This window comes from Pseudomonas plecoglossicida NBRC 103162 = DSM 15088, assembly GCF_000730665.1.
Taxonomy (GTDB): Bacteria; Pseudomonadota; Gammaproteobacteria; order Pseudomonadales; family Pseudomonadaceae; genus Aquipseudomonas; species Aquipseudomonas plecoglossicida.
Genome location: NZ_BBIV01000002.1, coordinates 1 through 56,443, shown reverse-complemented (window position 1 = coordinate 56,443; position 56,443 = coordinate 1). Strand labels below are relative to the sequence as shown.

The 56,443-nt window shown below is 63.6% G+C and carries 50 protein-coding genes, 1 other RNA gene and 1 pseudogene (1 of these 52 cut by a window edge); 14 read left to right on the top strand and 38 right to left on the bottom strand.

The window, feature by feature from the left end:
- From PPL01S_RS00375 to PPL01S_RS00330, 9 genes are all read right to left on the bottom strand, one after another.
- A protein-coding gene (locus tag PPL01S_RS00375; RefSeq protein WP_016392443.1) for an efflux RND transporter periplasmic adaptor subunit crosses the window boundary here: on the bottom strand, positions 1 to 541 show its 5' portion. 527 nt of this gene lie to the left of the window's left edge; 541 of the gene's 1,068 nt are visible here — the first part of the coding sequence; it begins with the start codon at positions 539 to 541; its stop codon lies off the left edge, out of view.
- On the bottom strand, positions 538 to 1,626 hold the full coding sequence (locus PPL01S_RS00370) for an efflux RND transporter periplasmic adaptor subunit (RefSeq protein WP_016392442.1): 1,089 nt from the start codon (positions 1,624 to 1,626) through the stop codon (positions 538 to 540). The genes PPL01S_RS00375 and PPL01S_RS00370 overlap by 4 nt, the downstream gene beginning before the upstream one ends.
- 278 nt (positions 1,627 to 1,904) lie before the next feature.
- Positions 1,905 to 2,798 (bottom strand): ABC transporter permease subunit, encoded by an 894-nt coding sequence (locus PPL01S_RS00360; protein ID WP_028625035.1) that lies wholly within the window; start codon positions 2,796 to 2,798, stop codon positions 1,905 to 1,907.
- Positions 2,795 to 3,715, bottom strand: coding sequence for an ABC transporter permease subunit (locus tag PPL01S_RS00355; protein WP_016392439.1), 921 nt, complete (start codon positions 3,713 to 3,715; stop codon positions 2,795 to 2,797). The genes PPL01S_RS00360 and PPL01S_RS00355 overlap by 4 nt, the downstream gene beginning before the upstream one ends.
- Positions 3,712 to 4,854 (bottom strand): polyamine ABC transporter ATP-binding protein, encoded by a 1,143-nt coding sequence (potA, locus tag PPL01S_RS00350; protein WP_016392438.1) that lies wholly within the window; start codon positions 4,852 to 4,854, stop codon positions 3,712 to 3,714. The genes PPL01S_RS00355 and potA overlap by 4 nt, the downstream gene beginning before the upstream one ends.
- Positions 4,855 to 4,914: 60 nt before the next feature.
- On the bottom strand, positions 4,915 to 6,009 hold the full coding sequence (locus PPL01S_RS00345; protein WP_016392437.1) for a polyamine ABC transporter substrate-binding protein: 1,095 nt from the start codon (positions 6,007 to 6,009) through the stop codon (positions 4,915 to 4,917).
- A gap of 160 nt (positions 6,010 to 6,169) precedes the next feature.
- Complete coding sequence (locus PPL01S_RS00340; protein WP_028625034.1) at positions 6,170 to 7,267, bottom strand: polyamine ABC transporter substrate-binding protein; 1,098 nt, start codon at positions 7,265 to 7,267, stop codon at positions 6,170 to 6,172.
- 169 nt (positions 7,268 to 7,436) lie between these two features.
- Entirely contained in the window at positions 7,437 to 8,798 is a 1,362-nt protein-coding gene (locus PPL01S_RS00335) for an aspartate aminotransferase family protein (protein ID WP_016392435.1), read from the bottom strand.
- A 48-nt stretch (positions 8,799 to 8,846) separates the two neighbouring features.
- Positions 8,847 to 10,205, bottom strand: a complete 1,359-nt coding sequence (locus tag PPL01S_RS00330; protein WP_016392434.1) for a glutamine synthetase family protein — start codon at positions 10,203 to 10,205, stop codon at positions 8,847 to 8,849.
- Positions 10,206 to 10,779: 574 nt separating this feature from the next.
- Here PPL01S_RS00330 and PPL01S_RS00320 point away from each other — a divergent pair.
- On the top strand, positions 10,780 to 12,156 hold the full coding sequence (locus PPL01S_RS00320) for a glutamine synthetase family protein (RefSeq protein ID WP_016392433.1): 1,377 nt from the start codon (positions 10,780 to 10,782) through the stop codon (positions 12,154 to 12,156).
- A 79-nt stretch (positions 12,157 to 12,235) separates the two neighbouring features.
- Here the strand turns inward: PPL01S_RS00320 and argA are convergent, their stop codons facing one another.
- Positions 12,236 to 13,534, bottom strand: a complete 1,299-nt coding sequence (gene argA, locus PPL01S_RS00315) for an amino-acid N-acetyltransferase (RefSeq protein ID WP_016392432.1) — start codon at positions 13,532 to 13,534, stop codon at positions 12,236 to 12,238.
- Between the two features lie 125 nt (positions 13,535 to 13,659).
- On the bottom strand, positions 13,660 to 14,802 hold the full coding sequence (argE, locus tag PPL01S_RS00310) for an acetylornithine deacetylase (protein WP_016392431.1): 1,143 nt from the start codon (positions 14,800 to 14,802) through the stop codon (positions 13,660 to 13,662).
- A 115-nt stretch (positions 14,803 to 14,917) separates the two neighbouring features.
- Here argE and PPL01S_RS00305 point away from each other — a divergent pair, with 115 nt between their 5' ends.
- On the top strand, positions 14,918 to 16,294 hold the full coding sequence (locus PPL01S_RS00305; RefSeq protein WP_016392430.1) for a CYTH domain-containing protein: 1,377 nt from the start codon (positions 14,918 to 14,920) through the stop codon (positions 16,292 to 16,294).
- 85 nt (positions 16,295 to 16,379) lie between these two features.
- Here the strand turns inward: PPL01S_RS00305 and PPL01S_RS00300 are convergent, their stop codons facing one another.
- Complete coding sequence (locus tag PPL01S_RS00300; protein ID WP_016392429.1) at positions 16,380 to 16,850, bottom strand: Lrp/AsnC family transcriptional regulator; 471 nt, start codon at positions 16,848 to 16,850, stop codon at positions 16,380 to 16,382.
- A gap of 125 nt (positions 16,851 to 16,975) precedes the next feature.
- Between PPL01S_RS00300 and PPL01S_RS00295 the strand changes: the two genes are divergently transcribed.
- The 3 genes from PPL01S_RS00295 to PPL01S_RS00285 all read left to right on the top strand — a co-directional run bounded on the left by PPL01S_RS00295 (position 16,976) and on the right by PPL01S_RS00285 (position 19,471).
- Positions 16,976 to 17,293, top strand: coding sequence for an ACT-like domain-containing protein (locus tag PPL01S_RS00295; RefSeq protein ID WP_016392428.1), 318 nt, complete (start codon positions 16,976 to 16,978; stop codon positions 17,291 to 17,293).
- A 97-nt stretch (positions 17,294 to 17,390) separates the two neighbouring features.
- The gene (locus PPL01S_RS00290) at positions 17,391 to 19,067 is read left to right on the top strand and encodes a GspE/PulE family protein (RefSeq protein ID WP_016392427.1); all 1,677 of its coding nucleotides are present in this window, start codon (positions 17,391 to 17,393) and stop codon (positions 19,065 to 19,067) included.
- An 89-nt stretch (positions 19,068 to 19,156) separates the two neighbouring features.
- Positions 19,157 to 19,471 carry a DUF2388 domain-containing protein gene (locus tag PPL01S_RS00285; protein ID WP_016392426.1) on the top strand — a complete coding sequence of 105 codons (315 nt, stop codon included), beginning with the start codon at positions 19,157 to 19,159 and terminating at the stop codon, positions 19,469 to 19,471.
- A 63-nt stretch (positions 19,472 to 19,534) separates the two neighbouring features.
- On the opposite strand, the gene gcvP is transcribed toward PPL01S_RS00285, so the two are convergent.
- The 10 genes from gcvP to PPL01S_RS00235 form a co-directional block, all read right to left on the bottom strand.
- Positions 19,535 to 22,408, bottom strand: coding sequence for an aminomethyl-transferring glycine dehydrogenase (gene gcvP, locus PPL01S_RS00280; RefSeq protein ID WP_016392425.1), 2,874 nt, complete (start codon positions 22,406 to 22,408; stop codon positions 19,535 to 19,537).
- 161 nt (positions 22,409 to 22,569) lie between these two features.
- On the bottom strand, positions 22,570 to 22,953 hold the full coding sequence (gene gcvH, locus PPL01S_RS00275; protein WP_016392424.1) for a glycine cleavage system protein GcvH: 384 nt from the start codon (positions 22,951 to 22,953) through the stop codon (positions 22,570 to 22,572).
- 48 nt (positions 22,954 to 23,001) lie between these two features.
- On the bottom strand, positions 23,002 to 24,084 hold the full coding sequence (gene gcvT / locus PPL01S_RS00270) for a glycine cleavage system aminomethyltransferase GcvT (protein WP_016392423.1): 1,083 nt from the start codon (positions 24,082 to 24,084) through the stop codon (positions 23,002 to 23,004).
- Between the two features lie 123 nt (positions 24,085 to 24,207).
- On the bottom strand, positions 24,208 to 25,830 hold the full coding sequence (locus tag PPL01S_RS00265; RefSeq protein WP_028625032.1) for an ABC transporter permease: 1,623 nt from the start codon (positions 25,828 to 25,830) through the stop codon (positions 24,208 to 24,210).
- 133 nt (positions 25,831 to 25,963) lie between these two features.
- Complete coding sequence (locus PPL01S_RS00260) at positions 25,964 to 26,965, bottom strand: extracellular solute-binding protein (protein ID WP_028625031.1); 1,002 nt, start codon at positions 26,963 to 26,965, stop codon at positions 25,964 to 25,966.
- Between the two features lie 202 nt (positions 26,966 to 27,167).
- The gene (locus PPL01S_RS00255) at positions 27,168 to 28,385 is read right to left on the bottom strand and encodes a 2-octaprenyl-3-methyl-6-methoxy-1,4-benzoquinol hydroxylase (RefSeq protein ID WP_171817230.1); all 1,218 of its coding nucleotides are present in this window, start codon (positions 28,383 to 28,385) and stop codon (positions 27,168 to 27,170) included.
- 9 nt (positions 28,386 to 28,394) lie between these two features.
- Entirely contained in the window at positions 28,395 to 28,877 is a 483-nt protein-coding gene (locus tag PPL01S_RS00250) for a DUF4442 domain-containing protein (RefSeq protein WP_016392419.1), read from the bottom strand.
- Positions 28,874 to 30,073: a 2-octaprenyl-6-methoxyphenyl hydroxylase gene (ubiH, locus tag PPL01S_RS00245; protein ID WP_016392418.1), complete on the bottom strand. Its 1,200-nt coding sequence runs from the start codon at positions 30,071 to 30,073 to the stop codon at positions 28,874 to 28,876. The genes PPL01S_RS00250 and ubiH overlap by 4 nt, the downstream gene beginning before the upstream one ends.
- Entirely contained in the window at positions 30,070 to 31,404 is a 1,335-nt protein-coding gene (gene pepP, locus PPL01S_RS00240; RefSeq protein WP_016392417.1) for a Xaa-Pro aminopeptidase, read from the bottom strand. The genes ubiH and pepP overlap by 4 nt, the downstream gene beginning before the upstream one ends.
- A gap of 22 nt (positions 31,405 to 31,426) precedes the next feature.
- Positions 31,427 to 31,981 carry a YecA/YgfB family protein gene (locus tag PPL01S_RS00235; RefSeq protein ID WP_028625030.1) on the bottom strand — a complete coding sequence of 185 codons (555 nt, stop codon included), beginning with the start codon at positions 31,979 to 31,981 and terminating at the stop codon, positions 31,427 to 31,429.
- Positions 31,982 to 32,163: 182 nt separating this feature from the next.
- On the opposite strand from PPL01S_RS00235, the gene PPL01S_RS00230 reads away from it, so the two are divergent.
- From PPL01S_RS00230 to PPL01S_RS00220, 4 genes are all read left to right on the top strand, one after another.
- On the top strand, positions 32,164 to 32,346 hold the full coding sequence (locus PPL01S_RS00230) for a TIGR02449 family protein (RefSeq protein ID WP_033743109.1): 183 nt from the start codon (positions 32,164 to 32,166) through the stop codon (positions 32,344 to 32,346).
- A complete protein-coding gene (locus PPL01S_RS00225; protein WP_016392414.1) occupies positions 32,343 to 32,663 on the top strand; it encodes a cell division protein ZapA in 321 nt (106 codons plus the stop codon). Before PPL01S_RS00230 ends, PPL01S_RS00225 begins: the two co-directional genes overlap by 4 nt.
- Before the next feature lie 17 nt (positions 32,664 to 32,680).
- Positions 32,681 to 32,860, top strand: a non-coding RNA gene (ssrS, locus tag PPL01S_RS24400) — 6S RNA.
- Between the two features lie 57 nt (positions 32,861 to 32,917).
- Entirely contained in the window at positions 32,918 to 33,526 is a 609-nt protein-coding gene (locus PPL01S_RS00220) for a 5-formyltetrahydrofolate cyclo-ligase (protein WP_016392413.1), read from the top strand.
- An 18-nt stretch (positions 33,527 to 33,544) separates the two neighbouring features.
- Here the strand turns inward: PPL01S_RS00220 and PPL01S_RS25375 are convergent, their stop codons facing one another.
- Positions 33,545 to 33,694, bottom strand: coding sequence for a hypothetical protein (locus PPL01S_RS25375; RefSeq protein ID WP_016392412.1), 150 nt, complete (start codon positions 33,692 to 33,694; stop codon positions 33,545 to 33,547).
- A gap of 177 nt (positions 33,695 to 33,871) precedes the next feature.
- On the opposite strand from PPL01S_RS25375, the gene PPL01S_RS00215 reads away from it, so the two are divergent.
- Positions 33,872 to 34,324: an EVE domain-containing protein gene (locus PPL01S_RS00215; protein ID WP_016392411.1), complete on the top strand. Its 453-nt coding sequence runs from the start codon at positions 33,872 to 33,874 to the stop codon at positions 34,322 to 34,324.
- Between the two features lie 291 nt (positions 34,325 to 34,615).
- On the opposite strand, the gene PPL01S_RS00210 is transcribed toward PPL01S_RS00215, so the two are convergent.
- Positions 34,616 to 35,020 (bottom strand): flagellar basal body-associated protein FliL, encoded by a 405-nt coding sequence (locus PPL01S_RS00210; RefSeq protein WP_016392410.1) that lies wholly within the window; start codon positions 35,018 to 35,020, stop codon positions 34,616 to 34,618.
- Between the two features lie 157 nt (positions 35,021 to 35,177).
- Here PPL01S_RS00210 and PPL01S_RS00205 point away from each other — a divergent pair, with 157 nt between their 5' ends.
- Entirely contained in the window at positions 35,178 to 36,155 is a 978-nt protein-coding gene (locus PPL01S_RS00205) for an NADPH:quinone oxidoreductase family protein (protein ID WP_016392409.1), read from the top strand.
- Between the two features lie 60 nt (positions 36,156 to 36,215).
- Here the strand turns inward: PPL01S_RS00205 and PPL01S_RS00200 are convergent, their stop codons facing one another.
- The 5 genes from PPL01S_RS00200 to trxA all read right to left on the bottom strand — a co-directional run bounded on the left by PPL01S_RS00200 (position 36,216) and on the right by trxA (position 41,569).
- Positions 36,216 to 36,866 (bottom strand): gamma-glutamylcyclotransferase, encoded by a 651-nt coding sequence (locus PPL01S_RS00200; RefSeq protein WP_028625029.1) that lies wholly within the window; start codon positions 36,864 to 36,866, stop codon positions 36,216 to 36,218.
- A 247-nt stretch (positions 36,867 to 37,113) separates the two neighbouring features.
- Positions 37,114 to 38,082, bottom strand: a complete 969-nt coding sequence (locus PPL01S_RS00195) for a CDP-6-deoxy-delta-3,4-glucoseen reductase (RefSeq protein WP_016392407.1) — start codon at positions 38,080 to 38,082, stop codon at positions 37,114 to 37,116.
- On the bottom strand, positions 38,082 to 39,548 hold the full coding sequence (gene ubiD / locus PPL01S_RS00190; protein ID WP_016392406.1) for a 4-hydroxy-3-polyprenylbenzoate decarboxylase: 1,467 nt from the start codon (positions 39,546 to 39,548) through the stop codon (positions 38,082 to 38,084). Before ubiD ends, PPL01S_RS00195 begins: the two co-directional genes overlap by 1 nt.
- A gap of 205 nt (positions 39,549 to 39,753) precedes the next feature.
- On the bottom strand, positions 39,754 to 41,013 hold the full coding sequence (rho, locus tag PPL01S_RS00185; protein WP_003253661.1) for a transcription termination factor Rho: 1,260 nt from the start codon (positions 41,011 to 41,013) through the stop codon (positions 39,754 to 39,756).
- A 226-nt stretch (positions 41,014 to 41,239) separates the two neighbouring features.
- Positions 41,240 to 41,569 carry a thioredoxin TrxA gene (gene trxA, locus PPL01S_RS00180; RefSeq protein ID WP_016392405.1) on the bottom strand — a complete coding sequence of 110 codons (330 nt, stop codon included), beginning with the start codon at positions 41,567 to 41,569 and terminating at the stop codon, positions 41,240 to 41,242.
- Between the two features lie 245 nt (positions 41,570 to 41,814).
- On the opposite strand from trxA, the gene ppx reads away from it, so the two are divergent.
- Positions 41,815 to 43,317 carry an exopolyphosphatase gene (ppx, locus tag PPL01S_RS00175; RefSeq protein ID WP_016392404.1) on the top strand — a complete coding sequence of 501 codons (1,503 nt, stop codon included), beginning with the start codon at positions 41,815 to 41,817 and terminating at the stop codon, positions 43,315 to 43,317.
- Here ppx and ppk1 read toward each other — a convergent pair.
- The gene (gene ppk1 / locus PPL01S_RS00170; protein ID WP_016392403.1) at positions 43,304 to 45,535 is read right to left on the bottom strand and encodes a polyphosphate kinase 1; all 2,232 of its coding nucleotides are present in this window, start codon (positions 45,533 to 45,535) and stop codon (positions 43,304 to 43,306) included. The genes ppx and ppk1 overlap by 14 nt on opposite strands.
- 216 nt (positions 45,536 to 45,751) lie before the next feature.
- Between ppk1 and PPL01S_RS24395 the strand changes: the two genes are divergently transcribed.
- Entirely contained in the window at positions 45,752 to 46,396 is a 645-nt protein-coding gene (locus tag PPL01S_RS24395; protein WP_162176843.1) for a DedA family protein, read from the top strand.
- A 501-nt stretch (positions 46,397 to 46,897) separates the two neighbouring features.
- Here the strand turns inward: PPL01S_RS24395 and PPL01S_RS25565 are convergent.
- A pseudogene (locus tag PPL01S_RS25565) lies at positions 46,898 to 47,524 on the bottom strand (sterol desaturase family protein); the annotation flags it as partial.
- 115 nt (positions 47,525 to 47,639) lie between these two features.
- Here PPL01S_RS25565 and elbB point away from each other — a divergent pair.
- Entirely contained in the window at positions 47,640 to 48,305 is a 666-nt protein-coding gene (gene elbB / locus PPL01S_RS00155; protein ID WP_016392400.1) for an isoprenoid biosynthesis glyoxalase ElbB, read from the top strand.
- Here elbB and PPL01S_RS00150 read toward each other — a convergent pair whose 3' ends face one another.
- The 7 genes from PPL01S_RS00150 to PPL01S_RS00120 form a co-directional block, all read right to left on the bottom strand.
- A complete protein-coding gene (locus PPL01S_RS00150) occupies positions 48,306 to 48,758 on the bottom strand; it encodes a YaiI/YqxD family protein (protein ID WP_016392399.1) in 453 nt (150 codons plus the stop codon). It abuts the gene before it with no gap.
- Positions 48,759 to 48,790: 32 nt separating this feature from the next.
- Positions 48,791 to 50,722, bottom strand: a complete 1,932-nt coding sequence (locus tag PPL01S_RS00145; protein ID WP_028625027.1) for a cytochrome c/FTR1 family iron permease — start codon at positions 50,720 to 50,722, stop codon at positions 48,791 to 48,793.
- Between the two features lie 550 nt (positions 50,723 to 51,272).
- Entirely contained in the window at positions 51,273 to 52,691 is a 1,419-nt protein-coding gene (locus tag PPL01S_RS00140) for an efflux transporter outer membrane subunit (protein ID WP_016392397.1), read from the bottom strand.
- Positions 52,688 to 53,563, bottom strand: a complete 876-nt coding sequence (locus tag PPL01S_RS00135) for an efflux RND transporter periplasmic adaptor subunit (RefSeq protein WP_028625025.1) — start codon at positions 53,561 to 53,563, stop codon at positions 52,688 to 52,690. The genes PPL01S_RS00140 and PPL01S_RS00135 overlap by 4 nt, the downstream gene beginning before the upstream one ends.
- Positions 53,560 to 53,772 (bottom strand): DUF1656 domain-containing protein, encoded by a 213-nt coding sequence (locus PPL01S_RS00130; protein ID WP_016392395.1) that lies wholly within the window; start codon positions 53,770 to 53,772, stop codon positions 53,560 to 53,562. The genes PPL01S_RS00135 and PPL01S_RS00130 overlap by 4 nt, the downstream gene beginning before the upstream one ends.
- Positions 53,769 to 55,856: an FUSC family protein gene (locus PPL01S_RS00125; protein WP_016392394.1), complete on the bottom strand. Its 2,088-nt coding sequence runs from the start codon at positions 55,854 to 55,856 to the stop codon at positions 53,769 to 53,771. The genes PPL01S_RS00130 and PPL01S_RS00125 overlap by 4 nt, the downstream gene beginning before the upstream one ends.
- Positions 55,853 to 56,305 carry a MarR family winged helix-turn-helix transcriptional regulator gene (locus PPL01S_RS00120; protein ID WP_016392393.1) on the bottom strand — a complete coding sequence of 151 codons (453 nt, stop codon included), beginning with the start codon at positions 56,303 to 56,305 and terminating at the stop codon, positions 55,853 to 55,855. Before PPL01S_RS00120 ends, PPL01S_RS00125 begins: the two co-directional genes overlap by 4 nt.
- Positions 56,306 to 56,443: the final 138 nt, after the last annotated feature.

The window sequence follows — 56,443 nt, the reverse complement described above, 5'->3', positions numbered from 1 at the left end:
CCTCGGCCTGCCAGTTGGTGATGACCGCCGCATGGTCGGTGCGCAGCGTGCTGTAGTCGAGCTGGTCGCGCGCCTGGCTGACGGCCGAGCGGGCCTGCTCCAGGCTGGCACTGGTGGTTTTCAGGTCGGTCTGGGCGATGTCCAGCTGTGCCTGGGCACCGACGCCGCGGTCGTACAGCTGTTGCTGACGACGGGCATTGGCCTGGGCGTTGATCCATTGCGCCTGGATCTTGGCCAGGTCGCCCTCGGCGGCACGCAGCTGGTTCTGCTGATCGGTCGGGTCGAGCGTGGCCAACGTGTCGCCAGGCTTGACCTGGGCGCCCACGTCGAGCCAGCGACGGGCGATGCGCCCGGCAACACGAAAGCCCAGGGTGCTTTCAAAGCGCGCCTGGATAGTCCCGGCGAAGCGACCCAGATGCGACTGGTCCTGGGCTTCCACCAGGGTCGAAAGCACCGGGCGCACGGCTTCGGCGGGCGCTTCTTCTTTGCCGCAGGCCGTCAACAGCAGGCCGCTGGCAAGCACGAACAACATTCGCCTCATGGTGCGGCTCCTCCATCCTTGGCATCGACCTTCTGCACTTGCATGCCTGGATGCAACAGCTGGCCACCACTGACCACGACGGTCTCGCCCCCTTTGATACCTTCGGCGATGACGACCTTGCCGGTGAGGTAGCGGGCCACCTGGACCTTGCGCAATTCGACCTTGTCGTCGGCACCCACTACCCATACGCCAGGCTCGTGCACATCCTTGGTCAGCGCAGCCCAAGGCAGCTCGATGCTCGGCCGCCCCTGGGCATTGGCCGTGGCGGTCACCGGCGAGCCCAGCTGCATGGCCGGCGGTACGTTGCGCAAGGACACCTTGACCTGCACCGTGCCACTTTGCGCCGACACCGTCGGGGTGATTTCGCGAACGAAGCCCTGGGCCTGGACCTTGGGGTCATCCAGCAGGCTGACGATGACCCCGGCGTCGCTGGGTGGCGACACCAGCAGCGATTCATAGACGTTGAACACCGCGTCGCGGTCGCCATCGCGGGCCAGGGTGAAGATCGGCATGGTCGCCTGGACCACCTGGCCGACCTCGGCCTGACGCGCGGTAATCACGCCATCGGCCTCGGACACCAGCGCGGTGTAGCTCAATTGCTCATTGGCGTTGGCCAGTTGCGCCTGGGCGGCCTTGAGTGCGCTCTGGTTGCTGCGCAGCGCCGCCTCGGCCGAATCGTATTCGCTTTGGCTGGTGTAGCCCTTGGGCAGGAGTTTCTGTTGCCGCACGAACGCGGCGCTGGTCTGTGTCACCCGCGCCTGGGCGGCGAACACTTCGGCCTTGGCCGAGTCGACGTTGTTCTGCAGGTCTTTCGGGTCGAGCCGCGCCAGCACCTGGTTGGCCTTGACGTGATCGCCCACATCGACGCTGCGCGAGATGATCTTGCCGCCCACGCGAAATGACAGGTCGGTCTGCACCCGTGCCTGAACGTCGCCGGTGAGGGTAACCCTGGCCGCGAAATCGGTGGGTTGGACTTGAAGCACGCCCACCCGGGGCTTGGGCTCTGGTGGTTGTTCCTTGCTACAGCCCGTTAGCAAGTACAGCAGGCCGAGGCCTGCCATAAACAGTGGACGCGTGACCCTCATGCAGGCTCCTAAGCTTGCGCGCAAAACAATTCGAAAAGTTGCGACTGTTAGCGTAGATCAGGGTTCGACAAACGGCACTGACAAGGATCAGTTGGTAATCGATGGTGAGCAGGATAATCAGGAGGCAGCGCGATTCGCTGTGGGAGCCGGCTTGCCGGCGATGAGGCCAGAGCGGGTGGAAGACCGTTAGGGCGCTATCGCCGGCAAGCCGGCTCCCACAGGGTGCATCACCGCTTTGAAAGCCTGTGATGTACCTGTGGGGGCGGGCTAACAGCCGGTCAGGCCGACGCAGCAGCGGGCGCTGGGCGCTTGATCTGGGGCTGCGACACGTTGGCTGCAGCACCTTCCTCGATGGCCTGCTGGATCGCCTTGCGACGACGCTCTTCGGCCTGGCGGCTGAAGTACCAGACAAAGAAGGTCACCAGCGACACCGACAACAGGATCAGGCTGGCCACGGCGTTGATTTCCGGCTTCACGCCCAGGCGCACTGCCGAGAACACTTCCATCGGCAAGGTGGTCGATCCCGGCCCGGACACGAAGCTGGCCAGTACCAGGTCATCCAGCGACAGGGCGAACGACATCATGCCGCCCGCCGCCAGCGACGGCGCGATCATCGGGATGGTGATCAGGAAGAACACCTTCCACGGCTTGGCACCCAGGTCCATGGCCGCTTCCTCGATCGACAGGTCCAATTCACGCAGGCGTGCCGACACCACCACCGCCACATAGGCCGCGCAGAACGTGGTGTGGGCGATCCAGATGGTGACGATGCCACGTTCCTGCGGCCAGCCGATCATCTGCGCCATGGCCACGAACAGCAGCAACAGCGACAGACCGGTGATCACCTCGGGCATGACCAGCGGCGCGGTGACCAGGCCACCGAACAGCGTGCGGCCCTTGAAGCGGGTGACCCGGGTCAGCACGAAGGCCGCCAGGGTACCCAGTGCCACTGCGGCCACCGCCGTGTAGCAGGCGATTTCCAGCGAGCGCATCACCGAGCCCATCAGCTGGGTGTTGTCGAGCAGGCCGACGTACCACTTCACCGACCAGCCGCCCCACACCGTCACCAGCTTCGAGGCGTTGAACGAGTAGATCACCAGGATCAGCATCGGCAGGTAGATGAACAGCAAGCCGAGCACCAGCATCAGCTTGGAGAAACCGAAGCGCTTCATGCCCTGCCCTCCATTTCTTTGGCCTGGCTGCGGTTGAACAGCAGGATCGGCACGATCAGGATCGCCAGCATCACCACTGCCAGGGCGGAAGCCACCGGCCAGTCACGGTTGTTGAAGAACTCTTGCCACAGCACCTTGCCGATCATCAGGGTTTCCGGGCCGCCGAGCAGTTCAGGAATCACGAACTCGCCCACCACCGGGATGAACACCAGCATGCAGCCGGCGATGATGCCGTTCTTCGACAGCGGCACGGTGATCTTCCAGAAGCTGTTGAAGGTGCTCGAACCCAGGTCCGATGCCGCTTCGAGCAGGCTCTGGTCGTGCTTCACCAGGTTGGCGAACAGCGGCAGGATCATGAACGGCAGGTACGAATAGACCACGCCGATGTACACCGCCAGGTTGGTGTTGAGAATCTGCAGCGGTTGGTCGATCAAGCCGAGCCACATCAGGAAGGCGTTGAGCAGGCCGTTGTTGCTGAGAATACCCATCCAGGCATAGACGCGGATCAGGATCGCGGTCCAGGTCGGCATCATGATCAGCAGCAGCAGGACCGTCTGGGTTTCCTTCTTGGCGTTGGCAATGGCGTAGGCCATCGGGTAGCCGATCAGCAGGCACAACAGGGTGCTGAAGAAGGCCATCTTCAGCGAGCCCAGGTAGGCCGAGATGTACAGCTCATCCTCGGTCAGCAGGCCATAGTTGGCCAGGTTCAGCACCAGCTGGACCTTGTCCTCGACGTAGCTGTAGATCTCGGTATACGGCGGGATCGCCACGTCGGCTTCGGCGAAGCTGATCTTCAACACGATGAAGAACGGCAGCATGAAGAACAGGAACAGCCAGATGAACGGCACGCCGATCACCACGTGCCGCCCCTCCGGGGTAAGACGCTGGAACGCTCGCTTGAGCTTGCGAAGTTTCATGACCGCAGTACCACGCCGCTGTCGTCTTCCCACCACACGTACACTTCATCGCCCCAGGTCGGCCGGGTGCCCTGGCGCTCGGCGTTGGCGACGAACGACTGGACGATCTTGCCGCTCGGCAGCTCGACGTAGAACACCGAGTGGCCACCCAGGTAGGCGATGTCGTGGACCTTGCCGCGCGACCAGTTGTGTTCGCAGGTCGGCTGCTGGGAGGTAACCAGCATCTTCTCGGGGCGCAGGGCGTAGGTGATGTGCTTGTCTTCCACCGAGGTGGTGATGCCGTGGCCGACGTAGATCTTGCGCTCCAGTTCAGGGCTGGCAATGATCGCGTGGCCTTCGGCGTCGTCGACCACTTCACCTTCGAACAGGTTGACGTTGCCGATGAACTCGCACACCAGGCGGCTGGTGGGGGTCTCGTAGATGTCCACCGGCGAGCCGATCTGGGCGATCCAGCCCAGGTGCATGATGGCGATGCGCTGGGCCATGGTCATGGCCTCTTCCTGGTCGTGGGTCACCATCACGCAGGTCACGCCCACGCGCTCGATGATCTCCACCAGTTCCAGTTGCATCTGCGAACGCAGTTTCTTGTCCAGGGCGCCCATCGGTTCGTCGAGCAGCAGCAGTTTCGGACGCTTGGCCAGCGAACGGGCCAGGGCCACGCGCTGGCGCTGGCCGCCGGAGAGCTGGTGCGGCTTGCGCTTGGCGTACTGGGTCATGTGCACCAGCTTGAGCATCTCAGCCACGCGGGCATCGATCTCGGCCTTGGGCATCTTGTCCTGCTGCAGGCCGAAGGCGATGTTCTGCGCCACGGTCATGTGCGGGAACAGCGCGTAGGACTGGAACATCATGTTGATCGGCCGCTCGTAGGGCGGCATGTCGGTGATGTCGACGCCATCGAGGAAAATCCGCCCTTCAGTAGGGCGCTCGAAACCGGCCAGCATGCGCAGCAAGGTCGATTTACCGGACCCGGAGCCACCCAGCAAGGCGAAGATCTCGCCTTTGCGGATTTCCAGGGACACATCGTCCACCGCTACCGTTTCGTCGAACTTTTTTGTGACCCGGTCGATCTTGACCAGCACCTGCTTGGGTTGCTGGCCACCCTCGAGGGCTTTCTTATAGGCACCGGAGGCAACTGCCATGAGTGAAACTCCCAACAAGATTTTGTTGCCCGCCGCGGCTTTTGCAGCGGGCCTGGATTGTTACTTGCCCGACTTGACCTTGGTCCAGCTGCGGGTCATCAAACGTTGCACCTTGGGTGGCAACTCACTGTTGACGAACATCTTGTCCAGCACTTCCTGCGGTGGGTAAACCGCGGCGTCAGTCCTCACGGCCTGGTCCATCAGGTCGCCAGCCTTGGGGTTCGGGTTGGCGTAACCGACGTAATCACTGACCTGGGCGATAACCTCAGGTTTCAGCAAATAGTTGATGAAGGCGTGGGCCTCTTTCACGTTCTTGGCGTCCTTGGGGATCGCCAGCACGTCGAACCAGAGGTTGCCACCTTCCTTGGGAATCGCGTATGCCAGGTTCACGCCCTTTTTCGCCTCTTCGGCGCGGGCCTTGGCCTGGAACACATCGCCGGAGAAACCTGCCGCGACGCAGATGTCGCCGTTGGCCAGGTCGGTGATGTACTTGGACGAGTGGAAATAGGTCACGTACGGACGCACGGCCAGGAGCTTCTGCTCGGCCTTTTCGTAGTCCTTGGGGTCGGTGCTGTTGGGATTGAGGCCCATGTAGTTGAGCACCGCCGGGAGCATTTCGTCCGCCGAGTCGAGGAAGGCCACACCGCACTTGGAGAGCTTCTTCATGTTCTCGGGTTCGAACAGCACGGCCCATGAGTCGATGGTGTCCACGCCCAGCGCGGCCTTGACCTTGTCGACGTTGTAGCCGATGCCATTGGTGCCCCACAGGTAAGGCACGGCGTACTGGTTGCCCGGATCGTTCTTTTCCAGGCGTTTCATCAGCGCCGGGTCCAGGTTGGCGTAGTTCGGCAGCAGCTTCTTGTCGAGCTTCTGGAACGCGCCCGCCTTGATCTGCTTGCCGAGGAAATGGTTGGACGGCACCACCACGTCATAGCCGGTGTTGCCGGCCAGCAGCTTGCCTTCCAGGGTTTCGTTGGAGTCGAACACGTCTTGCACAGGCTTGATGCCCGTGGCTTTCTCGAAGTCCGCGAGGGTGGTCGGGCCGATATAGTCGGACCAGTTGTAGAAATGCACCGTTGGCGCCGCTTGGACGCTGCATGCCAGCGTCAGGCCCGCTCCAGCCATCAAGGCCTTGCGTAGTAGGGAAATAGACAAGTGGGTGGTCCTCACAATCAGTGCCTTGGTCACGGCGCAGTGTTGCTGCGCAGGCAAAACCGGCGCGCAACTTACCTTCGCAGCTTCGATGCCGCAATCATCAATTGCCATTCACTGGCTCTGGGCCGGAAAACCCCGGCCCAGAGGTATTGCATCGGGCTTACTTGCCCGACTTGATCTTGGTCCAGCTGCGGGTGATTTCGCGCTGGGCGGTCTTCTCTGGCGCCTTGATGGCGTACAGTTGCGCCTTCACTTCCTCGGACGGGTAGATCGCCGGATCGCCGGTGATTTCCTTGTCGACGAACTCGGTGGCCGCCTTGTTGCCGTTCGGGAAGCGCACGGCGTTGGTGATGCCGGCCATCACTTTCGGCTGCAGCAGGTATTCCATGAACTTGTAGGCCGCGTCGACGTTCTCGGCGTCTTTCGGAATGGCGACCATGTCATAGAAGGTGCCGGCACCTTCCTTCGGAATGACATAGCTCAGCTTGACCTTGTCGCCAGCCTCGTGGGCACGCGCCTTGGACTGCTCGATGTCACCCGAGTAACCCACCGCCACACAGATGTTGCCGTTGGCCAGGTCGGAGATGTACTTGGACGAGTGGAAGTAGGTGATCGACGGACGGATTTTCAGGAACAGATCTTCGGCGGCTTTCAGATCTTCCTTCTTGGTGCTGTTGCTCGGCTTGCCCAGGTAGTGCAGCGCGGCCGGGATCATCTCGGTCGGTGCATCGAGGAAGCTCACGCCACAGCTCTTGAGTTTTTCGAGGTTCTCGGGCTTGAACACGACATCCCACGAGTCGATCTTGTCCACGCCCAGCGCGGCCTTGACCTTCTCCGGGTTGTAGCCGATGCCAATGGAGCCCCACATGTAGGGGAAGGCGAACTTGTTGCCTGGGTCGCTGGCATCGCCAACAGCCTTGAGCAGGGCCGGGTCGAGGTTGTTCCAGCTCGGCAGCTTGGAGCGGTCCAGTTCCTGGTAGACGCCAGCCTTGATCTGCTTGGCCAGGAAGTTGTTGGACGGCACGACGATGTCATAGCCGGACTTGCCAGCAAGCAGTTTGGCTTCAAGGGTTTCATTGCTGTCGAAGACGTCGTAGACGACTTTGATGCCGGTCTCTTTTTCAAAGTTGGCCACGGTGTCCGGGGCGATGTAGTCCGACCAGTTGTAGACGTGCAGCACCTTGTCGTCAGCTTGAACAGCGGTAGCCATGGCACCCATCAGGGCTGCGGCCAGCAACGTCTTGCCCATTTTCTTCATGCGTCATGCTCCAGATTTTTTTGATTAGCCATCCGTTCAGCAGCCAGGTCCCGCAGTACACGCGTCGAGCGACTGAAACAGTCGCTAGTCTGGCAAGTTACAAGGCGCTGTTTCAAGGAAAGCAGCCCCTTGCAACCAACTAATGTCACAACGCTAGCCTAGCAAAGGCTCACTGGATCGCTTCGAGGGTCAGATCCAGGCACTTGCGCGCCTTTTCAACCAGCTCGTCGACCTCCGCATGGCTGATCACCAGCGGTGGTGCAATGATCATGGTGTCGCCTACGGCACGCATGATCAGGCCGTTCTCGAAACAGAAGTTGCGGCATACCATGCCCACGCCCTTGCCCTCGTAACGGCTGCGGGTCGCCTTGTCCTTGACCAGCTCGATCGCGCCGAGCAGGCCCAGGCCGCGAACCTCGCCCACCAGCGGATGGTCCTGCAGTTCCCGCAGACGTTTTTGCAAGTAGGGTGCCACTTCCGTACGCGCATGCTCGACGATCTTCTCGTCGCGCAGGATGCGCAGGTTTTCCAGGCCCACAGCGGCCGCCACCGGGTGACCGGAGTAGGTGAAGCCGTGGTTGAAATCACCGCCTTCGCTGAGCACCTTGGCCACGGTGTCACGCACGATCACACCGCCCATGGGGATGTAACCGGAGGTGAGGCCCTTGGCGATGGTCATCAGGTCGGGCTTGAGGTCGTAGTAGTCGGAGCCGAACCACTCGCCGGTACGGCCAAAGCCGCAGATCACTTCGTCGGCGACGAACAGGATGTCGTACCTGGCGAGGATCTCCTTGACCTTCGGCCAGTAGGTATCCGGCGGAATGATCACACCACCGGCGCCCTGGATCGGCTCGGCAATGAAGGCGGCGACGTTGTCCTCGCCCACTTCCAGGATCTTCTTCTCCAGCTGCTCGGCAGCCCACACGCCGAAATCATCCGGGGTCATCTCGCCGCCTTCGCCGAACCAGTACGGCTGCGGGATATGCACGATGCCCGGGATCGGCAGGCCGCCCTGCTCGTGCATGCCGCTCATGCCGCCCAGGCTTGCGCCAGCGACGGTGGAGCCGTGGTAGCCGTTGATGCGGCCGATGATGGTCTGCTTCTGTGGCTTGCCCTTGAGCGCCCAGTAGTGACGGACCATGCGCAGCACGGTGTCGTTGCCTTCGGAGCCGGAGCCGGTGAAGAACACGTGGGTCATGCCCTCGGGCGCCACATCGGTGATGGCCTTGGCCAATTCCAGTGCCGGCGGGTGGGCGGTCTGGAAGAACAGGTTGTAGTACGGCAGCTCGCGCATCTGCTTTTCGGCAGCCTGCACCAGCTCTTCACGGCCATAACCGACCGCCACGCACCACAGGCCGGCCATGCCATCGAGGATCTTGTGCCCTTCGCTGTCCCACAAATGCACACCCTGCGCCTTGGTGATGATGCGCGGCCCCTTCTCCTTCAACTGCTTGTAGTCAGAGAAGGGTGCAAGGTGGTGCTCGCCGCTCAGGGTTTGCCATTCACGGGTTTGCGGGTTTTTGACGCTCATGTGCTTCTCCATGGTCCACAGGCCGCCGGTGGGCGGCCTCAGGGTTGATCACACAGCAAACAGCAGGAACTCACGCTCCCAGGAGCTGATGACACGCTTGAAGTTCTCATGCTCGGCACGCTTGGTGGCGACGTAGCCGGTGATGAATTTCTTGCCCAGGTACTGGGTCAGCGCACGGCTGATTTCCATGCGTTCCAGGGCATCTTCGATGGTCAGCGGCAGGCGCAGGTTGCGCCTTTCGTAGCCGCGGCCCACGACCGGGGCACTGGCGTCGATGCCTTCGACCATGCCGATGTAGCCGCACAGCAGGCTGGCGGCGATGGCCAGGTAAGGGTTGGCGTCGGCGCCCGGCAAGCGGTTCTCGACGCGGCGGTTCTGCGGGCCGGCATCCGGTACGCGCAGGCCGACGGTGCGGTTCTCCTCGCCCCACTCGACGTTCACCGGCGCCGAGGTGTCGGGCAGGAAGCGGCGGAACGAGTTGACGTTGGGGGCGAACAGCGGCAGCGCTTCAGGGATGAACTTCTGCAGGCCGCCGATGTGGTGCAGGAACAGTTCGCTCATGCTGCCGTCTTCATTGCTGAAGATGTTCTTGCCGGTGGCCGCGTCGACCACGCTCTGGTGCAGATGCATGGCACTGCCCGGCTCGCCGGTCATCGGCTTGGCCATGAAGGTGGCCGCCACGTTGTGCTTGAGCGCCGCCTCGCGCATAGTGCGCTTGAATACCAGGATCTGGTCGGCCAGGTGCAGGGCGTTGCCGTGACGGAAGTTGATCTCCATCTGCGCCGTGCCGTCTTCGTGGATCAGCGTGTCGAGGTCCAGCTGCTGCAGTTCGCACCAGTCGTAGACGTCCTCGAACAGCGGGTCGAATTCGTTGGCCGCCTCGATGGAGAACGACTGGCGCCCGGTTTCCGGGCGGCCCGAACGGCCAACCGGGGGCTGCAGCGGGAAGTCAGGGTCTTCGCTGCGCTTGGTCAGGTAGAACTCCATCTCCGGCGCGACGATCGGCTGCCAGCCCTTGTCGGCGTAGAGCTTGAGGACTTTCTTGAGGACGTTGCGCGGCGACAGCTCGACAGGGTTGCCCTTCTTGTCGTAGGTGTCGTGGATGACCTGCGCGGTCGGCTCGATGGCCCAGGGCACGAGGAACACGGCGTCTTCGTCCGGGCGGCAGATCATGTCGATATCGGCCGGGTCGAGCAGTTCGTAGTAGATGTCGTCATCGACGTAGTCGCCGGTAACGGTCTGCAACAGCACACTCTCGGGCAGGCGCATGCCTTTTTCGGCGATGAACTTGTTGGTCGGCGAGATCTTGCCGCGGGTAATGCCGGTCAGGTCGCTGATCAGGCATTCGACTTCGGTGATCTTGTGCTCTTTCAACCAATCGGTGAGCTGGTCGAGGTTATTACTCATAAATACCTCAGGAGGTAATGTGGTCCGCGCATTGATTCTGGATGGAGTGGATTGCTAAAGCAAAAACACCCACGCAGGAGCACAGTGGATACACTGCAAATGAGCGTGTCCATAATGAGTTCGAAAGGCAGGAAGGCGAAAAGCGCAGCGAAATGACGCCACGAGGGACGGTCCAGGAGCGCAAAGCGTCAATTATTGCGGCCAGGGCGACCACAACGCGTCTGATGCTTGCAGGAACGGCAGGGATACCCGACTGCACTGCGCAGGCAGCGCTTTCAGGTCGCGACAAGCGGACCATGTGACCCTCGTATTATTGTGTTCTGGGTTGAGACCGAGCTTAGCCTTGTTCATTTTTTTACACAACACCTCCGTAAAAAATAAAACACGGCATGTCGGAGATAGCCCTTGGCAGCGGAAATAGCGGATAATGGCACGCCCCGATATGCGGCAAATCTGCCGTCGATGTGCCATTTCAGGGCATCATGGGGTTGGCTTGACATCAGTAGGGCTTTTCGATTGACTGGTCTGGCAAGCCCCCCTTGATTGATATTTTTAACAACAAAGGTGTTGCATCATGTCGGTACCCCCGCGTGCCGTTCAGCTTAACGAAGCGAACGCGTTCCTTAAGGAACATCCTGAGGTTCTCTACGTTGACCTTCTGATTGCAGATATGAATGGTGTGGTGCGTGGCAAGCGCATAGAGCGCACCAGCCTCCACAAGGTTTACGAGAAAGGCATCAACCTGCCTGCCTCCCTCTTCGCCCTGGACATCAACGGTTCCACCGTCGAAAGCACCGGGCTCGGCCTGGACATCGGCGATGCCGACCGCATCTGCTACCCGATCCCTGGCACTCTCTCCAACGAACCCTGGCAGAAGCGCCCGACCGCGCAACTGCTGATGACCATGCACGAACTCGAAGGCGAGCCGTTCTTCGCCGACCCACGCGAAGTGTTGCGCCAGGTGGTGAGCAAGTTCACCGACATGGGCCTGACCATCTGCGCCGCGTTCGAGCTGGAGTTCTACCTAATCGACCAGGAGAACGTGAACGGCCGCCCGCAGCCGCCACGCTCGCCGATCTCGGGCAAGCGCCCGCAGTCGACCCAGGTCTACCTGATCGACGACCTCGACGAATACGCCGACTGCCTCCAGGACATCCTCGAAGGTGCCAAGGAGCAAGGTATCCCGGCCGACGCCATCGTCAAGGAAAGCGCCCCGGCGCAATTCGAAGTCAACCTGCACCACGTCGCCGACCCGCTCAAGGCCTGTGACTACGCCGTGCTGCTCAAGCGCCTGATCAAGAACATCGCCTACGACCATGAAATGGACACCACGTTCATGGCCAAGCCCTACCCGGGCCAGGCAGGCAACGGCCTGCATGTACACATTTCCGTGCTGGACAAGGATGGCAACAACATCTTCACCAGCGAGGATCCCGAGCAGAACGCCGCGCTACGTCACGCTATCGGCGGTGTGCTCGAGACCCTGCCCGCGTCCATGGCGTTCCTCTGCCCGAACGTCAACTCGTACCGCCGTTTCGGCGCGCAGTTCTACGTACCGAACGCGCCGAGCTGGGGGCTGGACAACCGCACCGTGGCCCTGCGCGTGCCGACCGGCTCGCCGGATGCCGTGCGCATCGAACACCGCGTCGCCGGTGCCGACGCCAACCCGTACCTGATGATGGCAGCCGTGCTGGCCGGCGTGCACCATGGCCTGACCAACAAGGTCGAGCCGGGTGAACCGATCGAAGGCAACTCGTACGAGCAGCTGGAGCAGAGCCTGCCGAACAACCTGCGCGATGCCCTGCGCGAGCTGGACGACAGCGAGATCCTCAACAAATACATCGATCCGAAGTACATCGACATCTTCGTCGCGTGCAAGGAAAGCGAGCTGGAGGAGTTCGAGCACTCGATCTCCGACCTCGAGTACAACTGGTATCTGCATACTGTGTAAGTGAAAACGCCGCCCATCAGGGCGGCGTTTTTCATTTCGGGGAATGTGCAGGCTTGCCGGCGATAGGGCCGGTGAAGTCTTACAACGGCTTCTCGAAAATCTTCGAATTGCGCTGGTAGTTGTACAACGAAGCCCTCGCCGCCGGCAGCCGCTCCACACCACTGGGCGTGAAGCCACGCTCCCGGAACCAGTGCGCAGTGCGCGTGGTAAGCACGAACAAGGTATTCAAACCCAACGTCCGCGCCCGGCCCTCGATGCGTTCGAGCAGCTCATCCCCGCGCCGACCATGGCGATACTCCGGGCTCACCGCCAGACACGCCAGCTCCCCTGCCTGCGAATCGGCAATCGGGTACAACGCCGCACAGGCGATGATCATGCCCTCGCGTTCAACGACGCTGAACTGCTCGATCTCCCGCTCCAGCACCTCACGCGAGCGCCGTACCAGGATGCCCTGCTCTTCCAGCGGGCTGATCAGCTCCAGCAAGCCACCGACATCCTCGATGGTCGCCTCGCGCACCACTTCGAACTGTTCCTGCGACACCAGCGTACCGCCACCCCCGCGGGTGAACAGCTCGGTGAGCAGGGCGCCGTCCTCGGCGTAGCTGACGATATGGCTGCGCGCCACGCCGCCCTTGCACGCCTCGGCCGCCGCATCCAGCAACTCACCCTGATAGTCGTTGCCCAGGCGCGCCAGATGCGGCGCGATCTGCTGCGGGCGCAGCTCGCGCACCAGCTTGCCGTGCTCGTCCAGCAAGCCAGGCTCGGCGCCGAACAGCAGGAGCTTGTCGGCACCCAGCTCGATGGCGGCGCGGGTAGCCACGTCTTCGCAGGCCAGGTTGAAGATCTCACCGGTTGGCGAGTAGCCCAGCGGCGACAGCAGCACGATCGAGCGCTCGTCGAGCAGGCGACTGATGCCCTTGCGGTCGATGCGGCGCACTTCGCCGGTATGGTGGTAGTCCACCCCTTCGAGTACGCCGATAGGGCGCGCGGTCACCAGGTTGCCGCACGCCACCCGCAGGCGCGACCCCTGCATCGGCGATGCAGCGATGTCCATCGACAGGCGCGCCTCGATGGCCAGGCGCAAGGCCCCGACTGCATCGATCACACAGTCCAGCGTGGCGGCATCGGTGATGCGCAGGCCATGGTGGTAATGCGGGGTCAGGCCCCGGGCCTGCAGACGGCTCTCGATCTGCGGGCGCGAACCATGCACCAGCACCAGGCGCACGCCAAGGCTGTGCAACAGCACCAGGTCGTGGACGATGTTGCCGAAATTCGGGTGTTCCACCCCATCGCCGGGGAGCATGACCACGAAGGTGCAGTCGCGATGGGCATTGATGTACGGGGAGGCATGACGCAGCCAGTTGACGTAATCGGGCATGACAGGGCCTGTGGATAAAGTGGACGGAGAACGGTGGATGGCACGGCGTTCAGGATCATCGTCGGAACAGGCTTGCGGTCACGCGCGGTCTCCTCTAGGCAATGACGAATCAGCAGGGTGGAGGTTCAATCCAGGCAATAGTGCCGGATGAGATCACGCAATAGACGCACGGTAGGCTCGATTCGTGACATTTCAAGGTATTCGCCGGGTTGGTGGGCACAGGCGATATCGCCGGGGCCGAGGACGATGGTCTGGCAACCCAGCTGCTGAAGATAAGGCGCCTCGGTGCCGAACGCCACCGCTTCGGCGCGATGCCCGGTCAGGCGTTCGGCCACGTGCACCAGTTCGCTATCAGCGGCTTGCTCGAATGGCGGCACGGCTGGGAACAGCGGCGCATAGTCGATGCGCACTTCATGACGCTCGGCCACAGGCCGCAGTTTTTCGCCAATGGCTGCGCGCAGCTGCTCCACATCCATGCCCGGCAGCGGGCGCAGGTCGAACTCCAGGGCGCATTGGCCGCAGATACGGTTGGGATTGTCACCGCCGTGGATGCAGCCGAAGTTCAGGGTCGGCGTGGGCACGCTGAATTGCGGGTTGCGGTAGGTATCCTGCCACTGCCGGCGCAGGCCCATCAGCTCGCCCATCACCGCGTGCATGGCCTCCAGGGCGCTGTGACCGAGGCTTGGGTCCGACGAATGGCCGCTGCGTCCGAGGATGTCGATGCGGTCCATCAGAATGCCCTTGTGCATGCGGATCGGCTTCAAGCCCGTGGGCTCGCCGATCACTGCCGCACGGCCCAGCGGCTGCCCGGCCTCGGCCAGGGCGCGGGCGCCGGACATCGAGCTTTCCTCGTCGCACGTGGCGAGAATCAGCAGCGGCTGCTTGAAGTCATGCTCCAGCAAAGGGATCACCGCCTCGATGATCAAGGCGAAGAAGCCCTTCATGTCGCAACTGCCAAGGCCCACCCAGCGACCGTCGATCTCGCTCAGCTTGAGCGGATCGCTGACCCACAGCTGTTCGTCATAGGGCACCGTATCGCTATGACCGGCGAGCACCAGGCCACCCGGGCCGGTACCTCGGCTGGCCAGCAGGTTGAACTTGCCCGGGCTGACCTGCTGGATATCGCAGCGAAAGCCCAGGTCGCCCAACCAGCCTGCCAACAGGTCGATGACCTGGCGATTGGACTGGTCCAGCGCAGCCTGGGTGCAGCTGACCGACGGCGCGGCGATCAGCGCGGCAAACTGTTCCTTGAGTGTGGGCAACGGCATGCGCGTACTCCTCGAAAGCGTCGCCCATCATAGGGCCATCCGCCGTAAGGAATAAACCGTTGCCAGCCCAGTCCTGTAGACTGCACGGCAATCACGCCCTCCCTTCGAGCCTGCGATGCACAAAGAAACCGAACTCAAGCTCCGCGCCAGCCGCGACACCCTGGCCGCCCTGCGCGAGCATCCTCTGCTGAAAAAGCGCAACAAGTCCGGCTGGCAGACCCGCGAACTGCTCAACCAGTACTTCGACACCCCCGAGCGCGACCTTTCCGCCGCCCGTGTCGCCCTGCGCCTGCGCCGCGATGGCGAGGAAGTCATCCAGACCCTGAAGTGCCGTGGCCAGAGCGTTGCCGGCCTGTCCGAGCGCAACGAGTACGAGTGGCACCTGGACAAGGTCAAGCTGGACCTGAAAAAGCTCGACGCCACCTGCTGGCCCGAGCAACTGGCCGACCTGGACAAGAAGACCATCAAGCCGCTGTTCACCACCGACTTCACCCGCGAATTCGCGGAGATCGCCTGGGGCCGTGGCAAGAGCAAGGTAGTGATCGAAGCGGCGCTGGACCAGGGCTTCGTGATTGCCGGCAAGCGCAAGGAAGAGATCTGCGAGCTGGAGCTGGAGCTGCGCGAAGGCGACCCCGAAGCGCTGCTGGAACTCGCCGCAGAGCTCGCCGCCAGCCTGCCGCTGATGCCCTGCGACATCAGCAAGGCCGAACGCGGCTACCGCCTGCTGGAGCCGGACAGCTACGAGCTGAGCCTGCCGCACACCGAGCTGCACGCCGAGATGGCCCTGGACGATGCCTTCACCGCCCTGGCCTGGCAGTTGCTCGGCAGCAGCCAGCGCCTGGCCGAGCAATACCGCCACAATGGCCATTGGCGCCTGCTGCAGGACTGGGTGCAGTGCCTGGCCGAACTGCGCGCCCTGGTCAGCAGCCTGGGCCAGGCGGCGCCGCGTGCCACTACCCGCGAACTGCGCGCCAGCCTCGACGCGCTGCTGGAAGACTGGCGCCCGCTGGTGCAGGCGGGCAATGACGACGAGGACATCCGCCGCGCCGCCCCCGAGCAGTTCATCGATGAGCTCGAGGATGTGCGCTGGGGCCAGTTCTCGCTGGAAACGTCCCGCTGGTTGCTGGCCCGCGCCTGGACCGTGGAACGCAAGGGCCGCGGTGAGCGTCAGGGCAAGGCGCAGCTGGCCAGTTGGCTGGCGCACTTGCTGGGCGAGGAGGGCCGCGCGCTGAAACTGCCGCTGTACACCCAGCGTCCGGAAGACCTGGCCGAGCAGTTGCCGCGCATCGAGCAGTTGCTGGCGTGGTTGCACCATGCGCGTCAGGTGCTTGAGGCGCCGCAGATGGACCGTCTGTATGGTGACTTGAAGAAGCTGCATGAGCTGGCCGAGCAGCCGCTGTCCGATGAGCCTGACGAGCTGCTCGAGGCCCGTGTCGAACAGGCCCGTGCGATCGACCAGAGCCGTGGCTGGAAGCACCTGCTCAAGGCTTGATAACCGCTGTGCCCCCATCGCCGGCAAGCCGGCTCCTACAGGGTCAGGTGTGATTCCTGTGGGAGCCGGCTTGCCAGCGATGGGCTCAAGGCATCAATGGCAGGCTGGTAGTGGACTTGATCTCCGACAGCGCCACAATCGAATTGACCTCCTGAATCCCCGGCACGTTCGACAGTTTCTCGAAGAAGAACCGCTCGTAGGCTTCGATATCCGACGTGACGATGCGCAGCAGAAAATCCACCGCCCCCATCAGCACATAACACTCCAGCACTTCCGGAAAGCCGCGAATCGCCTCGGTGAATTCGGTGAAGTTGGATCTACCATGGGCGTTGAGTTTCACCTCGGCGAAGATCTGCGTGTTCAACCCCACCTTCTTGCGATCGAGCAAGGTCACCTGCCCGCGAATCACCCCTTCGTCCTTGAGCCTTTGAATTCGGCGCCAGCAGGGTGATTGCGAGAGCCCCACGCGTTCGGCGATCTGGGCGCTCGAGAGAGACGCGTCCGCTTGCAGCAGTTCAAGAATGCGCCGGTCGTAAGCGTCCAGTTCGCTTTGCATAAACAATCTCTCCATATGTCGGTCTGCGAATTGATCAATTCTCTGCAGGCTGAATTTCGCCCGATAATAGCGAAAAAATACCCACCAGGAGCTGCAAGAATTTCTCCACATTCGCGGAGACCAGCATGAACACACTCGCACGCCCTCAACCCCGTCACGACGCCTGGGCCGCCAATGCCAGCCACAGCACCGTGCGCTATTGCCTACAGGCTGAAGCTGAACCGGACACCCTGTGCCGCGTGCTCAATCTGTTTGCCCTGCAGTTCCTGACCCCGCACAGGGTGAACGTCAGCCAACAGGATGATCTGCTCGACATCGAGATCGGCATCGGCGGGCTCAGCTGGCATCGGGCCGAGGTCATCGCGCAGAAACTGCGCAACCTGGTGTGTGTGATGGACGTCAGCCTGGAAAATCAGATGCGACTGGAAATGGCGGTGGTCTGATCAACGATCGCAAGACTTCGAAACCCTTTTCCCGCACCGCAATCGATCCCGCCGGCTAGCCTTGCCCAGGAACTCACCACCTGGCACGGACGCCGCCATGCACACTCCGGACGATCGCTCCCTGGACTTGTCGTTACTGCTGCAAGCCCTGCAGGCCGACCAGCACCTCACCCCCCGCGATGCCCAGCGGGTACTCGAACTGGCCAGCGCGCACCCCGGCCGCCACCCACTGGAAACCATCGCCGCGCTCAACCTCGACGACCGTCGCGCGCCGGGGCAACGCCTGCACCTGGACACCCTGTGCCAATGGCTCGCCAGCAAAGTCGACCAACCCTACCTGCGCATCGACCCCCTGCAGCTTGATCTGGTGCAGGCCAACGGGCTGATATCACCCGCTTTCGCACGGCGCCACGGCCTCCTCATCGTGGCCACCGATGCCAACGCCATCACTGTGGCCAGCGCGCAGCCCTACCAGCAGCACTGGCAGACAGACCTGAGCCGCAGCCTGGGCAAGCCGATCATCCGGGTGCTGGCCAGCCCCGTGCAGATACGCCAGATGGGCCAATCGATGCTTCGGCTGGCCCACTCGGTACAAGGTGCACAACTTCAGCAACCGACAAGGTTCAGCGAGCTGGAGCAGTTGCTGGACGTGGGCAGGCGCCAGGCCGAGGCCAGCGCCGACGATGCGCATATCGTGCACATCGTCGATTGGCTGCTGCAGTACGCCGTCGAGCAGCGCGCCAGTGACATTCACCTTGAACCGCGCCGCGACCAAGGCCGGTTGCGCTACCGCATAGATGGCCTGCTGCATACCGTCTATGCGTTTCCTGCAGGTGTGATGCTGGCCGTGGTCAGTCGGCTGAAACATCTCGGTCGCATGGATGTGGCGGAAAAACGTCGACCACAGGATGGCCGGGCGAAGAGTCGCCTGTCTGGCGGCGGCGACGTGGAAATGCGCCTGTCGACCCTGCCGACGCCGTTTGGCGAAAAGCTGGTGCTGCGCCTGTTCGATCCGCAGCAGTTGCAGGAAGACTTCGACCGCCTCGGGCTGGAAGGCGAACAGCTGGCTCAGTGGCAATCCTTGTTGCAGCGACGCCAGGGCATCCTGCTGGTCACAGGCCCCACCGGCTCCGGCAAGACCAGCACGCTGTACGCGAGCCTCAAGCAGGTGGCCACGCCGGAGGTCAACCTGTGCACCATCGAAGACCCCATCGAACGCCTGGAGCCTGCCTTCAACCAGCTGCAGGTGCAACCGGCACTGGACCTGGGCTTTGCCGATGGCGTGCGCGCCATGCTGCGCCAGGACCCGGACATCATCATGATCGGCGAGATCCGCGACCGCGAGACCGCGCTGGTGGCCGTGCAGGCTGCGCTCACCGGGCACCTCGTGCTCTCGACCCTGCACACCAATGACAGCTGCAGCGCCATCACCCGTCTGCTGGAACTGGGCGTGGCCGATTACCTGATCAGGGCCACCCTGGTTGGGGTGATGGCCCAGCGCCTGGTGCGCTTGCTCTGCCAGGAATGCCAGGGGCGTCCCTCGAACACGGCTTGCCAGGTTTGCCGGGGTACCGGCTTTCATGGCCGCACCGGCGTGTTCGAACTGCTGATTCCCAGCGAAAGCCTGCGCGCGCAGATAAGTGTCGACATGGACCTGGCCAGACTGCAACGCCAGGCTCTAGCTGAAGGGTTGCAGGATTTGCGCAGCTGCGGGGAGGCCAAAGTGGCGCGTGGGCTGACCCGATCCGACGAGGTGCTGCGGGTCTGCTCCTGAGTAAAAAACCCTTGTATTCAAGGAACTTGCGACCGTTTGGCCCGATCAAAGCGGGCATCTCCAACCCTCACCCTTCGAGGTGTTTCATCATGCGTCTCAAAGCCGCCATCGCTGCTGCTGCCCTGCTTTCGCTGCCAGTGGGCTCCGCCATGGCCGATACCTTCTGGCGTAACGTAATGACTTCCGGTGCCACCACGGCATCGAGCTACATCACCTCGCGCGACCACAAGCTGGTACTCGCGGCGCAGGACGACGCGGGCAGCTTCGTCGCCAGCGAAGGCGCTATCCGTGGGCCGTTCCTCGAGCAGGCGTTGCATCAGGTTCGTACCGAGAACCCAGGGTTACAGGCTTCGGACATGGACCTGGCCAATGCCATCCTGGCCAGGAATGCAGTAGCCGAATAACCGCGGCGGGGGCTTCGCCCCCGATCGCCGGCAAGCCGGCTCCCACAGTTGCCGGCACCGATCTCAGCGATAGGCCTCCACCGGCACGCAGGCGCAGAACAGATTCCTGTCCCCGTACACGTTGTCCACCCGGTTCACCGCCGGCCAGTATTTGTGCTGGCGCGCATGGGCACTGGGCGCCACCGCCTGCTCCAGGCTGTACGGCCGGTTCCACGGCGCCAGCACATCGGCCAGCGTATGCGGTGCGTGCTTGAGTGGGTTGTCTTCCGCAGGCCAGGCACCCTCCTGCACCTGGTCGATCTCCGCACGAATCGCCAGCATCGCCTCGATGAAGCGGTCCAGTTCGGCTTTCGACTCGCTCTCGGTCGGCTCGACCATCAGCGTCCCCGGCACCGGGAACGACATGGTCGGGGCATGGAAGCCATAGTCCATCAGGCGCTTGGCGACATCCTCTTCGGTGATACCGGTCTGGGCCTTCAGCGGCCTGAGATCGAGGATGCATTCATGGGCCACGTACTGGTTGCGCCCTCGATACAGCACCGGGAACGCCCCGGCCAGCTGGCTGGCCAGGTAGTTGGCCGAGAGGATCGCCACCTCGCTGGCATCGGCCAGTTGCGGGCCCATCATGGCGATATACATCCAGCTGATCGGCAATATGCTCGCGCTGCCCCAGGGGGCGGCACTGACGGCACTGTTGTTCGGGTCCAGGCCCGGTACCGGCACCACCGGGTGGCTGGCAACGAACGGCTTGAGATGGGCACGGATGCCGATCGGCCCCATGCCGGGGCCACCACCCCCATGGGGGATACAGAACGTCTTGTGCAGGTTCATGTGCGAAACGTCGGCGCCGATGTCCGCAGGCCGGGCCAGGCCGACCTGGGCATTGAGATTGGCGCCGTCCATGTACACCTGACCGCCGTGCTGGTGGACGACCTCGCAGATTTCACGAATGCCCTCTTCGTACACCCCATGGGTCGACGGGTAGGTGACCATCAGGCAGGACAACCTGTCGCCCGCCGCATGGGCCTTTGCCTTGAGATCCGCCAGGTCGACGTTGCCGTCGTCGTCACAATCGACGATCACCACTTCCATACCGGCCATCTGCGCCGACGCCGGGTTGGTGCCATGCGCCGATGACGGGATCAGGCACAGGGTGCGCTGGGGCTGGTGGCGGCTGCGGTGGTAGCGCGTGATTGCCATCAGGCCGGCGTATTCGCCTTGCGCGCCGGAGTTGGGCTGCATGCAGATGGCGTCGAAACCGGTAATGGCGCACAACCAGCTTTCCAGCTCGTCGATCATCGCCTTGTAGCCGGTAGCCTGGGCAGCCGGCGCAAAGGGGTGAAGCTGGGCAAAACCGGGCCAGGTGATGGGGATCATCTCGCTGGTGGCATTGAGTTTCATGGTGCAGGAACCCAGCGGGATCATCGACTGGTTCAGCGCCAGGTCCTTGTTCTCCAGCTGCTTGAGGTAGCGCAGCATTTCGGTTTCGCTGTGGTGCAGGTTGAACACCGGGTGGGCAAGGAACGGCGTGCGCCGTGACAGTGCTGCCGGAATGCCCTCGGGCAGCGCTTGCTGGTCGAGGGCGGCGATGTCCAGACCATGATCGACACCGAGGAAGATGTCGAAGAGCCGCAGCACGGTCTCCTCGCTGCAGGTTTCGTCCAGGCTGACCCCCAGGTGGCCGCGACCGAGAATGCGCAGGTTGATGCGCGCCGCTTCGGCGCTTTCGATGATCGCCGCCTGGGCGCCACCGACGTCCAGCGTCAGGGTGTCGAAGAAATGCCGGTTCACCCGCTTGATGCCCTTGGCCTCGAGGCCGGCGGCGAGCACGAAGGTCAGCCGGTGAACGCGCTGGGCGATGCGCTGCAGGCCTTCCGGGCCGTGGTAGACCGCATAGAAGCCGGCAATGTTGGCCAGCAGTACCTGGGCGGTGCAGATGTTGGAGTTGGCCTTTTCGCGGCGGATGTGTTGTTCGCGGGTCTGCAGCGCCATGCGCAGCGCGGTATTGCCCCGCGCATCGCGCGACACGCCGATGATGCGCCCGGGCATGGCCCGCTTGTAGTCGTCGCGGCAGGCAAAATAGGCCGCGTGGGGGCCGCCGTAACCCATCGGCACGCCGAAGCGCTGGGTCGAACCCAGCACCACATCGGCGCCCAGTTCGCCAGGCGGTGTCAGCACCACCAGGCTGAGCAGGTCGGCGGCCACGCAGGCCAGGGCATGCTGGCTGTGCAACTGATCGATCAGCGGGCGCAGGTCGCGTACCTCGCCGTGGGTGTCGGGGTACTGCAGCAAGGCCCCGAATACCTGGTGCTGGGCAAGGTTATCCACAGAATCGACGATCAGCTCGAAACCGAACCCTTCAGCGCGGGTGCGCAACACCGACAGCGTCTGCGGGTGGCAGTGCTCGTCGGCGAAGAAGGCATTGCTCTTGTTGCGCGCCACCCGCTTGGCCAGGGCCATGGCCTCGGCGGCAGCGGTGGCTTCGTCGAGCAACGAGGCATTGGCCAGGGCCAGGCCGGTCAGGTCGATGACCATTTGCTGGAAATTCAGCAGCGCTTCGAGGCGGCCTTGGGCGATTTCTGGCTGATAGGGTGTGTAGGCGGTGTACCAGCCGGGGTTTTCCAGGACGTTGCGCAAGATAACCGTGGGCGTGATGGTGCCGTGGTAGCCCATGCCGATGAGGCTGGTCCACACCTGGTTCTGCCCGGCATAACGGGCGAGCCTGGCCAGTGCGGCCTGTTCGTCCAGGGCCGGGGGCAGGTCGAGGGCGCGGTTGAAGCGGATACCTGGCGGTACCGTCTGCTCGATCAACTCGCTGCGGCTCTTCAGGCCGAGGGTGGCGAGCATGGCCTGCTGCTCTGAGGCATCGGGCCCCAGGTGGCGGCGCAGGAAAGGGTTGGGCTCTTGCAGTTGATGCAGGGATGGCGACTGGGACATGACGACGCTCTCTTCCTAGACCAGGCCTCATGGAGACTTATAAGTCTAGGAAGGATTGCCGATAGTGCGGGAAAACTTGCTTTGCAGGCTCGGCCTCATCACCGCACAAGGACCGCATCGCCCCCTGTGGGAGCCGGCTTGCCGGCGATGAGGCCAGAAGCTTATTCGCCGATGGCGGCTTTGTACCCAGCTGCATCCAGCAACTTGCCCAGCTCTGCCTCGTCGCTCGGTTTCAGCTTGAAGATCCACGCACCGTAAGGCTCTTCGTTGAGCCGCTCAGGGCTGTCGGCCAGCGCTTCGTTGACGGCGATCACCTCGCCACCGACCGGGGCGTAGATGTCGGAAGCGGCCTTGACCGACTCGACCACACCAGCCGCGTCGCCGGCAGCGAAGGTCTTGCCGACTTCGGCCAGCTCGACGAACACCACGTCACCCAAGGCTTCCTGAGCGTGGTCGCTGATGCCCACGGTCACGCTGCCATCAGACTCCAGGCGCGCCCACTCGTGGCTTTCGGCAAAACGCAGATCGGCGGGGATATTGCTCATGTCTTGTATTCCTCGATTGGGTCAGCGGTTCGGCCCGCCGTTGATTGTTCAGATCAGAATCTTGCCGTGGCGCACGAAGGTCGGCTTGACCACCCGCACCGGGTACCACTTGCCGCGAATCTCGACCTCGGCGCGGTCGCCGGTGGCCATGGGTACACGCGCCAGGGCAATGGACTTGCTCAGCGTAGGAGAGAAACTACCACTGGTGATCTCCCCTTCGCCAATACCGGCAACGCGAACGACCTGGTGCGCGCGCAGAACGCCGCGCTCTTCGAGCACCAGGCCAACCAGTTTGTCCTGCACACCGTGCTCGATTTCGGCCAGCAGGCCGGCACGGCCGATGAAGTCGCGCTCGGCAGGCTCCCAGGCGATGCACCAGCCCAGGTTGGAGGTGAGGGGGGTGTGGCTTTCGTCGATGTCCTGGCCGTACAGGTTCATGCCGGCTTCCAGGCGCAGGGTGTCACGTGCACCCAGGCCGCTGGGGGCGATACCGGCACCGACCAGGTCGTTGTAGAAGGTAACGGCCTCAAAGCCAGGCAGGATGATCTCCAGGCCGTCTTCACCGGTATAACCGGTGCGGGCAATGAACCAGTCGCCGTCGGCAATGCCTTCGAACGGGCGCAGTTCGCGGATCAGCGCAGCGCGAGAAGCGCTGAGCAAGGCAGCGACCTTTTCACGGGCCTGCGGGCCTTGGATGGCGAGAATGGCCAGGTCGGGGCGCACCTCGAAGTCGACCGAGAACCCGCCTTGCTGGGCCTTGAGCCAAGCCAGCACCTTGGCACGGGTAGCGGCGTTGGTGACCAGGCGGTAGCCGGCCTCGGTGCGATAGGCGATCAGGTCGTCGATGACCCCGCCCGCTTCGTTGAGCAGCGGGCTGTACAGCGCCTTGCCGACCGCGTCGAGGCGCGCAACGTCGTTGGCCAGCAAACGCTGCAACCAAGCGCTGGCATCAGGCCCGTCGACATCGATCACGGTCATGTGTGAAACATCGAAGACCCCACAGTCGCTGCGCACCTGATGGTGCTCCTCGACCTGCGAGCCATAGTGCAGGGGCATGTCCCAGCCACCGAAATCGACCGTCTTGGCGCCAAGCGCCAGGTGCAAGTCGTACAAGAGCGTGCGCTGTCCCATGGGTTTCTCCTTCCGGGCGTGGCGAAGCGGCGGCGGTCGATGACGTTTAATCGTCAGCTCTTCTTGTAGGACCCGCCGCGCGAATGCCGCGCATTGTAGCCGCAAGGGCGCGGGCTGGCATCCTCAGTGACTGTGACCGGGGCGACGAGCGGAGCGGCGAATCAGCCCGATGACCGGCAGCAGACCTACCAACACCAGCGTCAACGCGGGTAACGACGCACGCGCCCACTCGCCTTCGCTGGTCATTTCGAACACCCGTACCGCCAGGGTGTCCCAGCCGAACGGGCGCATCAGCAGGGTAGCGGGCATTTCCTTGAGCACATCGACGAATACCAGCAGCGCAGCGCTGAGGGCCCCTGGCACCAGCAGCGGTAGATACACCTTGAAAAACAATCCTGCGCCACCGACGCCCAGGCTTCGCGAAGCCTCAGGCAACGACGGGCGGATGCGTTCGAGGCTGCTTTCCAGCGGCCCGTAGGCCACGGCGATGAAGCGCACCAGGTAAGCCAGCAGCAAGGCCGCGAGGCTGCCCAACAGCAGGGGTTTGCCCGCCCCGCCCAGCCAGCTGGAAAGCGGAATCACCAGCTTGTTGTCGAGGTAACTGAAGGCCAACATGATCGATACCGCCAATACCGAGCCAGGCAAGGCGTAGCCCAGGTTGGCCAGACCCACACCGGCACGAATGCCGCCCGTCGGCGCCTGGCGACGGGCGAAGGCCAGCAGCAAGGCCACGCACACGGTAACCAGAGCCGCCATGGCGCCCAGGTACAGGGTGTGCAGCACCAGGCCGACATAGCGCTCGTCCAGGTCATGCCGCCCACGCTGCCAGAACCACACCAGCAACTGCAGCAGCGGAATGACGAAGGCACAGGCGAACACCAGCAGGCACCAACCGCTGGCCAGCAGCGCCTTGATACCGCGCAGGTGATAGAGCGCCTGCCCGCGCGGCCGTTCGTTGGCGCTGCGGGTCGCCCCGCGTGCACGGCGTTCGCCGTACAGCACCAGCATCACCGCCAACAGCAACAGACTGGCCAGCTGGGCAGCGCTGGAGAGGCTGAAGAAGCCGTACCAGGTCTTGTAGATGGCGGTGGTGAAGGTGTCGAAATTGAAGACCGCCACTGCACCGAAATCCGCCAGGGTTTCCATCAAGGCCAGGGCGATTCCAGCGCCGATGGCCGGCCGCGCCATGGGCAAGGCCACCCGCCAGAACGCTTGCAGCGGTGACAGCCCCAGCACCCGCGCCGCTTCCATCAGGCCCTTGCCCTGGGCGAGGAACGCCGTGCGCGCGAGCAGGTACACGTAGGGATAGAACACCAGCACCAGCACCGTGATCACGCCGCCGGTCGAGCGCACCCGCGGCAGGCGCATCGGCCCGAACATGTCGCGCAAGGCGCTCTGCACGGGGCCGGAGAAGTCGAGCAGGCCGACGAACACGAAGGCCAGCACGTAGGCAGGGATGGCGAACGGCAACATCAGCGCCCAGTCCAGCCAGCGCCTGCCAGGGAATTCGCAGAGGCTGGTGAGCCAGGCCAGGCTGACGCCGAGGACGGTGACGCCCACGCCCACGCCCAGCACCAGGGTCGCGGTGTTGCCGAGCAGGCGGCTCATCTGGGTATCGAGCAGGTGCGGCCAGATCTGCATGTCGATCGACTGCCAGGCCAGCAGCAGGACGCTCAGGGGCAGGAGCACCAGGGCGGCGATCAGGGCGACCGGGAGGTACCAGCGGCGTTGGGGGGTGTGGGGCAAGGTTGGGAATCTCGGTGGTGATGGCGACCGCTTCGCGGTCGATCGCTGGCAAGCCAGCTCCTACAGGGACCTGAGGGAGGCGGCTTGCCGGCGATAGGGCCCTGTCAGACCCCGGAAGCATAAAGCCTGGCGCTTAGTTCCAGCCAGCCCGATCCATCAGCCGGATGGCCTCGGCCTGGCGCTTGCCAGCCACTTCCACCGGAATGCTGTCCGCCTTGAAGCTGCCCCACGCCGCCACTTCCTCGGAAGGCTTGACCTTCGGGTTGGCCGGGAACTCCTGGTTGATGTCGGCAAACAGCTTCTGCGCCTTCTCGCCGGTCATCCACTCCACCAGCTTCTTCGCCGCTTCCGGGTGCGGCGCATGCTTGGTCAGGCCGATACCCGACAGGTTGACGTGCACGCCACGGTCGCCCTGGTTGGGCCAGAAGATCTTCACCGGCAGTTTCGGGTTCTGGTTGTGCATGCGACCGTAGTAGTAGGTGTTGACCACGCCCACGTCGCACTGACCCGCCTCGATGGCCTGGATCACCGCGTTGTCGTCCGAGAACACGTCGGTGGACAGGTTGTTGACCCAGCCTTTGACGATCTGCTCGGTCTTGGCCTCGCCGTGGTTCTCGATCAGCGTTGCGGTCAGCGACTGGTTGTACACCTTCTTCGCAGTGCGCAGGCACAGGCGGCCTTCCCACTGCTTGTCGGCCAAGGCTTCATAGGTGGTCAGCTCCGCAGGCTTGACCCGTTCGGTGGAGTAGATGATGGTCCGTGCACGCAGGCTCAAGCCGGTCCAGTCGTGGGACGAGGCCCGGTACTGCGGCGGGATGTTCTGGTCGATGATGTCCGACTTGATCGGTTGCAGGATGCCCATCTGCTCGGCCTGCCAGAGATTGCCGGCGTCGACGGTCAGCAACAGGTCGGCCACGCCATTCTCGCCCTCGGCCTTGATGCGCTGCATCAGCGGGGCTTCCTTGTCGGTGATGAACGTGATCTTGACCCCGGTTTCGGCGGTATAGGCATCGAACACGGGCTTGATCAGCTCGTCGATGCGCGAGGAGTACACCACCACTTCGTCCGCTGCCTGGGCGGTGGCGCCGAACAGGGTCAGGGCCAGGGCGGCCAGTAGGGGCTTGCGTGGCAACATGGAAAGCACTCCTCGGATCGTATGAGAGGCGCAAATGGTAGTGAATCCCATTTTAGTGCTCATCCTCGGAGCAGTTACCGGATGTTGCAAGGGGCCCGCTTCGCGCGCCAATCGCCGGCAAGCCGGCTCCCACAGGGGGTCGGTGGTGACCTTGTGGGAGCCAGCTTGCTGGCGATTGGGCTGCAAAGCAGCCCCGGCAATCTCAAGCCTTGGCCAGTTCCGGCAGATCCCCGGAAAGCCCCAACGCCTGCCGCACGAACATCGCCTTGGCCTCCGGCATCTGCTCCACCAGCTTAAGCCCACTGTTACGCAACCAGCGCAACGGCAGCGGGTTGGCCTGGAACAACCGCTCGAACCCTTCCATCGCGGCCATCAACGCCAGGTTGTGCGGCATGCGTCGGCGCTCGTAGCGGCTGAGCACCTTCACATCAGCCAACCGCTCGCCACGCTCGCAGGCATTCACCAGGACCTCCGCTAACACCGCGGCATCAAGGAAGCCCAGGTTGACGCCCTGCCCCGCCAAGGGGTGGATGGTGTGCGCGGCGTCGCCGATCAAGGCCAGCCCTTCATCCACATAGCGCTTGGCATGGCGCTGGCGCAGCGGCACGCAGACACGTGGGTCGGCCTCCAGCACTTCGCCCAGACGCCCCTCGAAAGCACGTTCCAGCGCCTTGCGGAAGGCGTCGTCCGGCAACCCCATGAGCTGCTCGGCATGCTCCGGAGTGGTTGACCAGACAATCGAGCACCAGTCCTGCTTGCCGTCACGCAACAAGGGCAGGAACGCCAGCGGCCCCTCATCGGTGAACCGTTGCCAGGCCGTGGCCTGGTGCGCTGCGCTGCAACGCACGCTGGTGACAATGGCGTGGTGCAGATAATCCCACTCGCGGGTTTCGCAACCGGCCAGGCGCCGCACCGCCGAGTTGGCGCCGTCGGCGGCCACCACCAGCGGCGCGCGCAGGCGGCGCCCGTCAGCCAGGGTCAGCAGCCACTCGTCGCCAGAGCGGCGCAGCTGCTCCAGCCGGGCATTGGGCAGCAGGCCGATGTCGCTGTCGTGCAGGCGGTCCAGCAGGCCGTCCTGCACCACCCGGTTCTCGACGATGTGGCCGAGCACCTGGGCATGCACGCTGGCGGCGGAGAAATGGATCTGGCCGGTGCCGCTGCCGTCCCACACATGCATGTCGGTATAAGGCGCAACACGCCGCCTGGCGATGCCTTCCCAGGCGCCCAGGCGCTCCAGGATGCGTTGGCTGGCGGCCGACAGGGCACTGACCCGCGGCTCGAAGGGGGCGTTGCCATCGAACGGTTTGACCGACAGCGGACCGCCATCGAGCAGGAGGATTTCCAGGCCGCTGTGGCGCAAGGCCAGGGCCAGGGCGCTGCCGACCATACCGGCACCGACAATCAACAGATCTGCGCGCATTTCCATGCCTTACGCCTGCCTCGCTTGCGGCTTGAGCCGCACGTATAGGGTTTTATCGACCCGCGCCACCAGCTCGCCGGCGCCATCGCGGATATCGACCTGCAAACGTGGCAGGTACTTCTTGCCGCTGGCGGTGTGCTGGCGGATCTCGTCCAGCAACGCGTCATCGACGTGGAACTCGGCATACACCGGGCCCTTGCCCGGGGAGATGAAATCGATGCTGGCGGCCTTGTCCCAGACAATGTACTCACGGCCCAGCTGCTCGATCAGCAGCAGCATGTAGAACGGGTCGACCATCGAGTACAGGCTGCCACCGAACTGGGTACCGACGTAGTTGCGGTTCCAGCGGGTGAGTTTCATGCAGACCTTGACGCTGCGCATGTCCGGGCTGATGTGCTGGATGCGGATACCGGCACCGAGGTACGGCGGGTAGAAGTTCAGCAGCCAGCGCAACATGCGCGCCCGGCGCGCCAGCTTGCGCGGGTTGCTCATGCCTGGCCCCGCGGATCGGGGCGGGTGCCCAGGCCCATGGCCTGGCGGGCGAACCAGCTTTTGGCCGGCGGCAGCAGGTCGAGCCCGAGCAGGCCGATGTTGCGCCCGGCTGCCAGCAGCGGCTGATTGCTGCCGAACAGGCGCGTGACCTGGTCGGAGAAGCCGATGGTCATGGCCTGGTCGAGCCGCTGGCGTTGATGGTAGGCCTGCAGAGTCGCCAGGTCGCCTGGCTGTTGCGGGCCGGCCAGCAGTGCATCGGCCAGCGACTGCACGTCACGCAGCGACAGGTTGAAGCCTTGCCCGGCGATCGGGTGCAGGCTGTGCGCGGCATTGCCCAGCACCACCAGGTGCGGGCGCACCTGCTCCTGGGCCTCGACCAGCGCGAGCGGATAGAGGTGCCGGGCGCCAACCTGGCGCATCGCCCCGAGGCGGTAGCCGAACGCATCCTGCAGCTCGCGCAGGAAGCTGCGTTCGTCGATTTCCGCCAGGCGCCTGGCATCCATCCCCTGACGGGTCCAGACCAAGGCACAGCGGTTATCCGGCAGCGGCAGCAGGGCCATGGGGCCCTGTTCGGTAAAGCGCTCGAAGGCCTGGCCGCGGTGGGCCTCGCCCGGGGTGATGTTGGCGATCAGCGCACTCTGCTCATACGGCGTGCGGCGCACGTGAATGCCCAGTTGTTCGCGCAAGTCGGAGCGACCACCATCGGCCAGCACCGCCAGGTCGCATTCCAGGCTGGTGTCGTCTTCCAGCTGCAACCGGTAGCCGCCCTCGATGGCCTGCATCGCCCGCACTTCGGCCGGGCAACGCCAACTCACCACCTCGCGGTCCAGCCCCTGCCACAGGCACTGGCCAAGCCAGGCGTTCTCGACCACGTAGCCCAATGCCGGCACGCCTTCTTCCTGGGCATCCAGACGCGTGGCGCCGAAGCGCCCACGGTCGGACACCTGGATCTGCCGGATCGGCTCGGCGCGGGGGCTGACCGTTTGCCAAAGGCCAAGGTGCTGGTAGATCTGCCGGGTACCGAACGACAGGGCCGAAGAGCGCGCGTCGTAACTCGGCTGGAAGCTGTCGCCTGGTGCGAAGGGTTCGATCAGCACGATCTTCCAGCCTCGCGCCTTGGCACCGGCCTGCAGCGCCAGCGCCAGGCTCGCACCCACCAGCCCGCCGCCAATGATCGCCAGGTTGACACGATTCATGCGGCGTCCTTACGGGCAGCCTGCATCAGCGCCTCGATCTCGGCGACCGTGCTGGGCACGCCCGCGGTCAGAATTTCACAACCTTGCCTGGTGACCACCACGTCGTCCTCGATCCTGATGCCGATGCCGCGCCATTTCTTCGCGACCTGCTGGTTGTCGGCCGCAATGTAGATGCCTGGCTCGACGGTCAGTGCCATGCCCGGTTCCAGCACACGCCACTGGCCGCCGACCTTGTACTCGCCGACATCGTGTACATCCATGCCCAGCCAGTGGCCGGCGCGGTGCATGTAGAAGGCGCGGTAAGCCTCACTGTCGATCAATGCCTGCACCTCGCCCTTGAGCAGCCCCAGCTCCACCAGGCCCTCGGTGATGACCCGCACGGTCGCCTCGTGGGCGTGGTTCCAGTGCTTGCCCGGTGCGATCTCGGCGAAGGCGGCGTGCTGGGCCTTGAGCACCAGCTCGTAGATGGCCTTCTGCTCCGGCGAAAAGCGCCCCTTGACCGGGAATGTACGGGTGATGTCACTGGCATAGCAGTCGATTTCACAGCCGGCATCGATCAATACCAGGTCGCCGTCCTTGAGTGGGGCGTCGTTTTCCTGGTAGTGCAGGATGCAACCATTGCGTCCGGCTGCGACGATCGAGCCGTAGGCAGGCATCTTCGCCCCGCCTTTGCGAAACTCGTAGTCCAGCTCGGCTTCCAGGCTGTATTCGTGCAGCCCGGCCCGGCAGGCCTGCATGGCTCGCACATGGGCACGCGCGGAAATCGCCGCCGCGGCACGCATCACCTTCACCTCTGCCGCCGATTTATACAGGCGCATGTCATGCAGCAGGTGATCCAGCGCAACGAACTCGTTCGGTGGCTGGGCGCCGAGGCGGGCCTTGGAGCGGATCACGTTGATCCAGTCCATCAGCCGGCGATCGAATTCGGCGTTGCTGCCCATGGCGCTGTAGACCCGCTCGCGACCTTCGATCAGGCCGGGAAGGATCTCGTCGATGTCGGTGATCGGAAAGGCATCGTCTGCGCCAAAATCACGGATCGCGCCTTCCTGCCCTGCGCGCAGGCCATCCCATTGCTCGCGCTCGGGGTTGCGCTCGCGGCAGAACAGCACGTATTCGCCATGTTCGCGTCCTGGAATCAGCGCGATCACCGCCTCAGGCTCGGGGAAGCCGCTGAGGTACTGGAAGTCGCTGTCCTGACGGTACACATGCTCGACGTCGCGGTTGCGGATGGCGACCGCGGCAGCCGGCAGGATGGCAATGCTGTTGGGGACCATCTGCGCCATCAGCGCCTTGCGCCGACGGGCATATTCGGCCTTGGGTATGTGGCTCATGGGCAGGACTACCCCCGGTTGATCAGTGCAGCGATGGTTTTGGCGCAGGCGCGACAGGGGCGCCCAGCTCCGTGAAGAGCAGCAGCGGCGCGACGCGCAGGTACTCCATGACTTCCATGTAGTCGCTCTCGCCGTCTTCGGACTCTTCCAGCGCTTCCTGCACCTGGGAAATCGCCACCAGGTCCTGGAGCACTTCCTTGGCATCGGTGGACAGGTCCTTGCCACCGGCGTTCAGCCCGAAGCCGGTGATGAAGCCCTGGCACCATTGGCCCAGCGCGGTGGCGCGGTCGGTCAGCGAGGTTTCGTCGCCCGGCAACAACAGGACGATGGCGATGTCTTCGCCGGTGAGCTCGGCCTTGACCATTTCCTGCAGGCCGATCAAGGCGCCACGCACGGTGTCTTCAGGCTCGTTCTCCAGCACGCCGGCGGCGTCGGCCAGCCAGGCGTCGGCCTCGAAGCCGGCACCGGCGCAGCTGCGGCCGATCAGCAGGCCATGCAGCTCGGCAGGGGAAACAGGATGGCCGTTGCTCGAGAGCAGCGCGGCGAATGCGGTATAGGGCGATTGGGTATTAGGCATGGTCGGCTAGGCGCCAGACGGCGCAATTGACTAGAATGAAGACCTTGTATCCTAGCATCGGCAGGCGCGCCAAGACCATCGGCACTGGCCGTTGCCGTACAGGGAGAGGCATCATCGACCGGTGATTCAACGACGGAGCGAATCGAGTGCAACCCACGCAAGAGAACGACCTGCAAGCGCTGATGAGCCGGTTCGAGTTGCTGATCCAACGCGTCGAGCAACTAAAGCGGCAAAATGCACTCCTAATAGCTCAGGAAAAATCCTGGCGCGAGGAGCGCGCCCACCTCATCGAAAAGAACGAAATCGCCAAGCGCAAGGTCGAGTCGATGATTTTACGCCTGAAGGCCCTGGAGCAAGACTCATGAGTTCAAGCAATAGCGTCACCGTGCAGATCCTCGACAAGGAGTACTCGATCATCTGCCCACCGGAAGAGCGCAACAACCTGGTCAGCGCGGCACGCTACCTGGACGGCAAGATGCGTGAGATCCGCAGCAGCGGCAAGGTGATCGGCGCCGACCGCATCGCGGTCATGGCCGCGCTGAACATCACCCACGAGATGCTGCACCGCCAGGAAGACCGCAGCGACGCTCCCGCTGGCGGCACCAACCGCGAACAGGTACGCGACCTGCTCGATCGCGTCGACAAAGCGTTGTCCGACGATGCGGATACCAAAATCGGCTGAGATTGGTATACTGGCGCCACTCCCTGGGGGATGCGCCAGTCGGTTATGTCCCTGAGCCGATACGCACAACCACGGGGGTTGCACGCTGGGGCCGGTGTGCATGTCCGCCCGACGGAAAGCCTTAACGCCCCCTGCAATCTCCACCTTGAACTTTCGGGTTCAAGGGCTACACCGATAGCGGTCTTATCGGGGAGCCTGATTTTCCATTGCCTGCCGCCTCGGCCGGCAATTCGACACCTGGGACTGCCAGTGCCATGACCGAAACTGCGCCGCTTACCCGCCCCCAGCTTCGTCGCCTGCTTCGCAATGCCCGCCGTGCACTCACCCCCGCCCAGCAGCAACAGGCCGCGCTTGGCCTGTATCGCCAGCTGGCTCAGCACCCTCTGTTCCGCCGCGCTCGCCATATTGCCCTGTACCTGCCCAACGACGGTGAAATCGACCCGCAGTTGCTGCTGCGCGAAGCCCAGCGCCGGGGCAAGCGTGCCTATCTGCCGGTGCTGCATGCCTGGCCGCGCACGCGCATGGTGTTCCAGCGTTTCGAACAGGGCGAGAAACTCAAGCGCAACCGCTTCCGGATTCCAGAACCTGTGACCGACCGCAAGCGTCAGCGCCGGATCTGGTCGCTGGACCTGATCCTGCTGCCGTTGGTAGGTTTCGATGAAGTCGGCGGACGGCTGGGCATGGGCGGTGGCTTCTATGACCGCAGCCTGGCCTACCAGGCGCGTCGCAAGGCGTGGAAGAAGCCCTTGCTGCTGGGGCTGGCACATGAATGCCAGAAGGTCGAACGACTGGCGCAGGCCAGTTGGGATGTACCTTTGCAGGGCACGGTCTCGGACCGTGGCTGGTACCTGGCGCCGAACTGAGCGGCGTCAGCGGGAGGGTCAGCGTTGCGCCTGGGTGGCGTCGACCGGAGTCTGGTAGGCAGTGTCCAGCTTGCGCTCCCAGATACCTTGGGCATAACCCGTGGTGACCACGCCAAGACCAAAGATGAAGACCAGGATCCACAGCAGATCCGGTTTGCGTTGATTCATCTAAAAATGCCCCCCTAGGCACTGTTCAGGCTCGACGACCTTCTTGGTGTCGCCGGAGCGTCTAGCTTTAAAATCAGCGCATTTTCCGACAACCTGAGTCGACACGCAAACGTTGACGCCAGCCGGCTGTCGGTTTCGTGCAGCAGGTTATTTCAAACCTTTTCAGGAGCAGCACCCATGGCCTATTGGCTGATGAAATCCGAGCCCGACGAACTGTCGATCGAGGGGCTGGGCCGCCTTGGCGAAGCGCGCTGGGATGGCGTGCGCAATTACCAGGCACGCAATTTCCTGCGGGCCATGAGCGTCGGTGACGCGTTTTTCTTCTATCACTCCAGCTGCCCCCAACCCGGGATCGCCGGAATAGCCCGGATCACCGCCGCCGCTTACCCCGACCCAACTGCGCTGGACCCCGAAAGCCACTATCACGATGCCAAGGCCAGCGCCGAGAAGAACCCTTGGAGCGCAGTGGATGTGGCACACGTGAAGACATTCAAACAGGTGCTGGGGCTGGGGCTGCTCAAGCAGCAGAGCGCGCTGGCGGAGTTGCCACTGGTGCAGAAAGGGACGCGATTGTCGGTGATGCCAGTGACTGAAGAGCAGTGGGCGGCGATCGTTGCGCTGGCAAGTTGAATCGGATTGGCCTGGCTGGGGATCTTTAGCGCTCTTGCGATTGAGCGCCGCCCGCGCGGCGCATCGCGAGCTCCTACGTTTGTTTCGGGACAGTGACACCTGTGACAGCGCGCGACTGCCTTGTTTGTACGACGCGATATCGAGCCTTGCACCAAGGCGACCGCGCGCAAATACCACAGACATGATTGGCCAGAAACAAGCGTAGGAGCGAGCGCAGCTCGCGATGCGCCGCGCGGGTGGCGCTCGATCTCTATCACACCGCAATGCTTGTGGCGGACGCTTCAAAAATCATCACTGCACGATCAGATTATTGAACAGCAAGTCCTCGACAATCGGCTTGCCCTCTTCCGCCTCCATCACCTGCTGCACCTGCTTCAACGCTTCCTGGCGCAGCTTCTCCTTGGCATCGACGTTGCTCAAGTTATCCACAGACTGCTGCGAAAACAGCGCCACCAGCTGATTGCGAATCAGCGGCTCATGATGCTTCACCGCCGCTGCGGCGGTATCGCCAGTCACGCGCAGCGCCACGTCAGCCTTGTACACCCGCAGCTTGGGGCCGCCGTCGAGGGCGTAGTTACCGACGAAAGGCGGACTCAGGCTGATGTAGGAGACCTTGGGGGCTCCCTCCTTGGCTTCCTCGGCCATCGCCGCCGCTGGCAGCATCAGGGCCAGCACCATCAAGATCCACGCTTTCACGAATTCGCTCCTCAACACGATTTGCGCCAGCTTACCCAGCACACCACTGAAACCCAAGCCCGGGCTTATGCCGGCCCATCAGGGCCAGGCATGCTCGTTGACCCGGCAAGCGGCCCTCCTACACTTATCGGCCACTACACGCAAAGGAATAGCCCCGATGAAAGCTGTGTTGTGCAAAACCCTGGGCCCGGCACGCGGCCTGGTACTGGAACAGGTGGCCAGCCCGACGCCGAAGATCAACGAGGTCCTGCTCGACGTGCAGGCAGCCGGGGTCAACTTCCCCGACACCCTGATCATCGAAGGCAAATACCAGTTCCAGCCGCCGCTACCGTTCTCGCCAGGCGGCGAGGCCGCAGGCGTGGTCGCAGCCGTCGGAGACAAGGCCGGGGCGTTCAAGGTGGGTGACCGGGTGATGGCCCTGACAGGCTGGGGGGCATTTGCCGAACAAGTGGCAGTGCCGTTCTACAACGTACTGCCGATCCCGCAGAGCATGGACTTCACCACCGCCGCCGCCTTTGGCATGACCTATGGCACCTCGATGCACGCACTCAAGCAGCGCGGCCAACTGCAGCCGGGGGAAACCCTGCTGGTACTGGGTGCTTCCGGTGGCGTCGGCCTGGCGGCGGTGGAAATCGGCAAGGCCATGGGCGCCAAGGTGATCGCCGCAGCCAGCAGCGCGGAAAAACTTGCCGTGGCCAAGGCGGCGGGTGCCGACGAGCTGATCGACTACAGCCAGGCCAGCCTCAAGGATGAAATCAAGCGCCTGACCGGCGGCCAAGGCGTGGATGTGATCTACGACCCGGTCGGCGGCGATCTGTTCGAGCAGGCTGTGCGGGGGCTGGCGTGGAATGGGCGGCTGTTGGTGGTCGGGTTCGCCAGCGGGACGATACCGAAGATGGCGGCGAACCTGATGCTGCTCAAAGGCGCTGCAGTCATGGGGGTGTTCTGGGGGGCATTTGCCCAGCGTCAGCCGCAGGATAACGCGGCCAACTTCAGGCAATTGTTTGCCTGGCATGCCGCGGGCAAGCTCAAACCGCTGGTGTCGAAGACTTATCCACTGGCTGAGGCGGGGGCTGCGATCGAGCAGCTGGGGCAGAGGAAGGCTGTGGGCAAGTTGGTGGTGCTGGCCAGGTAAGGCTGTTGGCCGACAGGCCCTATCGCCGGCAAGCCGGCGATAGGGCCACCACAGGCTCAGTCAAACTTCGCGCAGGTTATGGCAGCGCCTGAACCGCGCCTCCAGGTTGCGATCCGGCATCTGGTGGCTGCGTAGCGCATTCAGCGTCTGCTCGACGTAATCTCGCGTGGTGCCATACCGGCCCTTGGCACTGGCCAGGATCTGGCTGAGCAACCTGTCCGGCAGATTGCCGGCATAGCACGGCAGATGCCGTTCCAGCACGAAGCCCAAGGCCTGCACCTTGCTGCCATCGCTCAACCGGCAGCTGAGCCAATGCGGCCGATAGGCCGGGTACGGCATCTCTCGCTGCCACAGGGCCATCAGCGAATCATCCAGGTTGCTTTCATCGAGGCGGTAGGCAAACCCGCTGCAGGAGCCGCCGCGATCGAGGCCGAACACCAGCCCGGGCGTTTCCGGGGTGCCACGGTGCTCGTGCGACCACAAGTAGAGCCCGCGGTGATAACCATGCACCCGCGCCCGCTGGCGCTCCACCGAATTGCATTCCGGGCGCCAGATCAGCGAACCATAGGCAAACAGCCACACCGGCCCGCCCTGGTGCTGCGACATGGTCGACTGCATGGAATTGAACAGTTGCTCGGGACTCAGTTGTTGACCGAAGTCGAGCATCGGAGGGTATGAAACCTCCCAGGACAAACTTTCAAGTGCCGACATAAGCTGCCGCCATTAATCCCCGTGAACTACGCATGAAGCGAGAACCGCTGGGTGGCAGGCCTTGCGCCGCCACACCGTGAGTGCATGCATTAACCTTAGGATACAAATACGCCAATGCTCAAGCCCTGTGAACAAAGTTTCACGCACACTTCCGACGATTGGAAATCACTGTTTCAAGTTGCACGATAGTTATTGGTCAAGGCGGTAACAATTACCGCCTTATACCCACTAGCAGGAACTTGGGTTATTAGCCGCGTGGCGCGTAGGCAAACACGTCGGCGCGCATCCGATGCGCATCCATGCCCGCCTCTACCAGGGCATCGAGGGTGGCATAGACCATGTTGGGCGAACCGCTGGCATAGACATGGACCGCATTGAGGTCCTCGACATCCTCGCACACCGCCTCGTGCAGCAGGCCGCAACGGCCCTCCCAGCCACACAGGTCGCTGACCACCTTGTGCAGGAACAGGTTCGGCAGGCTTTGCCATTCGTCCCAGTGTTCGAGGGTGTAGAAGTCCTCGGGCCGGCGCACGCCCCAATAGAGGTGCACCGGATGCTTGAAGCCCTGGGCACGGCAATGCTCGACCAGGCTGTGCATCTGCCCCATGCCGGTGCCCGCGGCAATCAGCACCAGCGGCCCATCGGGCAACTCGGCCAGGTGCGCATCACCGAATGGCATCTCGATGCGGGCGATGCCATCACGCTGCAGCTGCGCCAGCAATTGCCGGGAGCTGTCTTCACGACCGAGTATGTGCAGCTCGAGGTCGCGCCCGCCATGGGGCGCCGAGGCCAGGGAGAAGGCGGCAGGCTTGCCGCCCTCGCGCTCGATCATCAGGTACTGCCCGGCGTGATAGCGTGGCGGCTTGCCCGCAGGTGCGCGCAGGCGCACGCGCCAGACATCGCCTCCGACCTCGACGCACTCGGCTACGCTGCAGGCCAGCTTGCGCACCGGCAGCTCGCCCAGGGCCAGCACACCATCCCAGAGCAACACGCAGTCCTCCAACGGTTCGGCAATGCAGGTGAACAGTTCGCCGTGATCGCGGACCACACCGTCCTGACGCACACGGCCCTCGACCAACAACGCGGCGCAGACATGGCAGTTGCCATTACGGCAGCTGCTCGGGCATTCATAGCCCAGCCGCCGCGCACCCTCCAGGATCCTTTCCCCCGGTTCGAGCGCCAGCACCGCCCCGGACGGCTGCAACGTTACCTGCATCAATCTATTCCCAACTGATCCCACAGCTCATCGATACGGCGGGTGACGGCCTCGTCCTTGACGATGACCCGGCCCCATTCGCGTGTAGTCTCGCCCGGCCACTTGTGCGTGGCGTCCAGGCCCATCTTCGACCCCAGCCCCGATACCGGCGACGCGAAGTCCAGGTAGTCGATCGGCGTGTTGTCGATCATCACCGTATCACGCTTGGGGTCCATGCGCGTGGTGATGGCCCAGATCACATCGTTCCAGTCGCGGGCGTTGATATCGTCGTCGGTAACGATAACGAACTTGGTGTACATGAACTGTCGCAGGAACGACCACACACCCAGCATCACGCGCTTGGCGTGGCCTGGATACTGCTTTTTCATGGTCACTACCGCCATGCGGTAGGAGCAACCTTCCGGCGGCAGGTAGAAGTCGACGATCTCCGGGAACTGCTTCTGCAGGATCGGCACGAACACTTCGTTCAGGGCCACGCCGAGAATCGCCGGCTCATCCGGTGGTCGCCCGGTGTAGGTGCTGTGGTAGATCGGCTTTTGCCGATGGGTGATGCGCTCGACGGTGAACACCGGGAAGCTGTCGACTTCGTTGTAGTAACCGGTGTGGTCGCCGTAAGGGCCTTCGGGGGCCATTTCGCCCGGATGAATCACGCCTTCGAGGATGATCTCGGCGGTGGCGGGCACCTGCAGGTCGCTGCCACGGCACTTGACCAGCTCGGTGCGGTTGCCGCGCAACAGGCCGGCGAAGGCGTATTCGGACAGGGTATCGGGCACCGGCGTCACGGCGCCGAGGATGGTCGCCGGGTCGGCGCCCAGGGCCACGGCCACCGGGAACGGCTGGCCTGGGTGCTTCTCGCACCATTCGCGATAATCCAGCGCGCCGCCGCGATGGCTCAGCCAGCGCATGATGACCTTGTTGCGGCCGATGACCTGCTGGCGGTAGATGCCCAGGTTCTGCCGGTCCTTGTTCGGGCCACGGGTGACGGTCAGGCCCCAGGTGATCAGCGGCGCCACATCGCCCGGCCAGCAGTGCTGGATCGGCAGCTGGCCAAGGTCGACATCCTCGCCCTCGACCACGACTTCCTGGCACACCGCATCCTTGACCACCTTCGGCGCCATCGACACGACCTTCTTGAAGATCGGCAGCTTGGACCAGGCGTCCTTCAGGCCTTTCGGCGGCTCCGGCTCCTTGAGGAAGGCCAGCAGCTTGCCGATTTCACGCAATTCGTCGACCGATTCGGCGCCCATGCCCATGGCCACCCGCTCCGGGGTGCCGAACAGGTTGCCCAGTACCGGAATGTCGAAGCCCGTGGGGTTTTCGAACAGCAACGCCGGGCCCTTGGCGCGCAGCGTGCGGTCGCAGACCTCGGTCATTTCCAGGACAGGGGAAATCGGAACCTGGATGCGCTTGAGTTCGCCGCGCTGCTCCAGGCCACGGATGAAGTCGCGCAAATCGCGATACTGCATGCATGTGCCTCGTGTTGGCCGTATCGGTCGGGGTGCAGAGTGTAGCGCCGTTCAGGGCCCAATGGCCAAAAATGACTTGGGGCCGCTTCGCGTCCCATCGCCGGCAAGCCGGCTCCCACAAGGATCACTTGGGACCCTGTGGGAGCTGGCTTGCCAGCGATGGGCTGCAAAGCAGCCCCAATCATTGCCTGAACGATCGAAACGCTTACTTGCGCTTCATCGACAGGAAGAACTCATCGTTGGTCTTGGTCTGCTTGAGCTTGTCGACCAGGAACTCGATGGCAGCGATCTCGTCCATCGGATGCAGCAGCTTGCGCAAGATCCACATGCGCTGCAGTTCGTCGTCGGCAGTCAGCAGCTCTTCGCGGCGGGTACCCGAACGGTTGATGTTGATGGCCGGGAACACGCGCTTTTCAGCGATGCGACGGTCCAGGGGCAGCTCCATGTTGCCGGTACCCTTGAACTCTTCGTAGATCACTTCGTCCATCTTCGAGCCGGTTTCGACCAGCGCGGTGGCGATGATGGTCAGCGAACCGCCTTCCTCGATGTTACGCGCGGCACCGAAGAAGCGCTTCGGCTTCTCCAGGGCGTGGGCGTCGACACCACCGGTCAGGACCTTGCCGGAGCTCGGGATCACGGTGTTGTAGGCACGCGCCAGACGGGTGATGGAGTCGAGCAGGATGACCACATCCTTCTTGTGCTCGACCAGGCGCTTGGCCTTCTCGATGACCATCTCGGCCACTTGCACGTGACGGGTCGGCGGCTCGTCGAAGGTCGAGGCAACCACTTCGCCGCGCACGGTGCGCTGCATTTCGGTCACTTCTTCCGGGCGCTCGTCGATCAGCAGGACGATCAGGTGGCACTCGGGGTTGTTACGGGTGATGTTCGCCGCGATGTTCTGCAGCATGATCGTCTTGCCCGCTTTCGGCGGAGCGACGATCAGGCCACGCTGGCCTTTGCCGATCGGGGCGCACAGGTCGATGACGCGGCCGGTCAGGTCTTCGGTGGAACCGTTGCCGGCTTCCATCTTCAGGCGCTTGTTCGGGAACAGCGGCGTCAGGTTTTCGAACAGGATCTTGTTCTTCGCGTTTTCCGGACGATCGAAGTTGATCGTGTCGACCTTCAGCAGGGCGAAGTAACGCTCCCCTTCCTTCGGTGGGCGGATCTTGCCGACGATGGTGTCGCCGGTACGCAGGTTGAAGCGGCGGATCTGGCTGGGCGAGACGTAGATATCGTCAGGGCCGGCCAGGTAGGACGCATCAGCCGAACGCAGGAAACCGAAACCATCCTGGAGAATCTCCAGCACGCCGTCACCCGAGATCTCTTCGCCGCTCTTCGCATGCTTTTTCAGCAGGGCGAAAATCACGTCCTGTTTGCGCGAACGGGCCATGTTTTCGATGCCCATCTGTTCGGCCATTTCCAGCAGATCGGTAATCGGCTTTTGCTTGAGTTCAGTCAGGTTCATAAGGGGAGTGACGTAATCATGTATGAAGGGAGGATTAAGCTAATGGCTTAATGAAGCCGCGCCGCTAGATGGCGACAGGATCGCGTACTGATTCGAATTGGGATGCTTCGGCGACGGCGTGCAGAGGGCACTGGAGAAGCAGTGCGAGGCCGAATGTAACACTTGCTTTTTTCGACGTCTAGTGGGCTGAAAAAGAAAAGCCCCGCATTTGCGGGGCCTTTTCACATCACAGGTGGGCGTCGAGGAACGCGGCCAGCTGCGATTTGGACAGTGCGCCGACCTTGGTGGCCTCGACGTTGCCGTTCTTGAACAGCATCAGCGTCGGGATGCCACGCACGCCGTGCTTGGCCGGGGTTTCCTGGTTGTCGTCGATGTTCAGCTTGGCGACGGTCAGTTTGCCCTCGTAGGTAGCAGCGATGTCGTCCAGTACTGGCGCGATCATCTTGCATGGGCCGCACCATTCAGCCCAGTAGTCGACCAGCACCGGGCCTTGGGCCTGCAGGACTTCGGCCTCGAAGGTGGCGTCGGTGACGTGTTTGATCAGATCGCTGCTCATGGATATCTCCAGGGTCGTAAGCAAAAAACGTGGCCCATAATAGCTGCACCGGTCTCCTACAGGAAGCCGCAGACGATTGAGTGTAACTATAGTTGTGCAAGACCCACGAATCGAAACTGTCACACGAGTGTCATAGCATCGAATGGCACATTGCCTTGCATCAAGGCCCGGTGCGGTGCGGTGCGCGTTGGCGACAGCCAAGGATCGTGGCACGATTGCCGGGTTACCGACCGAGAACACACAGAATGCCGCAAACCTCCGCGAAGAACCTGTCCCTGATCGCCGCCATCGACCTTGGCTCCAACAGTTTCCACATGGTCGTGGCCAAGGCCCACCACACCGAGATCCGCATTCTCGAGCGCCTGGGCGAAAAGGTTCAGCTGGCCGCCGGCATCGACGAAGCGCGCATGCTCAGCGAAGAAGCCATGGAGCGAGGCCTCGAGTGCCTCAAGCGCTTTGCCCAGCTGATCAACGGCATGCCCTCGGGCGCAGTGCGCATCGTCGGCACCAACGCACTGCGCGAAGCTCGCAACCGTAACGAATTCATCCAGCGCGCCGAGGCCATCCTCGGCCACCCGGTCGAGGTGATTTCCGGCCGGGAAGAAGCGCGCCTGATCTACCTCGGTGTATCCCATACCCTGGCCGATACCCCGGGCAAGCGCCTGGTCGCCGACATCGGCGGCGGCAGTACCGAGTTCATCATCGGCCAGCGCTTCGAACCGCTACTGCGCGAAAGCCTGCAGATGGGTTGCGTAAGCTTCACCCAGCGCTACTTCCGCGACGGCAAGATCACCCCGGCGCGCTACGCCCAGGCCTACACCGCCGCGCGCCTGGAACTGATGAGCATCGAGAACGCCCTGCACCGCCTGACCTGGGACGAGGCCATCGGCTCGTCCGGGACCATTCGCGCCATCGGCGCCGCAATCAAGGCCGGCGGCCTGGGCAATGGCGAGGTCAACGCCGAAGGCCTGGCCTGGGTCAAGCGCAAGCTGTTCAAGCTCGGCGAGGTCGACAAGATCGACTTCGAGGGCGTCAAGCCGGACCGCCGCACCATTTTCCCGGCCGGCCTGGCGATTCTCGAAGCGATCTTCGACGCCCTGGAACTGCAACGCATGGACCACTGCGACGGCGCCCTGCGCGAAGGTGTGCTGTTTGACCTGCTCGGCCGCCACCACCACGAAGATGTCCGCGAACGCACCCTCAACTCGCTGATGGAGCGCTACCACGTCGACCAGGGCCAGGCCGCGCGTGTCGAGCGCAAGGCACTGCACGCGTTCGACCAGGTGGCCAAGGCGTGGGATCTGGAAGAAGGGAATTGGCGCGATCTGCTGGGCTGGGCAGCGAAAATCCACGAAATCGGACTGGATATCGCCCATTACCATTACCACAAGCACGGTGCCTACCTGATCGAGCACTCGGACCTGTCGGGCTTCTCCCGTGAAGACCAGCAGATGATGGCCCTGCTGGTGCGCGGCCATCGCCGCAACATTCCCAAGGACAAGTTCGCCGAACTGGGCGATGAAGGCGTGAAGCTGCTGCGCCTGTGCGTCCTGCTGCGCTTCGCCATCCTGTTCCACCACATCCGCGGCACCCAGCAGATGCCGAAGGTGCAGCTTCAGGCTGCCGACAACAGCCTCGACGTCGCCTTCCCGGAAGGCTGGCTGGAACAGAACCAGCTGACCCAGGCCGACTTCGCCAACGAGGCGGAGTGGCTGACCCGGGTCAACTTCACCCTCAGCGCACGTTGAGGACCGGGTTGCTCAGGCGCTCCAGCAAGGTCGCCTGGGCACTGCGCGGGTTCTGGTTGCCGGTCGGGCTGCTGCGCACGTAGCGCCCGTCGGGCTGCAGGGTCCAGGCGTGGGTGTTGTCGGTCAGGTAGCCTTCGAGCTCCTTCTTCACCCGCAGCAACAGCTTCTTGCCTTCCACCGGGAAGCAGGTCTCGACACGCTTGTCGAGATTGCGCTCCATCCAGTCGGCACTGGACAGGTAGATCTGCTCTTCGCCGCCATTGAGGAAGTAGAACACCCGGGTGTGCTCGAGGAATCGACCGATGATCGAGCGTACCTGGATGTTGTGCGAAACCCCCGGAATACCTGGGCGTAGGCAGCACATGCCACGGACCACCAGGTCGATCTTCACCCCCGACTGGCTGGCCTTGTACAGGGCCTTGATGACCTTGGCGTCAGTCAGCGAGTTGAACTTGGCGATGATGTGCGCAGGCTTGCCTTCCAGGGCGAACTGGGTCTCCCGGGCGATCATGTCGAGCATGCCTTTCTTCAGGGTGAACGGCGCGTGCAGCAGCTTCTTCATGCGCAGCGTCTTGCCCATGCCGATCAGCTGGCTGAACAGTTTGCCGACGTCCTCGGTGAGGGCATCGTCGGAGGTCAGCAGGCTGTAGTCGGTATACAGGCGGGCGTTGCCGGCGTGGTAGTTGCCGGTACCCAGGTGCGCATAGCGGACAATCTCGCCTTGTTCGCGACGCAGGATCAACATCATCTTGGCGTGGGTCTTGAAGCCGACCACACCGTAGATCACCACCGCGCCGGCAGCTTGCAGGCGGCTGGCCATCTGCAGGTTGGACTCTTCGTCGAAGCGCGCACGCAGTTCGATCACCGCTGTGACCTCCTTGCCGTTACGCGCCGCGTCCACCAGGGCGTCGACGATCTCCGAGTTGGCCCCGGAGCGGTACAGGGTCTGGCGCACAGCGAGTACGTGCGGGTCCTTGGCAGCCTGGCGCAGCAGGTCGACCACTGGGGTGAAGGACTCGAACGGGTGCATCAGCAGGATGTCCTGCTTGCTGATCACGCTGAAGATGTTATCGGCATTCACCAGCAGCTTGGGAATTGCCGGGGTGAACGGCGTGTACTGCAGCTCCGGATGGCTGTCGAGGCCGGTGATGCTGAACAGGCGGGTCAGGTTGACCGGGCCGTTGACCTGGTACAGCTCGCTCTCGCTCAGGCTGAACTGCTTGAGCAGGTAGTCGGACAGGTGTTTCGGGCAGGTGTCGGCCACCTCCAGGCGCACGGCATCGCCGTAACGGCGCGAGAACAGCTCACCGCGCAGGGCCCGGGCAAGGTCGTCGACCTCTTCGGAATCCAGCGCCAGGTCAGCGTTGCGGGTCAGGCGGAACTGGTAGCAGCCCTTGACCTTCATGCCCTGGAACAGATCGTCGGCGTGGGCGTGAATCATCGACGACAGGAACACGTAGTTGTCGCCAGCGCCGCCCACGTCTTCCGGCACGCGGATGACCCGTGGCAGCAGGCGCGGCGCCGGGATGATCGCCAGGCCCGAATCGCGGCCGAAGGCGTCGACACCTTCGAGCTCGACAATGAAGTTGAGGCTCTTGTTCACCAGCAACGGGAACGGGTGGGTCGGGTCGAGGCCGATCGGCGTGATGATCGGCGCGATCTCGTCGCGGAAGAAGCGGCGCACCCAGGTCTTGAGCTTGGGTGTCCAGTGGCGACGGCGAATGAAGCGAATGGCGTGCTTTTCCAGCTCCGGCAGCAGCACGTCGTTGAGGATCGCGTACTGGCGCTCAACTTCGATGTGCACCAGCTCGCTGATGCGCGCCAGCGCCTGGTGCGGCTGCAGGCCATCGGCGCCAGCCTGTTCACGGGCGAAATTGATCTGCTTCTTCAGGCCCGCCACGCGGATCTCGAAGAACTCATCGAGGTTGCTGGAGAAGATCAGCAGGAACTTCAGGCGCTCGAGCAGCGGATAGGACTCATCCAGGGCCTGCTCCAGCACACGAATATTGAACTGCAGCTGCGACAGCTCGCGGTGAATGTACAGGCTGCTGTCATCCAGGCTCGGTATGGCGATGGCAGGCGTCGGCGCGGGGGTTGGCACGACTGCCTCGACCACCGGTTCCGGGGCCTCGGGCAAATCTGGCGGGGTCTGCACGATCTCTTCGGGGACGGCCTGGGCATCCTTGATTGCGACAGGGGTGAGCACTTCATTATTCATCTGGACGTTCCTGGAGGACGTTAACGCCCTATCATCAATTGAGCGGGACGATAAGCGGCCATTATGACGCCTGTGTTACAGCTTGAGGCAAGCCCAAGACTTGCGGCCAAAGGCATTGTCCGCGTAGGAATTGTTCACGTCGAGACACATTTGGACACTTTCACGAAAGCGCGCGAAGGGGTAGGCTGCGCGTTCATTTCGCCAGCACCTCAGAAAATGCTTCAACAATTCCTGCAGGATTTCGGCTATTTTGCCCTTTTTCTAGGCACCTTCTTCGAAGGCGAGACCATCCTGGTGCTTGCGGGATTCCTTGCGTTCCGTGGCTACATGGACATCAGCCTGGTGGTGATCGTGGCGTTCTTCGGCAGCTATGCCGGCGACCAGCTGTGGTACTTCATGGGCCGTCGCCACGGCCGTGCCATCCTCGCACGCAAACCGCGCTGGCAGGCCATGGGTGACCGGGCTTTGGAGCACATCCGCCGCCACCCGGACATCTGGGTCCTGAGTTTCCGCTTCGTCTACGGCCTGCGCACGGTGATGCCCGTGGCCATCGGCCTGTCCGGCTACCCACCACGGCGCTACCTGTTGCTCAACGGCATCGGCGCGGCCATCTGGGCATTGGCCCTGGGTGCGGCCGCCTACCACTTCGGCGCCATCCTCGAAGGCATGCTGGGCAACGTGAAGAAGTACGAGCTATGGGTGCTCGGCGGCCTGTTGCTGCTGGGTGGCCTGCTCTGGCTGCGCCGGCGTTTTCGCACCCTGCGCGCGGAGCGCAAGGCGGCGGCACAGGGCCAGGGCCCAGAGGCTGAAAAGGGTGTAGGCCCCGAGCAGGAACCACGCCAGGGGCGTGACCAGCACTAAGCCACAGGCGCCGGCCAGGTACAGTGCCGGCGCATTCGACAGCAGGCGCGCCAGCTCCAGACGCACTGCCCAGGGGCGGTTCTCCAGCGCCGCCCCCAGCACGAACAGACCAAACGCCGTCGCCGACCAGCCAAGCACCAAGGCAGCGCCCGACACCTGCTCGGCAACGTCCATCAAGTAGCTGCCCAACGCCACGTAGGCCACGAACTGTGCAGCCACGTACACCTGCTGCGCGCGCCCCAGGGCGATCTCGAACTTTCGGAACAAGGCCAGGTTCTGCTTCGGCTGTGGATAACGCCTCGCGACATCCGCCGGGCGCCACCCGGTGGGCATGAACCAGATACGCAGCTTGTCCCACCCGCTTCGCGTACGTCGCGCGTCCTCCCACAGCTGGGCATAGAACTGCAGGTTGGCCCACAGCGGGTTCCAGCTCGCCAGCGGCGTGGTCACGCCGAACACCACCGGCTCGGCCGGGTCCTCCTCCTTGAAGGTGCCGAACAGACGATCCCAGAGAATGAACACACCGCCGTAGTTGCGATCCAAGTAGGCAGGATTCTGCGCATGGTGGACGCGATGGTTGGACGGTGTGATCAGTACCCACTCGAGCCAGCCCAACTTGGGAATGTGCCGGGTGTGCACCCAGAACTGGTACAGCAGGTTCAACGACGCCACGGTGATGAACACCACCGGCGGCACACCGATCAGCGCCAGCGGCAGGTAGAAGATCCAGGAAAAGATGAAACCGCTGCTGGTCTGGCGCAGTGCGGTGGTGAGGTTGTATTCCTCGCTCTGGTGATGCACCGAATGCGCAGCCCACAACACATTGCGCTCATGGCCCAGGCGGTGCAGCCAGTAATAGCACAGGTCATACAGCACGAATGCCAGCAGCCATACCCACCAGGCCTGCTCCGGCAAGCGCAGCAGCGCCAGGTGCTCCCAGGCCAGTGCATAGGTCAGCAGCCCCGCCCCTTTGGTCAGCAACCCGGTGCTGGTGGACAGCACCCCCGTGCTCAGGCTGTTGATCGAGTCGGCCACGGTGAAGTTGCGCTGGCCGCGGACATGGTCAGCGACAAGCTCTACCGCGATCAGCACGAAGAAGAACGGCACGGCCAGCAGAATAAGGTCCATGGACGGGTAGCCTCGAAGGTTATCCACTAGAGATTAGGATGCGCCCGTGCGAATCCCTATGGCCACATCTGCCAAACTAGAGGACATTTAGCGCCTCGAAAATGGAGAAATGAGCATGACGAAAAAAGTAGCGGTGATTCTTTCCGGCTGTGGCGTGTACGACGGCGCCGAGATCCATGAAAGCGTGATCACCCTGCTGCGCCTCGACCAACGCGGCGCGCAGGTTCAGTGCTTTGCGCCGAACATCGCGCAGATGCATGTGATCGACCACGTGACCGGCGAAGAAATGCCCGAGTCGCGCAATGTGCTGGTGGAATCGGCGCGTATTGCCCGTGGCGAGGTGAAGGACATCCGTGAAGCCAAGGCCGAGGACTTCGATGCGCTGATCGTACCGGGCGGCTTCGGTGCAGCCAAGAACCTGTCCAACTTCGCCATCGAAGGCACCGAGTGCACCATCAACCCCGACGTGCTGGCCCTGGCCGAAGCCTTTGCCGAAGCGTGCAAGCCGGTTGGCCTGATCTGCATTTCGCCGGCGCTGGCGGCGAAGATCTACGGCCCGGGTGTGGTCTGCACCATCGGCAACGATGCCGGTACCGCCGCCGCAGTGGAGAAGATGGGCGGCAAGCATGAAGAGTGCGATGTGCATGACATCGTCGAAGACCCCCAGCGCAAGCTGGTGACCACCCCGGCCTACATGGTGGCCAAGTCGATCAGTGAAGCGGCGGGCGGCATCTACAAGCTGGTTGATCGGGTGCTGGAACTGACCCACGAGGGTGACTGATCAGCCCTTGGCCAGGCGGGTCAGGATACGGTCCAGGGCATTGGCGAATGCCTGCTTTTCGCGTTCGCCATAGGGCGCCTGCCCGCCCCCGACCTGCCCCTGCTCGCGCAGCTCGGTGAACAGGTTGCGCACGGCCAGCCGCTCGCCCATGTTGCGCTCGTCGAACTCGCGGCCACGCGGGTCCAGCGCAGCCACCCCCTTCTTGATCAGGCGGTCGGCCAGCGGCACGTCGCTGCAGATCACCAGCTCGCCGGGCACGGCATGCTCGACCAGGTAATCATCGGCGGCATCCATGCCGGCGGGCACCACGATCAGCCGCACCACGGCGAAGGCCGGCTTGGCCACGGCCTGGCCGGCCACCATCACCACCTCCAGCTTGCGCTTGAGGGCGAACTTGACGATCAGGTCCTTGGCTGCCTTGGGGCAGGCGTCGGCGTCGATCCATATGCGCATGAAGCAATTCTCTCTTCAGATCTGCACTGGCCTCAGTTCGCCGCAGCCCGGCGCTTCTCGGCCAGGCGACTACGCCCATACAACACCACGATAGCCAGCAACGCCAGCGCCTGCGCCGCCAGCGAATAGGCATCGGCATGAATCCCCAGCCAATCGAACTCGAAGAACGCCACTGGCCGCGTACCCAGTACGCCCGCCTCTTGCAACGCCTTCACGCCATGCCCGGCGAACACCACCGACAGCGCGCAGAGCAAGGCTGCGTTGATGCTGAAGAACAGCGACAGCGGCAGTTTGGCCGAGCCACGCAAGATCACCCAGGCCAGGCCCACCAGCAGCACCAGCGCCGTGGCACCACCCGCCAGCACCGCCTGATGCCCGGCAGGCCCGGCCTGCAGCCACAGGGTTTCGTAGAACAGGATCACCTCGAACAGCTCTCGGTACACCGAGAAGAACGCCAGCACGGCAAAGCCGAAACGCCCGCCGCCACTGACCAGGCTGCTCTTGATGTAGTCCTGCCATGCCGCCGCATGCCGACGGTCGTGCATCCACACGCCCAGCCACAACACCATCACCGCCGCGAACAGTGCCGTGCAGCCTTCGAGCAGTTCTCGTTGGGCGCCGCCGACGTCGATCACATAGGCAGCCAGTGCCCAGGTGGCGAAGCCGGCGACCAGCGCCAGGCCCCAGCCGATGTTGACGCTGCGCACGGCCGATTGCTGGCCGGTGTTGCGCAGGAAGGCCAGGATCGCCGCCAGCACCAGAATGGCTTCAAGGCCTTCGCGCAGCAGGATAAGCAAGCCGGAGATGTAGCTCAGCGACCAGCTCAGGCCATCGCTGCCCAGCAGCTTGGAGGCCTGACCCAGCTTGACCTTGGCTTCGGCCAGGCGCTGCTCCGCCTGCGCGACCGGCAAGCCGTCCTGAAGTGATTGGCGGTAAGCCATCAGCGACTTTTCAGTGTCCTTGCGTGCCTGGGTATCGATGTTGTCCAACGAGCTCTCGACCAGCTCGAAACCTTCGAGGTAGGCGGCCACGGAAAGGTCGTAGGCCTGGTCGTGATCGCCTGCGCGGTAGGCTGCCAGGCTCTTGTCCAAGGTGCTGGCGGTGTATTCGAGCAACTGCGCCGGGCCGCGCTTGACCTGCGGCGGCTGGGCGCGCTGGGCGCGGAAGGCCTCCAGCGCACCGGCGCCTTCATTGGCGGCCACTTCGGCCGGGGTCTGGCGGGCCAGGTCGGCGATGTTCCAGGTCTTGTCTCCCTTGGCCGCTTGTGGGTCAGCGGTGAAGCTGGCGATGTAGGCGGCCACGTCCCAGCGCTGACGCTCGTCGAGCTGGTCGGCGAAGGACGGCATCTCGGTGCCGTCGATGCCCAGGTTGAGCGTGTTGTAGAGGTCGAACAGGCTCAACTGGTCAAGGCGCTCGATGTTGCGCAGGTTGGCTGGTGGCGGCTCCAGGCCCAAGCCGGCCGGGCCATCGCCCGCCCCGGTGTCGCCGTGGCAGATCGAGCAGTTCTGTGCGTAGAGCGCGGCGCCTCGGGCCGGGTCCGGGGTGATCACCGGGGCCTGGCTGACCTCGTAGGCCACCGCCAGGCGCGCGCCCAGCTGGCGAGCCTGCTTGGCAACTGCGGCGCCTTGCTGGCGTTGGTCGATGGCCTGGCGCAGCGCTTGAACGCCCTGCTCCAAGGCATTTTGCTCGGCATTTGCCGGCAGGCCTTTGACCAGATCGGCCAACACCGCGCTGAACTCCTGTTGCTCACGGTATTCACCGTCGTCGATCACCCTGCCGTCGCGCACGGTCGGCGGGTAGTCGGCACCGATGTAATCGAGCAGATGCAAGGCTTTGGCAGCCTCGGCGGGCGCTTCGGCCAGCGTCAGGGTGCTGCACAGCGCCAGAACGGGCCACAGCAGCCAAGCAAGCAGACGGGAAGGGGAATTCATGGCCAATCTCGAAGGGAATACGAAAGAGAACATTGTTCACTTCCACTCAGCTTCCCTCAAGGTTTGTGGGCGGAATTCATGAAAAATCTGGCCGCACTTTCACACGCGGCCCTTCGATAAACTGCTGCCATAATTTTTTGAGTGAGAAAAAAATCAAACCAACCCTAAAAAATCACAATTTTCCTTGTAGAGTGAGAAAAAATTTGCCAGATGATGCCGATGTGAGGATCTCCGTAAACCGGGTGTCTCACGCCCAATCGCCTTGCGAGGCGACCCGAGGACAGTATTCCGGGAGCACTTCCCAGCCAAGACAGCACCTTCCGACAGGCGCCGTAGGATAATTCGACAGAGAACGGAAACTGAAGCATTTGGCTTCAAATTCGGAAATATCCTACTCCATGGCATGGGTGCGGGATGTGCTAGTCAATAGCTGCCCGCCTTGGGTCCTGTAGTGTTGCGTAAATCGAGCGCCACCCGCGCGGCGCATCGCGGGCGGCGCTCGATTTACGCATCACTAGAAAAACCAAGGCATGCACTTCGCGGCCTCACACTATCCCGCCCCTCCCTAACGACCAAGGCCCCCTCACTGCTTCGCAGGATCCTTCCACCCCCCCCCCAGCGCCAGGAACACCCCGATCTGCCCCAGCGCCACCTGGCTGTTCGCCGCCGCCAGCTGCGCCCGCACGTCGGTATAGGTCCGCGTCGCCTGCAGGTCCGCCAGGAACGACTCGCGCCCGGCCTGGTAATACCGGTGCGTCTGGTCCGCGGCTTCCTTCGCCGACTGCTCCGCCTCGGCCAGCGCATCACGCCGGTCCAGCAAGGCGCTGTACTGGGCCAGGCGAGTCTGGGTTTCGCGAATGGCGTTCAGCACCACGCCGTCGAAATGCGCCAGCGCGGCTTGAGTCGAGGCCTCTGCCATGCGAATGCGGGCACGGGTGCCGTTGGTGGGGATGGTCCAGCTGATCTGCGGGCCAAAGCCCCAACGGTTGGTCGAAGGCTCGCCGAGGTTTTCGAGGATACCGATGGTGCCGACCTGGGCACCGAAGCTGACATCCGGGTACAGCGCACCCGTCGCCACGCCGATGGTCGCGGTGGCAGCCGCCAGTTGGCGTTCGGCCTGGCGCACGTCTGGGCGCCGCTTGAGCAGCGCAGTGCCATCGCCGACCGGCACCAGCTGGTTCAAGTGCGGCAGCTCGGCGCAATCGGCGGTACCGGCAGGCAGTTGCTCGACCGGCTTGGCCAGCAGCGCTGCCAGGGTATACATGCCGGTCTCGCGCTCGGCCTTGAAGCGCGGCAGTTCAGCGCGCAACGACTTGAACTGGGTCTGCGAGCGGGTGACCTGGGTCTCATCGCCGCGGCCCGCATCGCGCAGGCGCTGGTTGAGCTGCACGCTCTGCTCCTGCAGGTCGAGCGACTCGCGGGCGATGTGGTATTCCTCGTTGGCCGAGCACACCTGGGTGTAGGCCTTGACCACATCCGCCACCAGGGTGATCCGCGCGGTGTCGGCGGCAGCCTGCACGGCATCGGCATTGGCCTGGGCCGCTTCGGTGCCGCGCTTGAAGGTGCCCCACAGGTCGAACTGGTACGAGGCGCTGATGATGGCCTCGCCGATATTGGCTACCGGGACTTTCTCCGGCAGCAGGAAGGCTTCGCCCGACTCTTGCAAACGTTGCGCGCCGGCCTTGACGCCGCCACTGAAACCGCCCTGCGACTCGGCCACTTCAACCTGGGCGCGGGCCTTGGCGATGTTGGCCGCCGCCACGCGCAACTCGGTGTTGGCACTCAGCGCCTGACGTACCAGCTCGTTGAGCCGTTGATCCTGATAGAGCTGCCACCAGTCCTCGGGCACCGGCGCCGACACCACGCTATCGGCATCCTGGCGCAACGGGCCGTTGAGGTCGCTGCGCTGCACCGCCGCCTCTTTCGGCACTTCATAGTCCGGGCCAACCATCATGCAGGCCCCCAGAGACAGACATAAGCCCGCCAGGATCAGCTGTTTCATGGGTGCTGCCCCTCGATGATCGAGACCGTGGCAGTACGCCCGGCGATCATGCGGAAGTCTTGCGGCACTTCGTCGAAGGCGATACGCACCGGGATCCGCTGGGCCAGGCGCACCCAGCTGAACGCCGGGTTGACGTTGGGCAACAGGTTGGCGCCGCTGCTGCGGTCGCGGTCCTCGATGCCGGCGGCAAAGCTCTGCACATGGCCGCGCAGGCGGGTGTTGTCACCCATCACGCGGATGTCCACGGCGTCGCCGATATGGATACCGCCCAGCTTGGTTTCTTCGAAATAGCCATCGACATGGTACGAAGCGCTGTCGACCACCGACAGCACCGGGCGGCCGGCCGTGACGAATTCGTGGTTACGCGGGGCACGGTCGTTCAGATAACCGTCCACCGGGCTGCGCACCACCGAACGGTCGAGGTTGAGCTGGGCGCTGTCGACGGCCACCTGGGCCTCGCTCACCGCAGAGCGGGCGCGCGCCTCGCGCGACTGGCTCTCTTCCAGTTGTTCCGCCGCCACCAGGTTGCCCAGCTTGCGGTTGCGCTGCGCCTCGCGTGAGGCCTGGGCGAGGATTTCCTGGCGCTCGCCCAGGGTGGCCTTGGCCTGGCGCAGGGCCAGGGTGAAGCGGTCCTGGTCGATGGTGAACAGCACGTCGCCGCGCTTGACGGTCTGGTTGTCACGCACCTCGACCTTCTGGATCAGCCCGGACACATCCGGGGCGATCTGGATCACGTCGGCGCGGATGTGGCCGTCGCGGGTCCAGGGGGCGAACATGTAGTACACCACCATCTGCCACACGAGCACGGCGGCGAAGGTCACTACCAGCAAGGTCAGGACCACGCGGCCCAGGGTCAACAAAGGTTTTTTCATGGCAGCATCAGGCTTCGGCAAAAGTGGTCTACCGCGCCAAGCAGCACGGCATACAGAGCAACGTTGAACAGCGCCCGGTGCCAGACCAGGCGGTAGAAATGCAGGCGCACCAGCACGGCGTGCACCCCGAGGAACAGCAGGTAGGTGCCAAACATCATCACCAGCAGCGTGGGCAGGAACACCCCGCTGATATCCAGTTCACCGATCACAGGGGCGCTCCGTCCAGCCCGGGGGGCAGTTGCGGTTGTTCGGCAGGCTCGAGCATCACCTCGACACCCGGCAACAGCGCCAGGCGCAGGCCGCTCAGGGCATGCAGCAGATGGGTGCGGGCATCGCCGCGTTCGTACAGCTCATCCAGGTTCAGCGCCTGCCGCGCACGCTCCATGTTGCGCAGCAGCGCGGCCGGCGCATGCAGGCGTTCGCCGGCGCGCAGGCAGGCCGCGTAGTGGCTGCCGACTTCCTCGATCACCGTCTGCAGCCGCTCACGGGCCTGCGTTCCGGCCCGTGGCAAGTAGGCCAGCAGGTCCAGCAGGTTCAGGCCCACGCGCAGGTCGCGCAGGGCTACGCCGCTGTCCTGCCCGGTCTGCGACAGGCGCGGCAGGTGCTGCATCAGGCGGTCGAGCATCTGCACGCCGACCTGGCGATGCTCGGCCAGGGTGGCCGGCTCGGTCATTTCGACGATGTCGCGCCAGACGAAGCGGGTCATGCGCTTGGCCGCCAGCTCCACGCCGAACGGGCGCATCACCAAGGTCCAGATGAACGCGAACAGCAAGCCCACCGGGCCGGCCAGGTTGGAGTTGAGGAAGGTGAAGAAATCGGCGTCGTAGGCGCCCTGGATACTGATGAAGGTCGAGGTGTTGACGATGGTCAGCAAGGTGCCCAGGTAGAAGCGCGGCTGCACGGTCAGGGTGCCGATGCAGATGAACGGCACGGCAAAGGCCAGCACCAGCATCGGGAAGTCGTGCAGGTTGGGCAGAACCAGGAACAGGTACAGGCTGGAGAAGATGACTGACATCAGCGTCCAGAAGAAAAACCGGTAGATCTGCGGTGCCGGGTCGTCCATGGCGGCGAAGAAGCTGCACGACACGGCGGCGAGGATCACGGCGCTGGCGCCATCGTGCCAGCCCAGGCCGATCCACAGGCCACAGGCGACGATGATCGCCAGCACCGTGGACACCACCGAATAGAGCATCAGGCCGCGGTCGAAGAACGCCGTCAGACGGCCCAGGCGCCAGTGTCGGTATGCCGGGCGCCAGGGTTTGGCGTCGTCGGTGCGCAGGGCATGTTGCAAGGTGCAGCAGTCCTGCCAGAGGTCGGCCCATTCGGTCAGGCGGTACAGGGCGTTGGACAGCAGCAGTTCGGCGCGCTGATCCAGCGCCGCAGCGCCCGGCTGCAGGCGGTCGATCTGCTCGTGGAGCGCCGTCCAGCGCGCCACCGAGGCATTTTCGGCAGTGCCTGCGAGCCATTCGCGCGCGGCATCCAGCACCGGCTGCAACTGGGCGAAATGCGACGGGGCGCGGCCTTCGAGGGCGACCAGGGCATCGTCGAGGTCATCGATCACCGGCAGCAGGTGAATCATCCGCCCGCGCAGCTCGCGGGCGTTCTTCAGGGTATGCGGGCCGGCGCCTTCATGGCCGAGCTGGCCGATCATCAACTCCAGGGAGTTGAACGTGGTGACCATCGTACCGCGCATGCCGCCCACCTTGTCGGCGGCCACATCGCGGGCCAGGTAGGTATCGCTGTAGCGAATCGCCTCTGCAAACCAGCTTCCGGTAGCGCCCACCACCACCGGGGCCAGGCGTCGCGGCCAGAAAATCGCGCCGACCACCGCCGCGCAGACGATACCCAGGCAGATTTCCTGGGCCCGCGAAGAGGCCACGTCGAACACTGCCAGCGGGTTGTCGACCACTGCCAGGGCGATCATCGGCAAGGTGTAGCCGGCCAGCATCAGCACATAGTTGTTGGCCGTGCGCAAGTTCAGCGACAAGTACAGCAAGGTCCCGGTCCACAAGGCGATGGCCACCGTCAGCAGCAACGGCGACTGCACCAGCGGCGGTACCAGGAAGATCGCCCCGCCCGCACCGAGCAGCGTACCCAGGGCGCGATACAGGGCCTTGGAGCTGGTCGGCCCGACGAACGGGCTGGAGACGATGTACACCGTCGCCATGGCCCAGTAAGGACGCGGTAGCTGCATGAGCAGGGCGATGTACAACGCGATCATCGAGGCGGCGAAGGTACGCACGCCGTAGAACCAGTCGCGAGCCGGCGGCAGCGAGCTGAAGAAACCGTTCATGCCACCCCGCCTGCCGTGCCGAGGCCGGCCGATTCGAAGGCCCGCAGCACGCGCAGGGTGGCTTGCAGGTCGGCTTCGTCGATGCCTTGCAGCACTTCGTGACGCACCCGCACCAGTTCCGCTTCGATGGCTTCGGCCAGGCCACGGCCTTCGGCGGTCAGGCTCAGGGCCTTGGCGCGGCGGTCCAGCGGGTCCTCGCTGCGGCACACCAGCCCGGCCTTGCACAGCTGGTCGAGCAAGCGAACCAGCGACGGGCTTTCCAGGCCCGCGGCCTGGGCCACGGCCACCTGGTGCACGCCGTCGCCCAGGCGCACGATCATCAGCAACGGCGCGGCGCAGGCTTCGGAAATACCGTAGCTGGTCAGCGCCGAATGGCAGATCCGCCGCCAATGGCGAGCGGCAACGACCATACCGGTGCTGACTTGCAGGCGCAGGGAGTCAAGGGTCATGTTGGGGGAACCAAGGATATTCATAGTTTGCTAACTATCTAATATACGCCTTGCCCTCCCCCTGTCGTCAACCGCGGGCGACGGAGGGAATGGATGAATTGTTGTTCATGCAAAGAGGATGGGTTGTCTGGACCGGCC

Bases quoted from the DNA above. Each gene is read 5' to 3' on its own strand.
- argE (WP_016392431.1), bottom strand. From the start codon at position 14,802: ATGCCGTTGCCCACACTCAAGGAACAGTTTGCCGCGCTGATCGCCGCG.
- PPL01S_RS00300 (WP_016392429.1), bottom strand. From the start codon at position 16,850: ATGCAAAGCGAACTGGACGCTTACGACCGGCGCATTCTTGAACTGCTG.
- PPL01S_RS00215 (WP_016392411.1), top strand. From the start codon at position 33,872: ATGGCCTATTGGCTGATGAAATCCGAGCCCGACGAACTGTCGATCGAG.
- trxA (WP_016392405.1), bottom strand. From the start codon at position 41,569: ATGAGCAGCGATCTGATCAAACACGTCACCGACGCCACCTTCGAGGCC.
- ppk1 (WP_016392403.1), bottom strand. From the start codon at position 45,535: ATGAATAATGAAGTGCTCACCCCTGTCGCAATCAAGGATGCCCAGGCC.
- PPL01S_RS00120 (WP_016392393.1), bottom strand. From the start codon at position 56,305: ATGACCCTTGACTCCCTGCGCCTGCAAGTCAGCACCGGTATGGTCGTT.
- PPL01S_RS00125 (WP_016392394.1), bottom strand. From the start codon at position 55,856: ATGAACGGTTTCTTCAGCTCGCTGCCGCCGGCTCGCGACTGGTTCTAC.
- PPL01S_RS00255 (WP_171817230.1), bottom strand. From the start codon at position 28,385: ATGCGCGCAGATCTGTTGATTGTCGGTGCCGGTATGGTCGGCAGCGCC.
- PPL01S_RS00360 (WP_028625035.1), bottom strand. From the start codon at position 2,798: ATGAAGCGCTTCGGTTTCTCCAAGCTGATGCTGGTGCTCGGCTTGCTG.
- ppx (WP_016392404.1), top strand. From the start codon at position 41,815: ATGCCGCAAACCTCCGCGAAGAACCTGTCCCTGATCGCCGCCATCGAC.
- potA (WP_016392438.1), bottom strand. From the start codon at position 4,854: ATGGCAGTTGCCTCCGGTGCCTATAAGAAAGCCCTCGAGGGTGGCCAG.
- PPL01S_RS00230 (WP_033743109.1), top strand. From the start codon at position 32,164: ATGAGCCGGTTCGAGTTGCTGATCCAACGCGTCGAGCAACTAAAGCGG.
- gcvP (WP_016392425.1), bottom strand. From the start codon at position 22,408: ATGTCCCAGTCGCCATCCCTGCATCAACTGCAAGAGCCCAACCCTTTC.
- PPL01S_RS00250 (WP_016392419.1), bottom strand. From the start codon at position 28,877: ATGAGCAACCCGCGCAAGCTGGCGCGCCGGGCGCGCATGTTGCGCTGG.
- PPL01S_RS00320 (WP_016392433.1), top strand. From the start codon at position 10,780: ATGTCGGTACCCCCGCGTGCCGTTCAGCTTAACGAAGCGAACGCGTTC.
- PPL01S_RS00220 (WP_016392413.1), top strand. From the start codon at position 32,918: ATGACCGAAACTGCGCCGCTTACCCGCCCCCAGCTTCGTCGCCTGCTT.
- PPL01S_RS00335 (WP_016392435.1), bottom strand. From the start codon at position 8,798: ATGAGCGTCAAAAACCCGCAAACCCGTGAATGGCAAACCCTGAGCGGC.
- PPL01S_RS00355 (WP_016392439.1), bottom strand. From the start codon at position 3,715: ATGAAACTTCGCAAGCTCAAGCGAGCGTTCCAGCGTCTTACCCCGGAG.
- PPL01S_RS24395 (WP_162176843.1), top strand. From the start codon at position 45,752: ATGCTTCAACAATTCCTGCAGGATTTCGGCTATTTTGCCCTTTTTCTA.
- elbB (WP_016392400.1), top strand. From the start codon at position 47,640: ATGACGAAAAAAGTAGCGGTGATTCTTTCCGGCTGTGGCGTGTACGAC.
- PPL01S_RS00200 (WP_028625029.1), bottom strand. From the start codon at position 36,866: ATGTCGGCACTTGAAAGTTTGTCCTGGGAGGTTTCATACCCTCCGATG.
- PPL01S_RS00195 (WP_016392407.1), bottom strand. From the start codon at position 38,082: ATGCAGGTAACGTTGCAGCCGTCCGGGGCGGTGCTGGCGCTCGAACCG.
- PPL01S_RS00235 (WP_028625030.1), bottom strand. From the start codon at position 31,981: ATGCCTAATACCCAATCGCCCTATACCGCATTCGCCGCGCTGCTCTCG.
- PPL01S_RS00260 (WP_028625031.1), bottom strand. From the start codon at position 26,965: ATGTTGCCACGCAAGCCCCTACTGGCCGCCCTGGCCCTGACCCTGTTC.
- PPL01S_RS00340 (WP_028625034.1), bottom strand. From the start codon at position 7,267: ATGAAGAAAATGGGCAAGACGTTGCTGGCCGCAGCCCTGATGGGTGCC.
- PPL01S_RS00290 (WP_016392427.1), top strand. From the start codon at position 17,391: ATGCACACTCCGGACGATCGCTCCCTGGACTTGTCGTTACTGCTGCAA.
- PPL01S_RS00145 (WP_028625027.1), bottom strand. From the start codon at position 50,722: ATGTTCTCTTTCGTATTCCCTTCGAGATTGGCCATGAATTCCCCTTCC.
- rho (WP_003253661.1), bottom strand. From the start codon at position 41,013: ATGAACCTGACTGAACTCAAGCAAAAGCCGATTACCGATCTGCTGGAA.
- gcvH (WP_016392424.1), bottom strand. From the start codon at position 22,953: ATGAGCAATATCCCCGCCGATCTGCGTTTTGCCGAAAGCCACGAGTGG.
- PPL01S_RS00285 (WP_016392426.1), top strand. From the start codon at position 19,157: ATGCGTCTCAAAGCCGCCATCGCTGCTGCTGCCCTGCTTTCGCTGCCA.
- ubiD (WP_016392406.1), bottom strand. From the start codon at position 39,548: ATGCAGTATCGCGATTTGCGCGACTTCATCCGTGGCCTGGAGCAGCGC.
- PPL01S_RS00140 (WP_016392397.1), bottom strand. From the start codon at position 52,691: ATGAAACAGCTGATCCTGGCGGGCTTATGTCTGTCTCTGGGGGCCTGC.
- PPL01S_RS00330 (WP_016392434.1), bottom strand. From the start codon at position 10,205: ATGAGTAATAACCTCGACCAGCTCACCGATTGGTTGAAAGAGCACAAG.
- ubiH (WP_016392418.1), bottom strand. From the start codon at position 30,073: ATGAATCGTGTCAACCTGGCGATCATTGGCGGCGGGCTGGTGGGTGCG.
- PPL01S_RS00305 (WP_016392430.1), top strand. From the start codon at position 14,918: ATGCACAAAGAAACCGAACTCAAGCTCCGCGCCAGCCGCGACACCCTG.
- argA (WP_016392432.1), bottom strand. From the start codon at position 13,534: ATGCCCGATTACGTCAACTGGCTGCGTCATGCCTCCCCGTACATCAAT.
- PPL01S_RS00135 (WP_028625025.1), bottom strand. From the start codon at position 53,563: ATGAAAAAACCTTTGTTGACCCTGGGCCGCGTGGTCCTGACCTTGCTG.
- PPL01S_RS00225 (WP_016392414.1), top strand. From the start codon at position 32,343: ATGAGTTCAAGCAATAGCGTCACCGTGCAGATCCTCGACAAGGAGTAC.
- PPL01S_RS00295 (WP_016392428.1), top strand. From the start codon at position 16,976: ATGAACACACTCGCACGCCCTCAACCCCGTCACGACGCCTGGGCCGCC.
- PPL01S_RS25375 (WP_016392412.1), bottom strand. From the start codon at position 33,694: ATGAATCAACGCAAACCGGATCTGCTGTGGATCCTGGTCTTCATCTTT.
- PPL01S_RS00205 (WP_016392409.1), top strand. From the start codon at position 35,178: ATGAAAGCTGTGTTGTGCAAAACCCTGGGCCCGGCACGCGGCCTGGTA.
- pepP (WP_016392417.1), bottom strand. From the start codon at position 31,404: ATGAGCCACATACCCAAGGCCGAATATGCCCGTCGGCGCAAGGCGCTG.
- PPL01S_RS00150 (WP_016392399.1), bottom strand. From the start codon at position 48,758: ATGCGCATATGGATCGACGCCGACGCCTGCCCCAAGGCAGCCAAGGAC.
- PPL01S_RS00370 (WP_016392442.1), bottom strand. From the start codon at position 1,626: ATGAGGGTCACGCGTCCACTGTTTATGGCAGGCCTCGGCCTGCTGTAC.
- gcvT (WP_016392423.1), bottom strand. From the start codon at position 24,084: ATGGGACAGCGCACGCTCTTGTACGACTTGCACCTGGCGCTTGGCGCC.